At 73.0% G+C, this 57,671-nt stretch carries 42 protein-coding genes and 3 pseudogenes (1 of these 45 running past the window's edge); 25 read left to right on the forward strand and 20 right to left on the reverse strand.

The window, feature by feature from the left end:
* Nucleotides 1–416 (reverse strand): hypothetical protein (locus FF36_RS18360; protein WP_242422603.1); only part of this gene is annotated, 416 nt, incomplete at its 3' end.
* Between the two features lie 937 nt (nt 417–1,353).
* Here FF36_RS18360 and FF36_RS18365 point away from each other — a divergent pair.
* Complete coding sequence (locus FF36_RS18365; protein ID WP_242422604.1) at nt 1,354–2,967, forward strand: lytic transglycosylase domain-containing protein; 1,614 nt, start codon at nt 1,354–1,356, stop codon at nt 2,965–2,967.
* Nucleotides 2,968–3,052: 85 nt separating this feature from the next.
* Here FF36_RS18365 and FF36_RS18370 read toward each other — a convergent pair whose 3' ends face one another.
* The 3 genes from FF36_RS18370 to nifJ all read right to left on the reverse strand — a co-directional run bounded on the left by FF36_RS18370 (nt 3,053) and on the right by nifJ (nt 8,311).
* Nucleotides 3,053–3,754, reverse strand: coding sequence for a hypothetical protein (locus tag FF36_RS18370; protein WP_044886342.1), 702 nt, complete (start codon nt 3,752–3,754; stop codon nt 3,053–3,055).
* 265 nt (nt 3,755–4,019) lie between these two features.
* Nucleotides 4,020–4,589, reverse strand: a complete 570-nt coding sequence (locus FF36_RS18375) for a heme-binding beta-barrel domain-containing protein (RefSeq protein ID WP_044886343.1) — start codon at nt 4,587–4,589, stop codon at nt 4,020–4,022.
* A 194-nt stretch (nt 4,590–4,783) separates the two neighbouring features.
* The gene (gene nifJ, locus FF36_RS18380) at nt 4,784–8,311 is read right to left on the reverse strand and encodes a pyruvate:ferredoxin (flavodoxin) oxidoreductase (protein WP_044886344.1); all 3,528 of its coding nucleotides are present in this window, start codon (nt 8,309–8,311) and stop codon (nt 4,784–4,786) included.
* Nucleotides 8,312–8,720: 409 nt separating this feature from the next.
* Between nifJ and FF36_RS18385 the strand changes: the two genes are divergently transcribed.
* Nucleotides 8,721–10,838 (forward strand): NAD(+) synthase, encoded by a 2,118-nt coding sequence (locus FF36_RS18385; protein WP_199865430.1) that lies wholly within the window; start codon nt 8,721–8,723, stop codon nt 10,836–10,838.
* Nucleotides 10,839–10,908: 70 nt separating this feature from the next.
* On the opposite strand, the gene FF36_RS18390 is transcribed toward FF36_RS18385, so the two are convergent.
* The 4 genes from FF36_RS18390 to FF36_RS40040 all read right to left on the reverse strand — a co-directional run bounded on the left by FF36_RS18390 (nt 10,909) and on the right by FF36_RS40040 (nt 17,729).
* Nucleotides 10,909–11,448 (reverse strand): acyl-CoA-like ligand-binding transcription factor, encoded by a 540-nt coding sequence (locus FF36_RS18390; RefSeq protein WP_199865433.1) that lies wholly within the window; start codon nt 11,446–11,448, stop codon nt 10,909–10,911.
* A gap of 100 nt (nt 11,449–11,548) precedes the next feature.
* Nucleotides 11,549–13,156, reverse strand: coding sequence for an MFS transporter (locus tag FF36_RS18395; protein WP_242422605.1), 1,608 nt, complete (start codon nt 13,154–13,156; stop codon nt 11,549–11,551).
* A 207-nt stretch (nt 13,157–13,363) separates the two neighbouring features.
* Entirely contained in the window at nt 13,364–14,971 is a 1,608-nt protein-coding gene (locus FF36_RS18400; protein ID WP_242422606.1) for an MFS transporter, read from the reverse strand.
* Nucleotides 14,972–15,089: 118 nt separating this feature from the next.
* Nucleotides 15,090–17,729 (reverse strand): DUF4062 domain-containing protein, encoded by a 2,640-nt coding sequence (locus FF36_RS40040; protein WP_044886346.1) that lies wholly within the window; start codon nt 17,727–17,729, stop codon nt 15,090–15,092.
* Between the two features lie 132 nt (nt 17,730–17,861).
* Here FF36_RS40040 and FF36_RS34305 point away from each other — a divergent pair, with 132 nt between their 5' ends.
* Nucleotides 17,862–18,017, forward strand: coding sequence for a GNAT family N-acetyltransferase (locus FF36_RS34305; protein WP_199865431.1), 156 nt, complete (start codon nt 17,862–17,864; stop codon nt 18,015–18,017).
* On the opposite strand, the gene FF36_RS18410 is transcribed toward FF36_RS34305, so the two are convergent.
* Nucleotides 18,004–18,438: a DUF4232 domain-containing protein gene (locus FF36_RS18410; RefSeq protein WP_206778463.1), complete on the reverse strand. Its 435-nt coding sequence runs from the start codon at nt 18,436–18,438 to the stop codon at nt 18,004–18,006. The two genes, FF36_RS34305 and FF36_RS18410, sit on opposite strands and share 14 nt — an antisense overlap.
* Nucleotides 18,439–19,013: 575 nt before the next feature.
* Here FF36_RS18410 and FF36_RS18415 point away from each other — a divergent pair.
* Entirely contained in the window at nt 19,014–19,532 is a 519-nt protein-coding gene (locus FF36_RS18415) for a MarR family winged helix-turn-helix transcriptional regulator (protein WP_242422607.1), read from the forward strand.
* A gap of 285 nt (nt 19,533–19,817) precedes the next feature.
* On the opposite strand, the gene FF36_RS18420 is transcribed toward FF36_RS18415, so the two are convergent.
* The 4 genes from FF36_RS18420 to FF36_RS38325 all read right to left on the reverse strand — a co-directional run bounded on the left by FF36_RS18420 (nt 19,818) and on the right by FF36_RS38325 (nt 29,703).
* The gene (locus FF36_RS18420) at nt 19,818–25,274 is read right to left on the reverse strand and encodes a DEAD/DEAH box helicase (RefSeq protein ID WP_044886347.1); all 5,457 of its coding nucleotides are present in this window, start codon (nt 25,272–25,274) and stop codon (nt 19,818–19,820) included.
* On the reverse strand, nt 25,271–26,197 hold the full coding sequence (locus tag FF36_RS18425; RefSeq protein WP_044886348.1) for a hypothetical protein: 927 nt from the start codon (nt 26,195–26,197) through the stop codon (nt 25,271–25,273). The genes FF36_RS18420 and FF36_RS18425 overlap by 4 nt, the downstream gene beginning before the upstream one ends.
* A complete protein-coding gene (locus FF36_RS18430) occupies nt 26,194–28,221 on the reverse strand; it encodes a hypothetical protein (RefSeq protein WP_044886349.1) in 2,028 nt (675 codons plus the stop codon). The genes FF36_RS18425 and FF36_RS18430 overlap by 4 nt, the downstream gene beginning before the upstream one ends.
* A gap of 726 nt (nt 28,222–28,947) precedes the next feature.
* Nucleotides 28,948–29,703: a GGDEF domain-containing protein gene (locus FF36_RS38325; RefSeq protein ID WP_277912948.1), complete on the reverse strand. Its 756-nt coding sequence runs from the start codon at nt 29,701–29,703 to the stop codon at nt 28,948–28,950.
* Nucleotides 29,704–30,063: 360 nt separating this feature from the next.
* Here FF36_RS38325 and FF36_RS18440 point away from each other — a divergent pair, with 360 nt between their 5' ends.
* Entirely contained in the window at nt 30,064–30,285 is a 222-nt protein-coding gene (locus tag FF36_RS18440) for a hypothetical protein (protein ID WP_044886351.1), read from the forward strand.
* Nucleotides 30,286–30,298: 13 nt separating this feature from the next.
* Here the strand turns inward: FF36_RS18440 and FF36_RS18445 are convergent, their stop codons facing one another.
* Entirely contained in the window at nt 30,299–31,063 is a 765-nt protein-coding gene (locus FF36_RS18445; protein WP_044886398.1) for an SDR family NAD(P)-dependent oxidoreductase, read from the reverse strand.
* A gap of 134 nt (nt 31,064–31,197) precedes the next feature.
* Nucleotides 31,198–32,574 carry a M20/M25/M40 family metallo-hydrolase gene (locus FF36_RS18450; protein WP_044886352.1) on the reverse strand — a complete coding sequence of 459 codons (1,377 nt, stop codon included), beginning with the start codon at nt 32,572–32,574 and terminating at the stop codon, nt 31,198–31,200.
* Nucleotides 32,575–32,637: 63 nt separating this feature from the next.
* On the opposite strand from FF36_RS18450, the gene FF36_RS18455 reads away from it, so the two are divergent.
* A complete protein-coding gene (locus tag FF36_RS18455; protein WP_044886353.1) occupies nt 32,638–33,792 on the forward strand; it encodes an NAD-dependent epimerase/dehydratase family protein in 1,155 nt (384 codons plus the stop codon).
* A 55-nt stretch (nt 33,793–33,847) separates the two neighbouring features.
* Here FF36_RS18455 and FF36_RS18460 read toward each other — a convergent pair whose 3' ends face one another.
* Nucleotides 33,848–34,429, reverse strand: a complete 582-nt coding sequence (locus FF36_RS18460) for a hemerythrin domain-containing protein (protein ID WP_044886354.1) — start codon at nt 34,427–34,429, stop codon at nt 33,848–33,850.
* A 374-nt stretch (nt 34,430–34,803) separates the two neighbouring features.
* Here FF36_RS18460 and FF36_RS18465 point away from each other — a divergent pair, with 374 nt between their 5' ends.
* The 7 genes and pseudogenes from FF36_RS18465 (at nt 34,804) to FF36_RS18485 (ending at nt 40,577) form a co-directional block, all read left to right on the forward strand.
* Nucleotides 34,804–35,943, forward strand: a complete 1,140-nt coding sequence (locus FF36_RS18465; protein WP_044886355.1) for an amidohydrolase family protein — start codon at nt 34,804–34,806, stop codon at nt 35,941–35,943.
* 338 nt (nt 35,944–36,281) lie between these two features.
* Nucleotides 36,282–36,710 (forward strand): nitroreductase/quinone reductase family protein, encoded by a 429-nt coding sequence (locus FF36_RS18470; RefSeq protein ID WP_044886356.1) that lies wholly within the window; start codon nt 36,282–36,284, stop codon nt 36,708–36,710.
* 311 nt (nt 36,711–37,021) lie between these two features.
* Nucleotides 37,022–37,387 carry an ArsR/SmtB family transcription factor gene (locus tag FF36_RS18475; protein WP_255355783.1) on the forward strand — a complete coding sequence of 122 codons (366 nt, stop codon included), beginning with the start codon at nt 37,022–37,024 and terminating at the stop codon, nt 37,385–37,387.
* 52 nt (nt 37,388–37,439) lie between these two features.
* A pseudogene (locus FF36_RS38330) lies at nt 37,440–37,745 on the forward strand (malic enzyme-like protein); the annotation flags it as partial.
* A 15-nt stretch (nt 37,746–37,760) separates the two neighbouring features.
* A pseudogene (locus FF36_RS38335) lies at nt 37,761–37,939 on the forward strand (malic enzyme-like protein); the annotation flags it as partial.
* Between the two features lie 15 nt (nt 37,940–37,954).
* Nucleotides 37,955–38,690 (forward strand): annotated as a pseudogene (locus FF36_RS38340) (malic enzyme-like protein); the annotation flags it as partial.
* Between the two features lie 153 nt (nt 38,691–38,843).
* Complete coding sequence (locus tag FF36_RS18485; protein ID WP_082122031.1) at nt 38,844–40,577, forward strand: SulP family inorganic anion transporter; 1,734 nt, start codon at nt 38,844–38,846, stop codon at nt 40,575–40,577.
* Between the two features lie 36 nt (nt 40,578–40,613).
* Here FF36_RS18485 and FF36_RS18490 read toward each other — a convergent pair whose 3' ends face one another.
* Complete coding sequence (locus FF36_RS18490) at nt 40,614–42,263, reverse strand: zinc metalloprotease HtpX (protein WP_044886358.1); 1,650 nt, start codon at nt 42,261–42,263, stop codon at nt 40,614–40,616.
* A gap of 295 nt (nt 42,264–42,558) precedes the next feature.
* Between FF36_RS18490 and FF36_RS18495 the strand changes: the two genes are divergently transcribed.
* From FF36_RS18495 to FF36_RS18540, 10 genes are all read left to right on the forward strand, one after another.
* Nucleotides 42,559–43,401, forward strand: a complete 843-nt coding sequence (locus FF36_RS18495; protein WP_044886359.1) for a COG4705 family protein — start codon at nt 42,559–42,561, stop codon at nt 43,399–43,401.
* 205 nt (nt 43,402–43,606) lie between these two features.
* On the forward strand, nt 43,607–44,458 hold the full coding sequence (locus tag FF36_RS18500; RefSeq protein ID WP_110431473.1) for a COG4705 family protein: 852 nt from the start codon (nt 43,607–43,609) through the stop codon (nt 44,456–44,458).
* Between the two features lie 157 nt (nt 44,459–44,615).
* The gene (locus FF36_RS18505; RefSeq protein WP_044886360.1) at nt 44,616–45,293 is read left to right on the forward strand and encodes a DedA family protein; all 678 of its coding nucleotides are present in this window, start codon (nt 44,616–44,618) and stop codon (nt 45,291–45,293) included.
* Between the two features lie 179 nt (nt 45,294–45,472).
* Nucleotides 45,473–46,309 carry an undecaprenyl-diphosphate phosphatase gene (locus tag FF36_RS18510; RefSeq protein ID WP_044886361.1) on the forward strand — a complete coding sequence of 279 codons (837 nt, stop codon included), beginning with the start codon at nt 45,473–45,475 and terminating at the stop codon, nt 46,307–46,309.
* A gap of 146 nt (nt 46,310–46,455) precedes the next feature.
* The gene (locus FF36_RS18515) at nt 46,456–46,872 is read left to right on the forward strand and encodes an ester cyclase (RefSeq protein ID WP_199865432.1); all 417 of its coding nucleotides are present in this window, start codon (nt 46,456–46,458) and stop codon (nt 46,870–46,872) included.
* A gap of 856 nt (nt 46,873–47,728) precedes the next feature.
* Complete coding sequence (locus tag FF36_RS18520) at nt 47,729–48,919, forward strand: thiamine pyrophosphate-dependent enzyme (RefSeq protein ID WP_044886362.1); 1,191 nt, start codon at nt 47,729–47,731, stop codon at nt 48,917–48,919.
* On the forward strand, nt 48,916–49,902 hold the full coding sequence (locus FF36_RS18525; protein ID WP_044886363.1) for an alpha-ketoacid dehydrogenase subunit beta: 987 nt from the start codon (nt 48,916–48,918) through the stop codon (nt 49,900–49,902). Before FF36_RS18520 ends, FF36_RS18525 begins: the two co-directional genes overlap by 4 nt.
* Before the next feature lie 4 nt (nt 49,903–49,906).
* Entirely contained in the window at nt 49,907–51,388 is a 1,482-nt protein-coding gene (locus FF36_RS18530) for a dihydrolipoamide acetyltransferase family protein (RefSeq protein ID WP_044886364.1), read from the forward strand.
* A 139-nt stretch (nt 51,389–51,527) separates the two neighbouring features.
* Nucleotides 51,528–52,472, forward strand: coding sequence for a prephenate dehydratase (gene pheA / locus FF36_RS18535; RefSeq protein ID WP_044886365.1), 945 nt, complete (start codon nt 51,528–51,530; stop codon nt 52,470–52,472).
* Between the two features lie 374 nt (nt 52,473–52,846).
* Nucleotides 52,847–53,794 (forward strand): ParA family protein, encoded by a 948-nt coding sequence (locus tag FF36_RS18540; protein WP_044886366.1) that lies wholly within the window; start codon nt 52,847–52,849, stop codon nt 53,792–53,794.
* A gap of 25 nt (nt 53,795–53,819) precedes the next feature.
* Here the strand turns inward: FF36_RS18540 and FF36_RS18545 are convergent, their stop codons facing one another.
* Nucleotides 53,820–55,073, reverse strand: coding sequence for an FAD-dependent oxidoreductase (locus tag FF36_RS18545; RefSeq protein WP_095212152.1), 1,254 nt, complete (start codon nt 55,071–55,073; stop codon nt 53,820–53,822).
* A gap of 94 nt (nt 55,074–55,167) precedes the next feature.
* On the opposite strand from FF36_RS18545, the gene FF36_RS18550 reads away from it, so the two are divergent.
* Together FF36_RS18550 and FF36_RS18555 are read left to right on the forward strand one after the other, a co-directional pair.
* On the forward strand, nt 55,168–55,836 hold the full coding sequence (locus FF36_RS18550) for a TetR/AcrR family transcriptional regulator (protein WP_044886368.1): 669 nt from the start codon (nt 55,168–55,170) through the stop codon (nt 55,834–55,836).
* Nucleotides 55,833–56,174, forward strand: coding sequence for a nuclear transport factor 2 family protein (locus FF36_RS18555; protein WP_044886369.1), 342 nt, complete (start codon nt 55,833–55,835; stop codon nt 56,172–56,174). The genes FF36_RS18550 and FF36_RS18555 overlap by 4 nt, the downstream gene beginning before the upstream one ends.
* A gap of 65 nt (nt 56,175–56,239) precedes the next feature.
* Here the strand turns inward: FF36_RS18555 and FF36_RS18560 are convergent, their stop codons facing one another.
* A complete protein-coding gene (locus tag FF36_RS18560) occupies nt 56,240–57,289 on the reverse strand; it encodes a TolB family protein (RefSeq protein WP_242422609.1) in 1,050 nt (349 codons plus the stop codon).
* On the reverse strand, nt 57,280–57,671 hold the final stretch of the coding sequence (locus FF36_RS18565; protein ID WP_242422610.1) for an MFS transporter. It continues 1,003 nt past the right edge of the window; the window shows 392 of its 1,395 coding nt (coding positions 1,004–1,395); the start codon falls outside the window, past its right edge; its stop codon occupies nt 57,280–57,282. Before FF36_RS18565 ends, FF36_RS18560 begins: the two co-directional genes overlap by 10 nt.

The raw sequence follows: 57,671 nt of genomic DNA on the forward strand, positions 1-57,671 counted from the left end.
ACGATCCCCGCCTTCGCGACCTTCGGCGTGACCTTCCCGTCCGCCAGCACCAGCGTCGCGTCGACGTCCACCCAACCGTCACCGCGGCGGACCCGACGGACACCCGAATACGAGTCGACCGTGACCGTCCCATCCGGGTTCACGAACGTCGACGTCGACTCCGTACGCTGACCCGTCACCTCGATCCGCCGCTTCTCCGCACGCGCCGCAAGCTGCGCCGAGACGAGATCCGGCCGCTCGGCCGGACCGGACGATGCGGGCTGTCGGGCGCCGCCGGACGGGGTCGTGGCGGCCTGCGCCGCATTCCGTCCGGCCGGGGTGAACTCCACGATCGTCACGGCCAGAACGGCAACCAGCAGCAAGCCAAGGAAACGGGTGAACGACACGCGAGGTCGCCCGAGGAAAGCGCGCTTCACGCCAACTCCGATCATGCCGGAAACGAAAGTGTCCGGAGGCGGTGGTGAGTGCGGTCACCGAGGGGAACGGGAACCGCACTGAGCACCGAAAATGACAGGTGCGCAGATCTCGGTACAGGAGCGATTCGGGCCATTGGTCTTCCGTTGTGTTGCGCAGGGTAATCGCCGACTCGCGGAGACCGCGGTGATCGACTGCTCGGCGTGATGGAGGAGGGCGCCGACGACCCTTCTGCACGCCCTTACCGCAACCGTCAGTGAGTGGCGACCGCACGATCGGCGCCCCACCGATATACGTTCCGCGACCTGGGTAACTTGGGTCACACAGTGGTGTGTTACTTGCCGGAAACGCACCGCCGCCCTCTGCCATCTGGTTATCGATCGATGGCCAGCGACGAGCTGCCACCCCGCACCACGCGAGCAGATCGACGCCCTCGGTAAGCGGTGGCGTTCACGCCGGGCGGTGCCGACCTTCGGGCTGAAACGCCGAGGTCAGAGACCTGATGGAGAGCGACCGAAGCGGTCATCCACGATCGCGCCGAATACGGACAGCAACCAAAGTCGATCACTCGATGCGAGTCGCGCACCATTGATCGTTAGGAGCAGCAGGGAACTTCCCGCTCCGACTGGCTGACAGATTGCCGGTCATATGCCAAAGTCCTATTCCGGATCCGAGCCTGGAACGACCCGGGTTCGGCATCGTCGATCATTGTCGGGGCTTCGGGCTGCCAGCCACGGATCGCTGCCGTGGAAACCATGTGGCCCGGGAAGGAAAGCCGAACGGGGCGTCTGTACACGGGCATCTTCCGGTGCTCGATTACGGTCCGGGAACGCGGTCCGGAAAGGCGGCGCGGTGGCCGTGCCGACCGAATCCGCGGTGTCGCGCGGGTCGCCGTCCGTACGGCTCCATCCACCTGTCCCACCGAGGGAGGCCATCGGTATGAGCCGTGCGCCCGAGCACCCTGGACGCCACCGCGCCGGCGCCGGCGCCACCGCGGCCGGCCGGCACCGCCCGACGCCGCCACCTCCGCATTCCGTGCGGCCCGCGGACGGGCACGCCGAGCCACGTCCCGATCCGCGATCCGACCGACAGGCCGACCTCCGACCTGGGCTGCGCTCCCCCGCGACCCCCAGACGCCACGCCCGACGGGACGGACCCGCCGCACCGGGCCGGCACGGCGGGCGGGGCCGGCAGGGCGAGCAGGGCGGGCGGGGCCGGTGGAGCGGGCGGGGCCAGCAGGACGGACAGGACCGCGGCCGTAACGAGGGCCCGGCGGGCCGGCGGTCCCGCACCGCCGGCATGCTCGCCGCCGCGCCGATGATCGGCCTGCTCGTCGCGCTGTGCCTCGTCCCCGGAGCGGCCCCCCGCGCCGCCGACGCCGCCCGCGCCGCCGCCCCGCCACCGGCCGCGCACCCGCCCACTCGGGACTACGACCTCGATCTTCCTCCGCTCCAGCCGGCCGTCCCGGACACCGGCACCACGACAACCGCCGGCCCGCCAACGCCGCCGACAGGGCTGACGCCGGTGGGGCCGGACGGCCAGCCGCTCGCGAGCATCACCACCAGTCCACCGGCCGCGACGCCGCCCTCGGCTGCCCGGACGCTGACGCTGACCGCCGCCGACCGGCGGATCCCCGCCCGGATGTTGACCGCCTACCGGAAGGCCGCGGCTCGCACCGCCGCCGATCAGCCGGGCTGTCACCTGCGCTGGCAACTGCTCGCCGGCATCGGCCGCATCGAGTCCGGCCACGGCGTCGGCCGCGCGATCACCGCCGAGGGCACCATCACCAGCCGCATCCTCGGCCCGGCACTGGACGGGCATGACGGCCGCGCCCTGGTCCGGGACACCGACGGCGGGCGGCTCGACGGCGACCGCCGCTACGATCGGGCCGTCGGGCCGATGCAGTTCATCCCCACCACCTGGGCGTGGGCGGGCCGCGACGGGTCGGGCGACGGCCAGGCCGACCCGAACAACGTCGACGACGCGACCCTCTCCGCCGCCGGCTACCTCTGCCGCCACGACCGCGACCTCGCCGATCCCGCCGCGCTGCGAGCCGCCGTCTACAGCTACAACCCGTCGTCGAGCTACCTGCGCGCCGTCCTCGCCTGGACCGCCGGTTACACCACCACGCCGGTCCTGCCCGGCGCCGACGCCGCGCCGCCGGCGACGCCCGCGGCGCAGCCAACTGCCACGCCCCCTGCCGCCGCCCCAGCACAGGCCAGCCCGCCCAGGCCGACCGCAACACCGTCGCCGTCCGCCACCGCCACCGCGCCGGCGCCGGTCGGGGCGACCAGCGCCGCCCCGACCGCGCTCCCGTCCGCCGTTCCCTCGGCCCCGGCCCGCTCACGTACCACATCCAGCGTCGCGCCGAGGCTGACGACCACGCCGTCCCCATCACCGCCGTCGACGGACGGCTCCCCGGCGACGCCCTCCGCGACCGTGCCGGCCTCGGTCGATGCCCCGGCCGCCTCGCCAAGCAATTCCCTGCTCGTCGTCCCTCTCACCCCGGCGGGCGACGCCCGATCAGCGGCCTCGCCGACCTCCGCTTCCTGATGCCGAACCGCGCGGGGCCCGCGGCCCGCCGCGCACCGCCGCGCCGCTCCCCGGCGACCCGAGCCGCCCGCGGTGCAGCGGAAGATCAGCAGCCTTCTCGGGGCAGGTTCCACACCGCGGCGACGGCGGGAGGCACCGAGGAGGCGCAGAGCTGCCCGCCCGTGTCGCCGGCCAGCTTCCATGATCCGCCCTTGGGGCGGGTGAACAGCCACGGACCGTCCTGGAAGGCGATGAGGGGGTCCCCGGCCGCCCCGTTGAGTTTCCTGCCCTTCGCCAGGGCGCTCGCCGACGGCTCGAAGTCGGCGACGGCCCAGTAGGTCCCGGGGCCGGTCTCCTGCGCGTAGTAGACGGAGCCCGCCGCGGTCGACGCGACATCCGACCGGGAGAGGGAGGCGCTGTCCGGCCCCTGATGCCCGGCGACCCACGCGGCGACGAGCTGCTCGCGCAGCGCAGCGTCCACCGGGAGGTTGCGCGCCCCGGCAGTGGCACCGGACGACGCACCGGCGGGCAGGACCGTCGCACCGGCTCCGGTCGCGGCGGCTGCGGTTCGCGCCGCGACGCCGGTAGCGGTCCCGGCGGTCTTGGCGGTCGCGGCGGCGGAGGCGCTCGCGGCGGCGGGGGCCGTCCCGGTCGTGGCCAGCGAGCCGGCCGGGGACACCGCGGACGACCCGGTGGAACCGCTCGCACCGCACCCGAAGAAGAACACACCGCACAGGACGGCGCCGGCCAGCGACAAGCCCCGGGCGAACCAGTGGGCTGCCCGGGGGTCCGACGATGACAGTCGCACGACGACCTGGCCTCTCTCGAGCCATCAGCGCGACAGGCATCTGCCGCGGGCGGGCTTCGGGAGACTATCGACACCATGGTCGAGGGGTGGCCTGGACCGGACAAACGTGACCTGACGCGGTTCCGGTTGCGGTGCGCCGTGTACGGCTCGAGGAGCCGGACCGTACGGAACGCACCGCAACTGCGGGCCACCGGTGTCGGGCCGCGACCACCGGCCGGCGAGGCCAGGGGTCGGGCGTCAGACGACGGGTGTCAGGCGACCGGCGTCAGGCGACGGGGCGCAGGACGTTGCGGTCGGTGTGGGCGACCGGGCCGCTGGCCACCCGCGCGTGGTCGATCGTGGTGGTCTCGTCGTAGGCGAAGCTGCCGTCGGGGTTGACGGTGAAGGTCACCTCGTAGGAGGTCGTGTTCGCCGCGCGGGCCAGGTACGGGTTGGACAGGATGCCGTACGTGGTGGAGCCGAGGTCCGCGCGCAGGGTGAAGCTGGTCGCGTCGGGCGCGACCACGCCGCCGGCGATCAGGGTCTGCCCGCGGGGCACCAGGAAGCTGCGCATGACGTGGCCGAGCTCGGCGTCCCACAGCCAGTAGCCAAGCTCGGTGTGGAAGGGGTTCTCCTCCCCGAACCGCCACGCGGCCATCTTGTAGTCGAGGCCGTAGAGGTGCTGCGTGCCGTTGTCCACCGGACCGAACGGCTTCAGGGTGACCCGCTCACGGTACGGGGTGGTGATCATCGAACCCTCGACGTTGCCGAAGGCGACGTCGACACCCTGGTCGCCCTCCCACTCGCCGGCCAGGGCCGCCAGCGGCCCCCACTCCGGACCAACCTTCTCCGTCAACGCCGAACCCTCCTAAGACTGAAACACGAGAACTGAACATCCCGCGGAACCGGCACAAATCGACCGGAACATCCAGACATTACGTGGCGAGCCCCCGTAGCTCGCCGGCTCTGACCCACCCGGGCCCCCACCGCCGTCCGGCTGGGCAGCGGACGGCGGCGGGGGTCAGGCGGTCGGTCAGGTCTGGCGGTCGGTCAGGTCTGCGAGGCGTCGCCGGTGCGGGGCGCGGCGGCGGCCTCGTGCTCGTAGGTCTCCCAGCGGGTGCGGATGTCGCGCTGGGCGAGATCCTCGAGCTCGGCGACCGCGTCGGGGGCGACCGCGCCGAGCCGGGTGAACCGGGACTCGGTGGCGGCGAACTCGGCGAAGGTCATCGACGGCGTCCGCGAGTCCAGGGAGAACGGCTGCTCGGCGCGCGGGTCGACCCGGTACAGCGGCCAGTAGCCCGACTTCACCGCCGCCTTCTGGTGCGACAGGCCGTCGGTCATGTCGATGCCGTGGGCGATGCAGTGGCTGTAGGCGACGATGAGCGACGGGCCGGGCCAGCTCGCCGCCTCGTTGAACGCCCGCACTGTGTGCTGGTCGTTGGCACCGAGCGCGATCTGCGCCACGTACACGTCGCCGTAGGCGGCGGCGATGAGCCCGAGGTCCTTCTTGCGGGTCCGCTTGCCACCGCCGGCGAACTTCGCCACCGCCCCGCGCGGTGTCGACTTCGACGCCTGCCCGCCGGTGTTGGAGTACACCTCGGTGTCCAGGACGAGCACGTTGACGTTGCGGCCGGAGGCCAGCACGTGGTCGAGGCCGCCGAAGCCGATGTCGTACGCCCACCCGTCGCCGCCGACGATCCACACGCTCTTGTCGACGAGGTTGTCGACGAGCGGGTCGAGCCGGGCGTCGTGCTCGGTGCCGGCGAGGCGCCGGCGCAGCTCGGCGACCCGGGCGCGCTGGGCGAGGATGCCGGCCTCGGTGCTCTGGTCGGCGCCCAGCAGCTCGTCGACGAGCGAGTCGCCGACGATCGGTGCGGCGGCCGCGAGCAGGCGACGCGCCTCCCGCGCCCGGCTGTCGAGCGCCAGGCGCATGCCGAGGCCGAACTCGGCGTTGTCCTCGAACAGGGAGTTCGACCAGGCCGGGCCGCGGCCGTCGGCGCCCGTCGTCCACGGCGTCGTCGGCAGGTTGCCGCCGAAGATCGACGAGCAGCCGGTGGCGTTCGCGACGAGGATGCGGTCACCGAACAGCTGGGTGAGCAGCTTCAGGTACGGCGACTCGCCGCAGCCGGAGCAGGCGCCGGAGAACTCGAACAGCGGCTGGCGCAACTGCGAGCCGCGGACGTTCTCCGCCGACACCCGCGTCGGGTCGATCGCCGGCAGCGTCTCGTGGAACGCCCAGCCGGCGCGCTCCTCGGCCAGCCGCGGCGCGGCGTCGACCATCTCCAGGGCCTTGTGCTCCCTGTTCTCCTTGCTCGTCGCCGGGCAGACCTTGGCGCACAGGCTGCAGCCGGTGCAGTCGTCCGGCGCCACCTGGATGGTCACCCGCAGCCCGGCCAGATCCTTGTCCTTCGGCTGGCGCGACTTGAACGTCGCGGGCGCGTCGGCGAGCAGCGCCGGGTCGAAGGCGGTCATCCGGATCGCGGCGTGCGGGCAGACGATCGTGCACTTGCCGCAGTTGATGCAGAGATCGGCGTCCCAGACGGGCAGCTCGTGGGCGATGGCGCGCTTCTCGTAGCGGGCCGTGCCGACCGGGAAGGTGCCGTCGACCGGCAGCGCGCTGACGGGCAGCAGGTTCCCCTCCCCCGCCATGATCCGGGCCGTGACCTCCTTGACGAACACCGGCGCGTCGCCGTCGAGGCGCCGGGCCGTGCGCTCCCCCACCGTCCGGCCGGTCAGGTCGACCTGGGCGAGGGCACCGAGGGAGGCGTCGACGGCGGCGAAGTTGCGCTGCAGCACCGCCTCGCCGCGCTTGCCCTGGGCGATGCGGATGGCGTTCTTGACCGCCGCGAGCGCCGTGTCGGCGGCCAGCAGCCCGGACAGGGTCAGAAAGCAGGTCTGCAGCACGGGGCTGACGATCCCGGGCAGGCCGGCGTCGCGGGCCACCCGGTCGGCGTCGACGACGAACAGGCGCGCGTCACGGTCGAGCAGGTGGCGCTGCGCGTTGGCCGGCAGGTGCTCCCACACCTGGTCCGCCGGGTACGGGCTGTTGATCAGCACGGTGGCGCCGGTGGCGGCGACGGCGAGGACGTCGACCCGTTCGAGCAGCGAGAACTGGTGGCAGCCGACGTACTGGGCGTCGTCGATGAGCCAGGGGGCGTCGACCGGACGCGGCGACAGGCGCAGGTGCGACACCGTCATCGAGCCCGACTTCTTGGAGTCGAACACGAAGTACGCCTGCGCGTGCAGCGGGGTGTGGTCGGCGGCGATGCCGGCGGTGGCGCGGGTGGCGCCGACGGTGCCGTCGCTGCCGAGCCCGTAGAACACCGCGCGCCGCACGTCGTCGGCCTCCGGGTGGCCGTGGTCGTCGACGTCGAGGGAGAGGTTCGTGACGTCGTCGTGGATGCCGACGGTGACCTCGCGGCGCGGCTGGGAGCGGGCCAGCTCGTCGAACACGGCCGCCGCCATCGCCGGGGTGAACTCCTTCGACGCCAGCCCGTAGCGGGCGCCGATGACCCGCGGCATGCTCTCGGGCCGCTCGGCGAGCGCGGCGAGCACGTCCAGGCGCAGCGGCTCACCGAGCGCGCCCGGCTCCTTCGTGCGGTCGAGGACCGCGATCGAGCGGACCGTCGCCGGCAGGCTGGCGAGGAACGCCGCGCCGTCGAAGGGCCGGTAGAGCCGGACCTGGACGAACCCGACCCGCTCGCCGCGCCCGACCAGCCGGTCGACGGCGTCGCGCACCGCGGAGCGGCCCGAGCCCATGACGACGACGACCCGCTCGGCCTCCGGGTGACCGTGGTACTCGAAGATCCGGTACGCCCGCCCGGTGGCGGCGGACACCCGGTCCATCGCCCGCTGCACGATCCCGGGGACGGCGGTGTAGTAGGCGTTGGCCGCCTCCCGGGCCTGGAAGAAGGTGTCGGGGTCCTGGGTGGTGCCGCGGATCACCGGGCTGTCCGGGGACAGGGCGCGCAGCCGGTGCGCCTCGATCTGCTCGGCGGACAGCAGCCCGGCGAGCGTGGCATCGTCGATCTCGGTGACCTCGTTGAGCTCGTGTGAGGTGCGGAAACCGTCGAAGAAGTGCAGGAACGGAATGCGGGATTCCAACGTGGCCGCGTGCGCGACCGCGGCCAGGTCGTGGGCCTCCTGGGGGGAAGAGGAGGCGAGCATGGCGAAGCCGGTCGAGCGCGCGGCCATCACGTCACTGTGATCACCGAAGATGGACAGCGCGTGCGTGGCGATGGTGCGGGCGGCGACGTGGAGGACCATCGGCGTGAGCTCACCGGCGATCTTGAACATGTTGGGCAGCATCAGCAGCAGGCCCTGCGAGGCCGTGAACGTGGTCGACAGGGCGCCGGCCTGCAACGCCCCGTGCACGGCACCGGCGGCGCCGCCCTCGCTCTGCAACTGGACCACCTCGGGGATCGCGCCCCAGAGGTTCGCCCGGCCCTTCGTCGCCCAGGCGTCGGCGAGCTCTCCCATCGCCGACGCCGGGGTGATCGGGTAGATGGCGATCACCTCACTTGCCCGGTAGGCCACCGAGGTGGCGGCCTCGTTACCATCGATCGTCTTCTGACCCATACACCCAGAGTCGGCGCGGGATGACGCAGCGGCGAGGGACTTCCTTCCCTTCCCGGAAGACGGAAGTTACCGGTAGAAGTCCCTGTTTGAGCGTCTTCGACGTGCCCTGTCGTCCGGTAGGCCTCCGCAGAGGTCCTGCCCAGGAGGCTTCGCCGGCCGGGACAGCGGCGGCCGCCCGACGCTGGGAGCCGGGGCGCGGGACGGCCCGCGGGCCCGGTCCACGGTTGCGGACCCTTCCGAACCGGCTGCCGATGGCACCACCGGCGGTACGGGCGGATCGGAGGTGCTCACCCGTTGGCGGGAGGGCGACAATGCGGACGGGGTGCACCGACGACGACCAGGACGCGACGACCAGGACGCGACGACCAGGACGCGACGACCAGGACGCGACGACAGGATGCGAGGCGACGTGAGCGAGCCAGAGTTCGGCGAGGCGGCCCAGGCGGGCTTCGGCGGCCCGACCCGGCCCGGCGAGCCGCGGCGGGAGTTCGCCGCGATCCACAGCCACGGCCTGGCGCGGGTCGCGGCGGCCACGCCGCTGGTGGTGACCGCGGACCCGGCGCGCAACGCCGAGGCGACGGTCGCGTTGGCGCGCCAGGCGGACGCGGACGGCGTCGACGTCGTCGTCTTCCCCGAACTCGGGCTGTCGTCGTACGCGCTCGACGACCTGCACCTGCAGGACGCGCTGCTCGACGCCGTCGAGCAGGCGGTCGACACGGTGTGCCGGGCCAGCCGCGAGCTCGGGCCGCTGCTGCTGGTCGGGGCGCCGCTGCGCCGGCGCGGGCGGCTCTACAACACGGCGCTGGCGATCTCGCGCGGGCGGATCCTCGGCGTGGTGCCCAAGACGTTCCTGCCGAACTACCGCGAGTACTACGAGAAGCGCTGGTTCGCCTCGGGCGCCGGCGTCACCGGCGAGGAGATCACCGTCGCGGGGCGGACGGTCCCGTTCGGCACGGATCTGATCTTCGAGGCGGCGGACCTGCCGGACCTCGTCGTCGGCGTGGAGATCTGCGAGGACTACTGGGCACCGATCCCGCCGTCGTCGTACGCGGCGATGGCCGGCGCGACGCTGCTGGCGAACCTGTCGGCGTCGAACATCGTCGTCGGGAAGGCCGCCGACCGGGCGCACCTGTCCGCCGCCCAGTCGGCGCGCGCGCTCGCCGCCTACGTCTACTCGGCGGCCGGGACCGGCGAGAGCACCACCGACCTGGCCTGGGACGGGCAGGGCACGATCCACGAGCTCGGGGATCTGCTCGCCGAGTCCGCGCGGTTCGCCGACACCCCGCAGCTCCTCGTCGCCGACGTCGACCTCGCCCGGGTGCGCCAGGAGCGGATGCGCACGGGAACGTTCAACGACAGCGCCGCGGCGGCCGGCCGGCCCGAGCAGCGGTTCCGCACGGTCCGCTTCGACCACCGCCCGCACCGCCGCGACGTCGGGCTGCGCCGCCACCAGCGGCGCTTCCCGTTCGTCCCCGACACGGCCGAGCGGCTCGACCTCGACTGCTACGAGGCGTTCAACATCCAGGTCCACGGCCTGGCCCGGCGGTTCCAGGCGACCGGCGGGGGCCGGATGGTCATCGGCATCTCCGGCGGCCTCGACTCGACGCACGCGCTGATCGTCGCGGCGAAGGCGTGCGACCGGCTCGGGGTGCCGCGCACGACCATCCTCGGCTACACCCTGCCGGGCTTCGCGACCTCGGACGAGACGAAGGCGAACGCGTGGGCGCTGATGCGCGCGCTCGGCGTCGAGGCGGCGGAGATCGACATCCGCCCCGCCGCCCGCCTGCTGCTCGCCGACCTGGGTCATCCCGCCGCCGAGGGCGCCGCCGACTACGACGTCACGTACGAGAACGTGCAGGCCGGGCTGCGCACCGACTACCTGTTCCGGCTGGCCAACCACCACGGCGGGTTCGTCGTCGGCACCGGGGACCTCAGCGAGCTGGCGCTCGGCTGGTGCACATACGGCGTCGGCGACCAGATGAGCCATTACGCCGTCAACGCCGGCGTGCCCAAGACCCTGATCCAGTACCTCATCCGGTGGGCGGTGAGCCACGACCAGTTCGACGAGGACACGGGCAAACTGCTGACCGCGGTCCTCGACACCGAGATCTCCCCCGAGCTGGTCCCCGCCGATGCCGAGACCGGCACGATGCAGAGCACGCAGGACCGCATCGGCCCCTACGAGCTGCACGACTTCTTCCTGTACCACCTCCTGCGCCACGGCCTGGCGCCGTCGAAGATCGCCTTCCTGGCCTGGCACGCCTGGCGCGACGCGCTGACCGACGGCTGGCCGGCCGGCTTCCCCGACGGCGAGCGGCACGCCTACGACGTGGCGACGATCGTGCGCTGGCTGCGGGAGTTCCTGGGCCGCTTCATGGCCTCGCAGTTCAAGCGTTCGGCGCTGCCCAACGGACCGAAGGTCTCCTTCGGCGGCACGCTGTCCCCGCGCGGCGACTGGCGGGCGCCGTCCGACGCCAGGGCCACCGCCTGGCTCGCCGAACTCGACCGTAACGGCCCGCAGCCCTAGCGCCGCCGCGCCGGTTGACCGGCATCGACCAGATCCTGCTGTCGGTGGCCATGCCACCGGTGCGGCAGTGTCACAGGTCGCGAAAGCCGTCGTTGAGGCATGCGAGAGATCGGTCGAGTGCGGCGGGGATGTCGACGACGTCGCTTTCCGCGCTGGCCAGGTGAACGCTCATGGTGATCCCGACGATCGCCCCGGCCAGCGTGCGTAGTTCCAGGTCGTCGGCCACCGGCCCGGTCCGCCCGCTGCGGCTGGCTCCGCTGCGGCTGGCGAGGAGCGCGACGAGGTCTGCCGTGGACGCGACGAGATGATCCAGGTGTGCGGCGCGTAGTTCCGGGACGATCATCATCAGCTCGGTGCGCCGGTACTGGTCGGCGAGCTCGGTCGGCGACAGTTGCGCGAAGCTCTCTCTCAGTGCGGCGCGAAACGCGTCGACGAGACCGGTTCCGTCGGGCTGGCCACGCAGGCCCTCGACGACGCTCGAGTCGAAGTAGTCCCACAGCACCACTTCCGACTTGGTGGCGAAGTAACGGAAGTAGGTGCGCTCTGACACTCCGGCCGCCTCGGCGATGTCCGCCACGGTGGTGTGGTCGTAGCCTTGCTGCCGGAACAACCGGAGAGCCTCGGTCTGAATGCGGCGCTTCGTGGCGGCCTTCTTGGTCGCGCGCCGTCCCGGCGCAGGCATGGGGGCCGAGCCGGCGACAGGGGCCGGGCTAGCTGGCATGAGCGTCCGCTGCGGTGTCGATGTCTGGCCTCCTCACGGTCTCCTTGGTACCACCGGCCTCGGCCCCGGGAAACAACAGGGCCGCGATCAGGCCGCCGACGGCGGCGATGCCGGCCGAGACGAGCAGCGCGTCGCTCAGACCGTGCGCGAAGGCGCTGTGAACATTGTGCAGAAGTTCGTCCGACCGCACGCGGCGAGCGGCCTCGGTGCCGTCGAACACGCCGCCGCGTGCCTTCTCCGCCAGCTCGGGGGGAAGACCGGTGAGCTGGAGGTGGGCACGATAGGCGGCGAGGGACACGCTACCCAGGATGGCCGACCCGAGCGGCCCGCCCACCTCCTGGAGGGCCTGCATCAGGGCCGAGGCGACACCGGAACGCTCGGGTGGGAGCTGGGCCAGCGCCGCGGACGCGGCCGTGGACAGGGTCAGTCCCAGTCCCAGTCCGGTCACCGCCATCCAGCCGGCGATGAACGCCCCGCCCGTGTCGACCGAGGTGAACGATCCGAGCAGCAGTCCCGCCGCCAGCACGACGAACCCGGCGCTGAGCACGCGCCGGCCGCCCAGGGCCCGCGCGGCGGGTTCGGCCACCGGCGCTCCGAGGACCAGGCCACCGATCAGGGGCAGTAGCCGCAGCCCCGAGCCGATGGCGTCGGTCCCGACCACGGCCTGGAAGTACTGAGGCATCGCGAACAGCACGCCGATCATGGCGAGCGAGGACACCGCGGCGAGCGCGATCCCCCAGGTGAATGCGCGACTGCGAAACAGGGTGGCGTCGACCAGCGGCTCGCCGCCGGGCTGGGCGGCCCGGCGCTGCTCGTAGCGTACGAAGCCGACGAGCAGCACCACCCCCGCCGCCATGGGCCCCAGCGCCGAGATCGAGATCCAGCCGTTCGATCCCGCATCGACGAATCCGTACACCAGGGCGACCAGCCCCGAACTGAAACCGACGATGCCGACCCAGTCGATCCGTGGACGATGGGGGGCACGCGATTCCGGCACCAGGACGACCCCGACGACCAGGGACAGCACGACGACCGGCACGTTGATCCAGAAAACCCAGCCCCACCAGAAGCGGGTGAGCAGCCAGCCGCCCAGCAGCGGTCCGGCCGGCAGCGCGAGGAAGTTGACGCCGGCCCAGATTCCGACCGCCCGCGGCCGTTCCCGCTCGGTGAACAACACCGTCACCGCCGACAGCGCCATGACGATCACGCCGGCGCCGGCCACGCCGCCCAGGGCCCGCGCCGCGATGAACACTGCGGCCGAGGTCGACTCGGCCGAGCAGATCGAGGCCGCACCGAACACTGCCAGCGAGGCGAGCATGACGCGCCTGCGGCCGTACCGGTCGCCCAGGACGCCGATGGGCAGCATGGCCGCGGCCAAGGCCAGCAGATAGGCCGAGGAGAACCACACCAGATCGGTCGCCGAGGCATGCAGCGCGGGCGCCAACGTCGGCAGCGCCACCGCCAGGACGGTCCCGTCCAGACCGACCGCGAACACCGCCAGAGCGATCCCGCCCAGCGCCCACCACGTGCGATCCCTCACGGATCCTCCCAAGCACGAAGTGTCAGTGGCTGCCAGATTAGAGATAATGGCAGTCACTGACAAGTTCTCGGGAAGCCGCCCACGTCACGAGGCAGAGTGAGGCCGCCGCCCGCGCAGACATGGGCACCGGCGGGTGCAGCGCAGGGGCGTTCAGGTGGATATGCGACGCGCCGGCTCGCCGATGAGCGCCGCCCCGGCCCCGACGCGCGTGGCGCGGTTCCGCGGAACACCAGCGGTCCGCGGACAGGGCCGTCGAGGTCGAGGTCAGCCTGCCGCGGGTTCCGCCGCTCTCTGGTCCGGCCTGACCGCCGGGTCCGGGTCCGGGTCCGGCGGATCCGCGGAGCGGGCGGGCGGGCGGCGGGCGAAGAGGATGGCGAGGCCGGCGGCGGCGGACAGGCCGGCGGCGGCCAGGTAGGCGACGGTGAACGGGGCGGCGCGCAGCGCGTCGCCGACGATCGCCGACAGCAGGCTCATCCCGATCACGGCGCCGATCTGATTGGCGGTCTGCTGCAGCGAGGTGGCCAGGCCGAAGCTGTCCGCGGGGGCGGCATTGCCGGTGATCACCAGCAGCGGCGGCTGGGCGTGCCCGAACGCCAGCCCGCTGACGATCAGACCGGCGATGACCACGGGGAGCTGGTGGGCCTGCGTGCCGAGGGCGAGCACGGCCAGGGCGATCGTGTAGACCCCGCCGGCCACGCCCGCGAGCAACCGCGGCGGGATCCACGCCCCCAGCCGGCTCGCCGACGGCGCCGCCAGCGCGATCGACAGGGTGCGGGTCATCGTCACCAGGGAGGTGGCCGCGACCGACAGCCCGAACACGCCCTCCAGCAGCAGCGGCGTGACCAGGAAGTTACCCATGTGGGCGGCGCCGAGCAGGAACGAGCTCGCCCCCGCGGCCCGGATGTCCCGCTCGACGAGCAGCACGGTCGGGATGACCGGCATGGCCGTGCGCCGCTCGACCACGACCAGCAGCCACAGCAGCAGCGGGACGGCCACGAGCAGGCCGATCACGATCGGCTGCAGCCCCCAGCCGGCGGCCCGGTTGACCCCGAAGGTCAGCGCGAACGTCGCCGCGCCGAGCACCAGCGCGCCGGTCTTGTCCAGCGTCAGGCTGCGGTCGCCGGCGTCGACCGGCAGCACCTTCACCGCGGCGATCAGCGGGACCAGGGCGATCCCGGCCTGCATGAGGAACAGCGGCCGCCACCCGATCGAGTCGATGACCAGGCCACCGATCGCGAGCCCGCTGACCGACGCCCCGGACAGCACCCCCGACGCCCAGGCCGACGGCCGCACCCGCTCGTGCGGCGGGAAGGCGTGGAACAGCATCGCGAACGACGCGGGGATCGTCGCGGCGCCGGCCACCTGCGCCGCCGCGCGGAAGGCGATGAGTGACACCGGGTCCCAGGCCACCGCGGTCGCCACCGAGAACACCACGGCGAGCACGGAGCCGACGAGGAACGTGCGCCGGTGCCCGCGGATGTCGCCGACCCGGCCGAGGATCGGCATCGCCACCGCCTGCGCGAGCAGCGAGCCGGTCACCGCCCAGGAGATGACGTCGACGCTGCTGTGCAGGTCGCCGGCCACCGTGCGGATCGACACGGACAGCACGGTCGCCGTGAACGTCGTCGCGAACATCCCCGCCAGGCAGGTCAGCAGGATGAGCTGCCGGTCCCGGCGCCCCGCCGGCCCGGAACCGCCCGTCAGCCCGGAACCGCCCGCCAGCCCGGAGCCGCCGGCGGGGACTGCGGGGGCGACGGGGGCGGCGCGGCCGGCTAAGGGCGCGTCCTCGGCGAGGTCCGCGGCCGGTTCGGCCGGCACGAATGACGGGGGCGACGGTGCGGCCCGCCCCGGGCCCTGGTCCTGCGCAACCACGCTGCTCCCCTCCAGGCCCGCGGGCCAAACCTGCCGATCGTCAACCGCGGTTGTGCCCGGACGCAACCAGTTGCCCGACGCCGGCGCCGGGACGACCACCCCAGCGGACGGCGCCGGTTCAGAGCTGGGTGCAGTTGGCGGTCGCGGAAGTGGGGTGCCGCAGGCTTTCCGCAGGCGTGGCGGACGCGACGGTCGTCACCGTGGCGTCCGTCGGGTCGAACCGGCGGATGAGCACCGGTGCGCTGCTCGAGTCGCCGTACCGGTCGAAGCTGATGTAGCCGTTCGCGCCGGCGAGGGCGAGATCGCCGCAGGTGCCGTTCAGGACCGCCTTGATGTTCGCGCGGAGCTGGCCGGGCGGCGGGGTGTTGAGCTCGGCGGCGCCGATGGCCCGGGCCAGGACCGACATCGCGTCGAAGGCGACGATCGTGTGCCCGGAGATGAGCCGCTGCGGGGTGTCGCGCACCCGCGCCGCCCACTGCCCGGGCACCGCGCTGCCTGCGCCGGCCTGCTCCAGGTAGGACGGCGGGATGTCGCCGGGCTGGGCGAGGCCGAAGTCGGCGAAGTAGAAGGTGTGGCCGCCCATGGCGCCCGCCGCGATCTCCCCCGGGTCGGTCTCCAGCTCCATCGCGTCGTCCCCGGAGATGATCGGCAGACGCGGGTCCACCCGGCCGCAGGCGGACCCGGTCAGCGCCTCCAGCAGGGTGTTCACGCTGGTGGTCCGGCCGGTGTAGATGATCAGGTTCGGCGGCTGCGGGCCGGCGCAGCGCGCGCTGAGGGTGTGGCCGAGCACGCCCAGCACGGTGGGGCCGCCGTCCGCGGCGCTGGCCGCCGCCGCCTGCTCGGCGTCGGGGAAGGGCACGTGGACGGCCGGCGCGGCGCGGGGCAACCGGCCCAGCTCGGTGCTGACGTCCTGGGCGAGGTTGTCGCTGTAGTGGTCGGCGTTGGCGCCCTTCGGGCCGTTGGCCACCCCGGCGGAGACGATCAACGGCCGGACCGGCTCGTCGCCGCGCCCCTCCCGCTTCATGATCTCGGGGATCGCCCGCGCGATGACGCCCGCCTCCCGGCGGTTGGTCGGCCCGACCCGGAAGTACCAGTCGAACGCGCGGCGGGTCTGCCCGGGCGGCCCGACGGGCCGGGTGAAGCCGTCGTCGGAGGCGGTGGACGACACGATGGGGAGATGGGTGGTTCCGCTGAGTGACGCCACCGCCTGGCGGGCGGCGGAGGTGCTCTGGAACAGGCCCAGGACTCCGGCGAGCCCGGGATCGGCGCGGGCCACCGCGTCGATGCGCCCGGCGACGGTGAGCGCCCCGTCCGAATGCCAGCCGACGTTGGCGACCAGCAGCCGGATCCGGGACCGGGAGCGCGCGCCCGGGGCGTCCGCGGCGGCGTTGATCGCCGCCTGCGCGAGCTGGGCCCCGAGCAGCTCGTTGAGTCCCCCCTGCCCGACGGTCGTCGGCGAGTCGGCCTGCCCGCCGCCCGGGCGGGAGTGCAGCCCGGTCAGCGGCGCCGCGACCACCACCGTGTACACCCCGCCCTTGCCGGCGAGCGCGGCGTTCTGCCGACCGATCGTGGTCAGCAGCGCGACGAGATCCGGCGAGGTCGCGTCGAAGGTGTACGCACCGTCGCTGAACCCGATGCACTGCCCGTCGTGGGATCCCACCCAGGTCGCCGCGGCCGGCAGCGCCGTCACGGGGTCGGGCGCCTGACAGGTGCGCGACGATCCCGATCGGCCCAGCCCCGCGCCGAGGACGGCCCCGGCGGCGACGGCGCAGGCGAGGACCACCGCGGCAAGCACGTACGGCAACCGGCCCCGCGGGCGGAACCGGCGCCCCGCGTCGTCGACGTCGCCGTCGCCGTTATCAGCCTTGTCGGCGTCGGCTTTGGCGGGGTCGGCTTTGGCGGGGTCGGCTTTGGCGGGGTCGGCTTTGGCGGGGTCGGCTTTGGCGGGGTCGGCGGGGTCGGCGGGGTCGGCGGGGTCGGCGGGGTCGGCGGGGTCGGCCTTATCGGCTTCAGCGGTCGGGCGGGCCGAGCCGGTGGCAGTCTCGATGGTTGCGCCGGTAGCGCGCGTCAGGTCGGTCAGGCCCGGGGGCTCCGGGGGCTGCGGAGCGGTCCCGGAGGCGACCGCCGGCTTCCGGCCGCTCCCCTCGGTGAGAAGCGCGGCGTCGACCTCACCGTGCCGGATCAGCTGGGTCAATGCGAGCGTGACCTGGGCTTCCAGGTTGTCGGCGGTGCGGAAGGTACCGACGGTCACACCGGCGGAACGCAGCCGTTCCCGGAATGCCTCGACCAGCTCGAGATCACGATCGGTGAGACTGCGCGGAATGGGGGTGTCCTCGTGCAGCAGGAACAGCAGCCGGGGAATCCCGGTCTCGACCGCCGTGAGGAACTCCAGTTCCGTATAGGAGACGGGCGTGGGATGCGGCAGGCCCGCCGGCGGGCCGGGGAACCCCGCCGGGTCGCCCGCCGGCCGGCCGGTTGCGGGCTCGCCGGCCGCCGCGGTGCCGTCGCCGTGCAGTCCGCCGGCCACCAGCGAGCCGTATCGGAAGCCGATGACCCCGATGTACACGTCACACCCACGGACCTGCTCCTGACAAAAGGACGCGGGCACCTTGCTGACCGCGGTGAAATCCTCCATCGAGATGGCGATGTGCCCGCTACGGCGCACGGCGTCCGACGCCGCCCGCACGAAGGCCCGATCAGCCGGATACCTGTTCATGTCCGACGTGTGACTGACAAACACCCGCAGGCCGACGCGCACCCCATTCCCCCGTACGTCGTGGGAAGTACCTGACCGGACAGTACCTAATGGGCGCCCGCAACCCGCCGCACACGGACCAGGCCCGGCGAAGCCGGGCGGGGGCCCGGCGTCACGGTCGCGGGATGAGCCGGAATGCCGCCCTCCGCCCGCGTCCTGCAACGGCTCGGCCCGCGCCGCGAGGCGTACTTCGGCCGCAACGAACGCCTGCGCGGCGCGTGGACCGACGAGATCGTCTACGCCCTGCTCGCCGACGAGTGGGCCGCCCGCGGCTCGGCTACCCGGCGGTGAAGGCCATGATGTAGGTGGCCGGATGGGTGGCGCCCGACTGGTCGAGGACCGGGCCGCCGTCCCAGCGCAGCGGGACCGAGGTGAACGTGTCCGGCGGGGTGACCAGGACGCGTACGGGGAGGAACGCGCCGCTGTCGCCGGGTTCGGTGACCAGATATGTCAGGTTCGCCGAGGCGTGGGCGCCGGGTGGCAGGTCGATCTGGCCGGGTCGGACGAGCGGCGATCGCACGACGTCGTAGGTCGATCCGTCGCGGGCGACGAACTGCACGCCGGGGTATCCGGTGACGGTGCAGCGCCGCGGCGACCGGTTCGTCACGACCACCGGGCGCTGATGCTGCCCGCCGTCCGCGCCGTCCGCCGCACCGAGCGTGACGGTCAGATCCCCCGCCTCGCACCGCGGGACCGACGACGCACCACCCACCGCGGCCACCGTCGGCGACGAAGAGGTCGCCGAGGACGGCCGCCCCGTCGACGAAGGGACCGCCGACGAAGAGGCCGCCGACGCGGACGCCGGGAGCGGGCTCGTGTCGGTGGCCGCCGTGGAGCCACCACAGCTGGCGGCGGACAGGAGGGCGGCCAGCGAGATCGCCACCAGGCCAGGACGCCCACGGGGTCCAGCACGCATGTCACACCTCCACACTCGCCGGCCCGAGCCGCGCCGGCCCAAGCCTCGTCGACGACGGCCAGGTGATCATCGTCATGGACGCCGGCCGGCTCGTGTCCTCCGCCACCCACCGACGCACGCCAGCAGCAGGCCCACGCATCCGGCCGACCGCCATCCGGGGCGTAGGCTCGACGTCCCGTCATGAAGTCCACCGGTGTCCGAATCCCGCCGGAAAGCGACTATATCGACAGGTTCCTCCGATGGATCCTTCGGGATCACCACGTCGGGTACCAGCGGGCGGTTCCAGTCTCCGGCGATCCGCCGGCCACCCCACGGTGAAGGTCCGACCAAGAGCCGGGACGATTTGCATCGAAAATCGATATGGTTCGCCTGTGGACCCCTCGCGCACGGCCGGCCGGCTGGATCTGGATCTGGATCTGGATCTGGATCTGGACGAGCTGACCACGGCGATCGAGGACTTCAACTCGATCTTCATTCGGCTGCCGGCGGTCCGCCGGCTCGCCTTCTCGACCCTGTCGGTGCTGCACACGCTGGCCCGCCGCGGGCCGCTGCGCCTGACCGACCTGACGGCGACGGAGCCGCTGGGGCAGCCGGCGCTGACCAGCCTCGTCGGGAAGTTGGAGCGCGACGGGCTGGTGTCCCGCCGCCGGGATCCGAACGACGGGCGCGCGGTCCTGCTGTCCCTCACCGAGCGGGGCCGGCAGATCGTCGACGCCCGTCACGCCGACCGGGTCGCGAACCTGGCGCGCCTGGTTGACCGGCTGGACGACCAGGAACGCGCCACGCTCACCGCGGCGGTGGGCGTCCTGACCCGACTGACCGGGATCGCGGCGTCCGACGAGGCCGCCGGCCCCGCCCAGCGACGCCGGCCGGAGCCGCAAGGCCCATGACATGCAGCAGGACGCCACCCGTGTCGACCGGATCGTTCCCGCTCGCGCAGACCCCGATCCACGTGTCCGACGAGGTCCTCGACGACCTGCGCCGCCGGCTGCGACGTCGGTGCGCTGGTGAGCGTCCCCGGATCGGCCACTACACCTGGGCTGCAGCTCCACCAGTGGGCGGACGTCAGGGATCGGAGTCGGCCTGGCCGTGTAACCGGGCCCCATGTGGTCCCGTCGCATGCGTGACGGTGCCCTCCGTGCTCGCCTCGCTCGGTCGCATGAGGATTCGCCCAGCTATGGACATCCGGACGCGAGAACGGTCGCGAGGGCCTCCTTGACCAGCATCGGGCTTGCTTCCATGGTGTGGAAGTCGGCGACGACGACACGATCCGGCTCGATGCCCTCGGCGGCGAGCACGTCGACGGTCTTCGCGATGCGAGGGCTGGCCACCGCCTGGTCGAACGCCTCCAGCGGGTGTTTGACCACCAGGGCCGCCTGCCGTGGCCCGCTCGCGACGAGGCAGGACGGCGCCGGTGTGGCGACCTCTCGCATGGCCGGTTGGGCCTTCAGCCAGCCGGCGAGCGCGCGTTCCGCGCGGTCGGGCCCCGGGGTGAGCAGGCCGTGGCGGAGCACGCCGAGAAGGTCGCGGGCGATCCGCCAGTCGAGGAGCGGGTGGTAGGCCATGTTCGTGTAGTCGCGCAGGCACTGATAGCAGGACGACATGCAGTCGTCCGCGTGGCCGGCGCGCTCCAGGACAGCCAGGTACCGCTGCACGGTGTCGAGGAATCGGCCGAGCTCGTCCGCCTCGCCCAGGTGGGAGCTGAAGCCCGCCCCGTTCTCCAGGGTGTCCGCGAGGAAGGCGTAGAAGGTCTGTTCGCCGCCGCGGGCCGCGGAGTGAATGCCGGCGATGATCTCCTGCGGTTGGATGTCGAGGTGCTCCGCAGCGGCGCTGCGCAGCAGGAACGCCAGCGAGTACCAGGCTGTCCGCAGACCATGGGTGAGGTCCGCCGCGACCCGCGGCGCCACTCTGCGCAGGTTGAGCCGCAGTCCCCCCGCCGGCGGCGTGGGCGTGTACGAGCCGAGGAAGAACAGATCGGTGTGCAGGACGGCACCGAGCGCCGCCCGAGTGACCTCCCCCCTGGGCACCCGGATCCGCGGGTCGTCGAGGTGGTCGACCACCGTGGTTTCCAGATATCCACCCCAGTCATGGCCCGCGCGGGCGAAGGTGAACATCCGTCCCAGGTTGTCGTTGACGATGTAACGATCTCCCTGGCCGGACAGGGCGACGAGGTTCTGCTGTGTCGTCTCCTCCCGCAGCCGGTCGAGGTCGCTGGTGACCCGGGCGACGATCCGGCGCGGCGACCACGTGAACGCGCCGTCGAAGTCGCGGGCCGCCCCGGCACGGAATCCCAGCGGCTGGCGGACCTGCACCACCCGGTAGCCGCCCCGGCCGCACGCCGGACAGAGGGCCACAGCGTCGATGTCCACCAGCTCGTCGACATGGTTGCAGTCCATGCACAGGCCGAGATGACGCTGCTGGACGAGTGGCTCCGGCAGCGGCGAGACTCCACGGTATGACGGTTGGAAGCTGGTCACGCCGACCACCGTGTGCACCCATCCGTCCCGGACGATCTCGCTGCCAGGGGCGAACTGGGACAGTGCGATCGACAGGTCACGATCGACGACGTCGTCGGGCGGCCACGGGAACGACCTCGTCGGCCTGGACAGGTGCAGCAGCCGGACCTGCGTGGGGAACCCGAACATCGGCAGCCAGCCGGATTCGGCGAGCCGCTGGCTCAGCGCCTCGTGGCCGACCACGCGCGCGGCCACCTCGTCGATCGCGTCGGGCAGCCGCCGGACGCCGTCGATCGCCTCGTCGACCGTCGTCGGGACAGCCGCGTGGGCCGACAGGGCGTGGAAGGCCGCCGCGACCGCGTCGGTGTTCGCCGCCAACCAGCGCCGGATGTGCCCGCTGCGTGACGCCCATTCGTCGATCGTGCCGTACTCTCCATGGACGTTCGGCTGCCGACCGTCCACCCGCAGATCGTCGGGGAGGTCGCGGAACGCCTCGCGGAGGATGGTCGCGCTCAGCGAGCGCTCGAAGATCTCCCGTTGGCCCATCGCCAGGTACGGCGCAGGTGTCGGATCGTTGGTGATCGCCGTCGGGTTCTGGAAGTAGTGCTCGTCGTGGCTGCGGCCGCGGCAGACGGTCAACGCGACGGCGACCGGCGAGCCACGCCGCCCGGCCCGTCCGACGCGCTGCTGATAGTTGTAACGGGTGGGCGGCATGTTCGCCATCGCGACGCTGGCCAGCGCCCCGATGTCCACGCCGGCCTCCATCGTCGTCGTGACGGACAGCAGATCGAGCCCCTCGGCCAGCGGGATCTCGTCATCGAGGAACACGTCCTGGAAGATCGCCTGGCGGCGCTGGCGTTCGGTGCGGCCGGTCTGGCCGGTCAACTCCGCGCAGGCCAACCGGAACCGGCCGCGCCCGGTCGACGCCTTCCACCCGTAGTAATCCTCGCCGGAGTCCCTGGGCGGGCTGCTCGCCTCCTGCAGCCCGGTTCGGCACTGCGTGCAGACGAGGCTGCCCGGATGCAGATGCTGGCGGCGGCAGCCCGGACAGGTCCAGGCCGCCTCGGCCGGGCGTCGCACCACGACCTCCTTCGGATCGACGAGGTAGCCGCGGACCGCCTTGTCCCAGCCGTGTTCCGCTCGTGCCTCGACCTCGCCGGCGTCGAGGCCGTGTGCCTGGCCGACCGCGCGCCAGAAGGCCCGCAGCCGTCCAGGCGGGCGCGAGCCCTCGTCCCGGTATCCGACAAAGCGACGCAGCTCCGCGAGGATGCGGATGCTGGCGCGGGCGATCGCTGTGGGGTCGGTGGGATCGAGGGTGAGTCGGCGGGCTCCCGGCCGCATGTCCAGCCAGCCGAGGCCGAGCGACTCGAAGTCACGGCCCGCGCCGGAGAGCAGGTTCTCGATCACGTTTTCCAACAGGTCGGCCTCGGCGCCTTCCAGACCAGAGCGCTGCGAGTCGGTGAGCGTCCCGCGGACGGCGGGAACCGCTCCCGACCACTCGTAGAACTCGTGCCATTCGTCGTCGCCGTACTTCTGCCGGGACGGCTGCGGCCCAGCGGGATTCACCCCCATGCGGACAAGCCGCTGCTGGATTTTCGGAACCAGCGACCGCAACGTCGGAGGCTCGACGAGCTGGGACTCCACCGCCGCCGTCACCGACTCGTCGCCGCTGATCCACGCGAAGACCAGCGTCTGGAAGGTGACGCCGAAACGCTGGCTCAAGCGGTCGTAGGCCGCCTTGTTCTCCGGTGTCTTTGCGCCCTGGGTCCACCGGCGAGCGGCCTCGATGTCGACTGCGGCACCGTCGTCCTCCCCGAGGATCTCGACGAGGAGCAGCCGGACCAGGTCCTGGTAGTGGCGCAGCCCGACGCCCGCGGCCATCTTGGCGGCGTCCTGCCGGCTGTCCGAGAACAGCAGAACCTTGCGTTCCCGTTGGTCGAGCTGGCCGGCCAGCTCGGTGACGAGCACCTGGTTGATCTTCTCGAAGCCGGTGCGCATCAGTCGCAGCGGCGACCGGTAGCGCAGCGGGTCGGTGGGCGCGAGCGGACGCGCTCGAGACGCACCCTTCCTGTACATGATCTCCCAGTCGGCGCCGCAGGCGGGGCAGCGGGTGGGAAACGGCGGGATCGTGCCGCGGTCGACGCCCGTCCCTCGCTTCGCCGAGACATGGAAGCTCCAGCCGGTGAAGCCGTGCTCCCCGTTACTCAACCGGCCGGTGGTCGGGTCAAGCTCACTACGCCGGAAGGTGAAGGTCAGCTCGCCGCGCTTCCAGGAGGCGTCGTCGTCGGCCTGCTGCGGCTGCGTGGAGGGCCAGTAGACGATGTAGTTCGCCGCCGTGCGGTCGACGGCAGCCTGCTCTGGCAGCCGCGTGAGCTCGGGAACGTCCGGGAACAGCTCGCCACGGAAGGTGGCTCGCTCGGTCTCGGCCGCGACGGTGAACCCGCCGAGCATGACGTCTCCGCAGCTCTGGCAGAAGACGAGTTCGAGCACGCGACCGCCGCAGTGACACCGGTCCCGCGGTTGGGCGTAGAGCCGGCCGACGGTGCGTGCCCGCCCGCCGTTCGCAACGGGGGCCGCGTCGACCAGGCCAGCCGGGTCGTCCGGGTCGTCGACGGCGGAGCAGGCTGGGTCGGTGCATGCCCAGATGCCGCTGACATTGCGGAAGAACAGGTGCGCGCGGATCTTCGGCAGGGCGTCGGCCCCATCGGCGGCGCCAGCCGTGCGCAGTGTTCCGAGCAGGCCCCGTAGCGCCGTCTGGCGCTCCGGTACGGCCACAGCGGGAAACAGACGGGCGGCGAGATCGGATGCTGTGCGGGTCACCGACCCACCGTGGTCCGGGTCCTGCAACGCGGCGCGCAACGCGTCTGGGGCGCCGGTGCGTCCGAGCAACTGGGACGCGTCCGGCGGGGTGAGATCGGCCGGACCGGCGGCGGCGCCGAGCTCGGCGGCGGCGCCGCTGAGGTCGATGGTTCTCCGTGATGGGTTGATTACCCTTCCGGCGACGAAGTCGAAGCTGTCCGCGTCGACGGCGAAGAACTCGGAAAGGAAGCGGCGATCCCGTTGCGGGTCCAGGGAGGCCGATGCGGCGAGGATCCGCAGTTTCTCCGGCCGGCCGGCGATCCCCAGCCGATGTCGGAGGTTGCGCAGCAGGTAGGCGACCTCGGTGCCGGCGGTGCCACGGTAGAGGTGCAGCTCGTCGACGACCAGGGTGAAGCAGTTTTCGGGTTTCCGGGCGAGCCAGTCCCGGGTCGTGTCGAAGAAGTTCTGGTCCCGTGCCCGGCCCAGCATGATGTTGAGCATCGAGTAGTTGGTGATGAGGATGTCCGGCGGCGCCGCCGCCATGTCCCAGCGGGAACGCATCTCGGCCCCGTCGAGCCGGGGGACGAAGTGGCGGGCGTCACCGCCGGTGCGCCAGGCCTGCCGGGCGCGTCGCTCGGTGGCGCGCAGATATCCCCGCAGCTCGGAGAGCTGCCGATTCTCGCCGGGCTCGCCGGTGACGGGGGTGGCGCCGGTGTAGCGGCCGAAGAAGAGCCGGTGGCCGCCGCGGTGGCGGTCCAGCCAGCCGCGGGCCTCGTCGCTGTCGAGCGCCCGCCGCAGCCGCACCAGCTGGTCGTCGACGAGGGCGTTCATCGGGTAGAGCACGAGGGTGCGCACCGCCGCCGGGCGGCCGGTCTCGCCCTGTCGCTGAGCCTCGAACGGCCCCGACGTCCGCCACCAGGGCACCAGCGGCATCGAGCCGCCGGTCCAGGCCCGCGACTCGGCCAGCAGGCTCGCGATCACCGGCAGCAGGAAGGACTCCGTCTTCCCGGACCCGGTACCAGCGGTGATGACCATGTTCCGGCCCGGTTCAAGCCCGGCCGCCAGCGCCTGTTCCTGGTGGATGTAGAGGCTGCGGCCCGGCGGCAGCAGGCCGCAGGCGGCGAATTCGGCGAGTTCCGGCGGCGCGCCGACCCGACGGCCCGACTCCGCCGGAGAGCAGCCGGTCGTCACATATTCGGGCCGCAGCTCGATGAGCGGCTCGGTGTAGATGCCGCCGGGCCGGTCGAGCAGGGCCCGCCGCTCGCTCGCCAGCCGGTCGTCGGCCAGACCGAACGGCGTGTCGTAGTACCGCAGGTAGGCGCTGCGCAGCGCGTCGAACGTGCCGTAGACATCGAGCCCGGACCGGCCGCCGTTCATGCACACACCTTCAGAGTCGAGGACAGTGATGTCGCGATGCGATCGGCGACGTTGCGCGGCACACCGTCGTACATCACCTGGCCAGGTGTCCGGTCGAGGACGGGCGGAAGCCCTGTGCACAACACGGCGATCCGCCGGTGCGCGAGCGGCAGCGGCATCCCGCTGTCGACGGACAGCACTCCGACCGCGCCGTCGCCCTTCCCTTCCTCGAACTCCCAGCGCAGTGGTTGGCTCGTTTCGCCGCCCACGAGATACCTGCCTTCGGCCGGGGTGGTCCAGAACCACCGGTCGCCGCGGCAGAGGAGGTATTCCTTGGCTGTGCCGTAGGTCTCCCGCTGGTAGAGGCCGTCGCCGAGGTGACGGCGGTCGGCAGCCTGGAAGGTCATCGTCCGGCGGTTCCAACGGGCCATCGGCGGTCCCTGGCGCCCCGGTGGCTCCGCCGGCCTCCCCGGTTCCACCGCACGCAGGGTCGCGCTGCGCCGGACCGCCGCGTCGGGCTCAAGGGGCAGGCCGCCACGGGCCGCCGCCGCAGACAGCCGCTGGTCGTCCTCATAGACCAGCCACCAGGTGGACGGCATGGGAAGCTGGCCCCGGCTGTCGTTGCGGTGGACGACAACCCGTACGCCCGCCCCCATAGCGGCCTCGAGCTGCGCCTCGCGGACCACTCCCGTAAACAGGGCGACGCTCTCGCGACCGGGGAGTGTGGCCAGCCCCGAAGGCTGTGCCTCCCATTGGCGTTGACGCCAGTCGACCGCGAGAACACCCAGTTCGTTCATGGTCAGAACCAGCCGGCGCGCGCGGGTGAGGTCCGTCGGGTCGACCCGGTCGCCCGCGTACCAGGCGATGGTCCGGTACAGGGAGGCAAGCGACCCGCCTTGGCGATCTGCCAACCAGGCGAGAAGAACATCCGGATCGAACGTCACCGTGTCTTCCAGCCAACCTCGTGAGTGATCATGCTTCGATGGTTGAGGACGGCCTGCTGGTAGCGCCGCCAGGCCTGCTCGTGCGGCTGGCCGGCCTGGCTCGAGAGCACGAAGTGCGCCCATGCCTGCGCGTCGGCGGCCGTGAGGCGGCCGATGTTCGGGGAGTCGTCACGTAGCTGGCGGACGATCGTGCTCGATCCGGCCGCCGCCAGCCACACCGCCTCCCGCGGCGGGATGACTCGGTAGCTGAAGGCCCGCAGGGTGGTGCCCCGCCGCGTCCACCACCGGGGCGCGGCCGGTTCTCCGACGGGGGTCACGTGCCCGTCAACGTGGAGGAAGTACACCTTCGCTCCGTGCGGAACCGTCAGCGACCGGCCCGAGCCGGCGGGCAACCCCTCGATGTCGCCGGCGGTGGTCGGACACTGCGGCGGGTGCAGCGTGAACCGCCGGGTGAACCCGCCCGCTTGCACGGTGTAAGTGCCCTCGGCGAGACCGAGCGACCGGAGCCGGATGACTCGGCCGGTCGGCGGGGGGCGTAGGCGTCGCCCGTTGAGCAGGACCGGGGCCGCGGTGTCGAACCCCGCGGGCAGCGCAACGTCGGGGGGACCCTCGAGGAGGTAGCGAGACCCTCGCGCGCCCTCGCCACTCTCCCGGCCGATCCGCAGCCCGCCGACCAGTCGCAGCCGCGGCGAGGCCCGCACCGCCACACCGATCCCAAGCCGATCGAACACGGCGGTCGCCGCCGCAGCGTCGGTAAACAGCACGTCCCGCAGCACATGCCAACCCGGGAACGGGCCCTGCTCAGGGTCGACGTCGCCCACCGCGGCGCGCACCGCGTCCACCACGGCGCCGAGCCGATCGTCGCGCACGACGAACAGCAGCGGCTCGTCGGTGTCGACCGCGTCGCCGGCGACCCATGCGCCGGCCGCGTCGTCCTCGGCTGCGACCAGCAGGTCGCGAGGGCGTTGGGCGATACGCAGCCGGGTGCCGGTCGCCGTCAGGCCCCGTACCAGCGCCGTCTCCACCGCAGGCAGATCGCCGGTGAGGGTGTAGGAGGTCAAACCGGGCTCGGCGCGCACGGTGAGACTCCAACCGGCGCCGGTCAGCGCGTCGCCGTCGACACCGTCGACGATCGGTGCATGCCAGCCGGCCTCCCAGTTCCCCCAGTCGGCGTCGACGAATTTCGGTTGCAGGACCAGCCCGAGCCGTCCCGCCTCCATGGCCTGGCCGGGTACCTGGACCGGGATCGTCGGCCGGTGCGACGAGCCCGCCACCGCCGCGAGGATCCCGCCCAGAATCTCGTCCCGGTCCGATCGGGCGGTGGCGAGCGCTTCCTGCAGCGGAGGGGAGAGTCGCCCCGTGTCGAGTCCCTCCCAGCGACGCAGGGCCGAAACGAGTTCCGCCAGCGCCGCCGCCACCGCGGACCGCCCGAGCGGTGAACGGAAGAAACGCTCCAGTTCCGGCAGGTCACGTTCCCGGACGATGGCCTGGGACAGCGCAAGCACGATCCACGACTGGCTGCCTTTGCGGCGCCCGACGTCGGGAAAGGTGACGATGCCCCGCGCGCCGTCCTGCTCGCGCATCCACCCGCCGAGGATCTCCCAGTGAGCGGGGATCTGCTCATAGCTCATCCGCAGCCGCCGCAGGCTCTCCTGCTCGGTGCTGCGCGGCATGGGCAGACATTCGACGAGCCGCTGGTAGTAGTTGCTGGACCATACCCGGCCCTCGCGACGCATCAGGGTGCCGGCGAGCACGCAGACGGCGAGGAGCGGCAGGCAGGGCGGCGGCTGCACGCGCGTTCCCCGTTTCCAGGCCGACACGGTACGGAAGATGCCGTCGAAGATGTCGTACCGGTGATACCAGTCGAGCCGCGCCTGGACGGCTTCGACGAGATCCGGACCGTCCGGTCCGCGCAGCGCCTTCGCCTTGTCGTTGTCGACATAGAGGACGACCGGCCGGCCGGCCGCGCTCGGTCCGAAGAATTCCTCCGCAAGCCGGTCCTGCCACCACTGATACGGGTCCATCTACGGCCTCTTCCTCCCCCGGGACATCAGCCACGCACCGGCACCCGAAGCCGGGCAGGTGACATGCACCGCCGCGCAACGGCCGACCCCAACCAGTCCGACCATCACCTCTCATCATATTCCTCGTACGTTCCATTGCCGTTCATGCCTCGTCGGACAGCCCTGACCGGGCTCCCCGGTCACAGGTCCACGTTTCCGGCCGGCCGGCCCGGAACCCGATGCCGCGTCCCGCCGTCGTGAGACGCCGGCGTCGACAACCCACCCCGGCCATGCCCACCCAGACGGATCGTCTCCGCGGGGGTGCCGGTGGATCGTCTCCGCGGCGGCACGGAGCCCCGCCGCACCGACTGGTCTCATGGCATGTCCTCCGCCCCGACGCCGACGGCACACCCCCAGACCCCAGGTGCCGTGGCGCCGCACAGGTGCGCAGGTTTCCGCCTACACCGTTTCCGTGCGTCCCTTGTCGACGACGGATTCATCGGCGGAGAGTATCCGGCGGGAAGGAGCTCTCGACGGGAACGTGACCACCCGTCCCGATACTTTTTCAATCACCCGCCCAAGCGATCCCGCGAACTGGTCACCCAGATTCCCGGTCTCGTTGATGAGCCATCCCTGCGGGAACTCGACGAGATTCCGTGGACGGTCCGGGTCATCACTTTCGCGACCGAGAAGTGCGGAGGCTATCTCGCGAGCGCCCCGCAAACGATGGCAGCGGAGCCGGCCGGCCTAGCGTTGCCGGAGCCGACCCGTCTCACGCTCTGGCGCCGCGAGGCGGGGCCTGCGGCGGGTGGCCGGGGTGCGCAGGGACTCGTCGAACAGGACGCGACAATTGCGTCCCCGCCGCTTCGCCGCGTACATGGCGATGTCGGCGGCGTGCAGGATCGCGCGGGGGTCGGTCAACCCCGGGGCGGACACCGCCACGCCGATGCTCGAGGTGACCGGGGGGCCGTCCGACGGCGCGCGCACGGCGGCGGTTTCGACGATGCGGTCGGCGATCCCCAGCACGGACTCAGCCGAGGTGATCCCCTCGCACAGCACGGCGAACTCGTCGCCGGCGAGCCGGGCGACGGTGTCGCCGGGGCGCACGGCCCGCCGCAACCGCGTCGCCACCTCACGCAGCACCAGGTCGCCAGCCTGATGGCCGGCCAAATCGTTAACGGCCTTGAAGCCGTCGAGGTCGACGAAGAGCAGCCCGACCCGGTCCTGCCATCCGCCTGCCTCGGCCCGGGCGAGGGCCCGGCCAAGCCGGTCGAGGAACGACACTCGGTTCGGCAGGCCGGTGAGCCCGTCGCGCAGCGCGCGGCGGCGGGCGCGCGCCGCCCGCGCCGCCTCGAAGCCGCGCGCCGACACGACGGCGGTCGAGATCTGGCCGGCGACCAGGGCGACGAAGTCACGGTAGTCGCCGTCGAGCGCGAGCCGGTCGCTCAGGCCGGCCAGGAGCAGGCCGATCGGGTGGCCGTCGCGGCCGTTGGCGAACGGCACCGCCAGCGCTGACCTCGACGGCGCCGACCTCGCCAGCGCCGACCTCGACGGCGGCGAGCCCGATGACGGCAAGCCCGATGACGGTGTCACGCGCCGTGACAGCACTGTCGGAACGCGGATGCGTTGCCACGCTCGCTCGCGTCCTCGTCCTCGTGGCCGTTCGACCACTCCCCTCGCCGGCCGGTCCCGGTCGCTCGGCGGCCCAGGGCCGACCCTGCGGGCAGGCCGCGACCGCGTCACCGTCGGGCGGCCCTGACCTGTCACCGGCGACGCTCCTGTCCCGATCGCCCGCGCTCTCCCCGAGATTGCCGTCGCCCGCGGCGGCAAACCCCACCCCGATCCGCGTCGCGCCCGATTCACGTGGGGAGAACGGAGGGCCGGTCGGCGTCAGTTGCTGCCACCCGCCAGCTCGCCAGCGGTCCCCGCGAGACGCCGGGACGGCTCGTCGCGAGCAGCCGCAAGCTGCGCTTCCTCGGCCGCACCGGCGGCGGCAGGTACCGGGTCGACGATCCGGAGTACGTCGCCGCGGTGCTGTCCGGCGCGCTCAGGAAACGCGCTCAGGACAAAGGTGCCCGCATCTGAGCTTGTCGGGGCGTCAGCGCATCATCAGGGTGCCGCCGTCGACCGGGAAGATCTGGCCGGTCATGAAGCGGGCGCCGTCGCTGGCGAGGAAGGCGAGGACGGGGACGAAGTCGCGCTGGACGTCGCCGAGCTTCCCGCCGATCGGGATGCTGCGCGCCAGGTCGGCGTCGTGCGCGGCGAGCTGCTCGGCGGTCATCGAGGCGCGGGTCCGCTCGTACATCGGCGTCACGATCGCGGGGGCGACCGCGTTCACGGTGATGCCCTGCTTGGCCCACTCGACCGCCACGGTGCGGGTCCACGCGACGACGGCACCCTTGCTGGCGGCGTAGGCGGCCTTGTTCGGGTAGCCGAGCACGCCGGCGGCGGAGGCGAAGTTGATGATCTGGCCGCCGTGCTCGTGCAGGTGGGCGAACGCAGCCTGGTTGGTGAGCAGGGTGCCGGTGGCGTTGACCGCGAGGATCTTGTTCCAGTGGTCGAGGGAGAGCTCGGCGGCCGGTGCGGCGGGGGCGATGCCGGCGGCGTGGATGAGGACGTCCAGGCCGCCGAGGTGGGCGACCGCCTTCGCGAAGGCGGTGTCGACCGATTCGGGGTCCGTGACGTCGCAGGGGACGAAGCGGGCGCCGGCCTGCGCGGCGATCTGCTCGCCGGGATCGACGGTGATGTCGAGGGAGACGACCTGCGCGCCGAGACCGGGCAGCGTCTGCACGAGCCCCGCGCCCATCCCGCTGGCCCCGCCCGTGATCACTATGCGCCGCGCGTCAAGCCTGACCGCTGCCATGAAGCCGCCTCCCGCGTCCGTCCACACCGGTCGTCCGGTCAACGCGGCCGCCTGGTCCGACGCACAGCCCGGCCAGCGACACATCCCGGACGTTTCCTCTGGACGCTACTCCGCGCCTACCCGCACGCGGCGGATCAGCGGCCCTCGCGCCCGCCCGCGGCCAGGTGGGCGAAGTAGTGGGCGAACATCTTGGTGCCGCCGGCGGCCTGGGTCCAGTCGTAGTGCTCGTTCGGCGCGTGATAGCCGTGGCTGGGCAGGCTGAGGCCGAGCAGGATCACGGGGGCCTTCAGGTAGCGGTCCATGGTGAGCACGGCACCGATCGAGCCGCCCTCGCGGACGAACGCGGGGGTGACGCCGAAGGCGTACTCGACGGCCGCGCGGGCGGCGTCGGCGTGCGGGCCGGTGCGGGGGCCGAGGTAGGCGGGCAGGGCGGCCTCGAGCTCGACCTGGGCGTCCGGATGGCGGCGCTGGATGAAGTCGCGGACCAGCTCGAACACGGCATGGGGGTCCTGATGGGGAACGATGCGGGAGCTGAGCTTGACGCCGGCGCGCGGCGGGATCACGGTCTTCACTCCCGGGCCGGTGTAGCCGCCGGTGAAGCCGTGTACCTCGAACGTCGGCTCGCCCATGATCCGCGCCAGGACGGAGCGGACGTCGGTGGTGCGCAGCGAGGTCAGCCCGTGCATCGCCATGAAGGTGGCGACGTCGAAGCCGGACGCGACGAAGCTGTCGATCTCCTCGTCGGTCACCGGCGCGGCGGCGTCGGTGAAGCCGGGGATGAGCACGCGCCCGGTCACCGGGTCGAGGCACTCCGCCACGATCTGGGCGAGTTCGGCCAGCGGGTTGCGGGCCGGCCCGCCGGTGAGGCCGGAGTGGGTGTCGTTGGTGCCGGTCTCGATGGTCACCTCGAAGGTGACCAGGCCGCGCAGGCCGTAGTCGATGGCGGGCCGGCCGGCGGCGATCCAGACCGTGTCGGAGACGAGGACGGAGTCGGTGGCCAGCCGCGGCAGTTCCTGGCGGACGAAGGCCTCGAAATGGGGGCTGCCGATCTCCTCCTCCAGCTCCCAGACGAAGGCGATGTTGACCGGCAGCTCCTGGGCGATGGCGAACTGGGCGGCCTGCAGCGCGGTGAGCGCGGGGCCCTTGTCGTCGGTGCTGCCGCGACCGGCGTAGCGGTCCCCGGAGATGGTCAGGCGGAACGGCTCGGTGTCCCACTGCGCCGGGTCGGCGGGCTGGACGTCGAGATGGTTGTAGATCGTGACGGTGGGGCAGTCGGAACCGGCGATGTACTCGCCGTGGACGACGGGATTGCCGGACGTGGGCACGATCCGGGCGGCGAGGCCGGCGTCCGTCAGCAGCGTCGCGGCAAGGTCGGCCGTGCGCCCGATGTCGGGCTGGTGGGCGGGATCGGCGCTGACGCCGGCAATCCCGACGAGGCGGGTGAGCCGATCCTCGAACTCGGGACGGCGGGCGGTGAGGTAGTCATCGAGCTGAGCGAGAGCGTCGGCCACGACGCGATCGTACGGACAGGTTCTGGCACGGGTTGATGGCCGCGGGCGGGGCACGGGAACAGGATGCGCATCGCCATCGTCGGAGCGTCCGGCAACATCGGTTTTCACCTGGTCCGCGAGCTGGCGGCCGACCGGCGGGTCGAGGAGGTCGTCGCGATCGCCCGCCGCCCGCCGCCCGGTTCCCCGTCCCGCGGTCGCCCGTCCCGCGGTCGCCCGTCCTCCGGTGTCCCGTCCTCCGGTGTCCAGCGGGGCAAGGTCCGCTGGCTGGCGCTCGACGTGGCGCGCCCCGGGGCCTTCGGCGAGCTGGAGAAGGCGTTCCGCGGCTGCGCGTCGGTCGTGCACCTGGCCTGGCTGATCCAACCTGAGCGGGCGACGGTCCGCACCGAGGCCACGAACGTCGCGGGGAGCGAACGGGTGTTCGCGGCGGCGCTGGCCACCGGGGTGCCGGCGCTGGTGTACGCCTCGTCGGTCGGCGCCTACCACCCCCGGGAGTCCCACCGGCCGGTCGACGAGAACTGGCCGATTACGGGGATCGAGACCTCCCCGTACAGCGTCCAGAAGGTCGCCGTGGAACACCTGTTGGACAGCCTCGAAGCCGATCATCCGGGGATCCGGGTGTCCCGCCTGCGCCCGGCGATCGTGCTGTCCGCCGCCGCGGCGCAGTCGCAGGCCCGGTACTTCCTCGGCCCGCTGGCGCCGCTCGGCCTGCTGCGCCTCCTCGGCGCCGGCGAGGGTCGGCTGCCGGTCGTCCCGGCCGTGCGCGGGCTGACGTTCCAGGTGGTGCACTCCCGCGACGCCGCCGCCGCCTTCGCGGCCGCCGCCACCAGCCCGGCGGCCCGCGGCGCCTACAACATCGCCGCGGACCCGCCGATCACGCCGGAGACGCTGCCCGACATGCTCGGCGGGCGCGGGATCCCCCTGCCGCCGGCGCTGCTGCGCGCCGCGGTCGGCGCCGCCTACCGGGCCCGGCTGGCGCCCGTGAGCCCCGGCTGGATCGACCTCGCCCGCGGCGTCCCGCTCATGGACACGGGGCGGGCCCGCCGGGAGCTCGGCTGGGTTCCCGCCGTGGCCACGAGCACGGTCCTGCGCGAATGGCTCGTCGGCGTCAGCACGGGCCGGGGCGACGAGACCCCGGTCCTGCGCGGCGCCGCCGGCTGGCTCGATCACGCCCGCGGCGCGCGGCGCGCCCTGTCCGGCCGCGGCGGAGGGCGGATCTGAGACCCGCCGACCACCGGTGCGGCTACTACCTGTTACTACCTGTGGCGCAGGGCGTCTACCTGTGGCGCAGGGCGTCGCGGGCCCGGTCGACCAGCGACGCGAACGGGCCGACCGCCCACTGGGCGAGGGGGGAGCCCACCGTGCTCGGGTGGGGGTGGGTCGGCGCCAGGCTCTCGACCGCGCGCAGTTGCCGGCCGAGCTTGCGCCGCTCGTCCTGGCTGGTGGCCGCCCGCACCGCCGGGAACTCCTCGAGCTCCTCGCGCTCGGCGTGATCCGACACCGCCTGCTCGAGCGCCGCGAGCTGGCGGTCGAAGTCCGGGCCGGTGACGTCGAGCTTCTCGAGGGCGGCCAGCACCTTCGCCGCCTGCTTCTCCTCGTGGTTGCGGGCCCGCACGACGTCGGGGCCGGCCGACCGGCGCGACACCGGCCGCAGCACCATCTCCTCGCCCGTCTCGTGCACGGCGAGCAGCGCCCGCAGCTCGCCGAACGCCCTCCTGCGGGGCTCGCCACGCTGCATACCGACCGCCGCGAACAGGTCGCGGATCCGCGCGTGCTGCGCGAGCAGAACTCCCACGATGTCGTCCTCGGGCAGCGTCGCCGCCTGTGCGCGCTCCCGCTCCGCCAGCTTGATCGCCATGCCAGGTCTCCGTCTCGCTTCGGGATGAGCCGACCGTTGTCGTCCGATGGGGACGCCTCCGGGATGAACCGGGACATCCGGCTGGTCGCCGGCCGGCGACCACCGCGGCCGGCCCGGCCGGGGCCGACGNGTCAGCGCTACCCGCTCCCGCGGGCACAACACGCCTGCGCCGACCGGCCCGTGGGCAGCGCGCCGCCGTCGCCGCCGGTCCTCGCCGGCCTCCCACCTCGGTCGTGTTGCGACGCGGTCGTCAGATTCGCTCGCTCTGACGTTGTCGGCCGCCCCTTGCGCTGCTCCTGAAAATGTGACGTACTTGTCAGAAGATCGGGACTTCTCCACGGAGCGGATCGGCCGTTGTCCCCTAGGAGGATCACATGCTGCCCGCCAACGCCCAGATCGTCTCGGTAGACGATCACGTGATCGAGCACCCACGCGTCTGGCTCGATCGCATGCCCGCGAAGTACCAGGACGTCTGCCCGCGCATCGAGCGCGCCGAGGACGGCAACGACTGGTGGATCTACGAGGGCCGCCGCGCCGGCAACTTCGCCCTCAACGCGGTCGCCGGCAAGAGCCCGAAGGACTACGGTCTGGACCCCCGCAGCTACGACGACATGTTACCGGGCTGCTACCGCATCGCCGATCGGCTGCGGGACATGGACGAGGAAGGTATCCACGCGCAGCTCTGCTTCCCGAACTTCGCCGGCTTCGCCGGCAGCGTGCTCGCCGCCTCGCAGGACCTGGCGCTCGCCACCGAGACCGTGCGCGCGTACAACGACTTCATCCTCGACGAGTGGTGCGCCGCCGCGCCCGACCGGCAGATCCCGCTGATGATGGTGCCCTACTGGGACGTCGAGGCCGCCGCCGCCGAGATCCGGCGGACCGCCGCCAAGGGCGCGCGCAGCATCACCTTCCCCGAGCTGCCCGACCGCCTCGGCCTGCCGTCCTGGCACACCACCCACTGGGACCCGGTGCTCACCGCCGCCAGTGAGACCGGCCTGCCGATCTGCCTGCACTTCGGCTCCGGCGGGTCGCCGCAGTGCTCCCCCGAGGCGGCCACGACCAACTTCACCGTCGCGATCTCGCTGTTCGGCCTGAACTCCATGTCGGCGACCTCCGAGCTGCTGCTCTCCCCCGTCTTCCACCGCTTCCCGCAGATCAAGATCGCGCTGTCCGAGGGTGGCATCGGCTGGATGCCGTACATGCTCGAGCGCATCGACTACGTGTGGGAGCGTCACCGCTGGTACAACGACGTCAACACCGAGGTGCGGCCCAGCGAGCTGTTCCGCGACCACATCTACGGGTGCTTCATCGTCGACGAGGCCGGCATCGAGGCGCGCCACCGCATCGGCGTCGACAACATCATGTTCGAGAGCGACTACCCGCACTCCGACAGCAACTGGCCGAACACCCGCAAGCTGCTCACCGAGGCGCTGATCAACGTCCCCGACGACGAGGCCCTGCGCATGGTCGAGACCAACGCGCGGACGCTCTACAACTTCCCCCGCACCACCTGAGATCCCCCCGCACCACCTGAGATCCCCCCGCACCTCCTGACGGTTCGCACATACCACTCCGAGGCGTGGGACCGGCCACTCCCCAGCCGGTTCGCCGGCCGGTCCCACGCAAAGGCCCTGGCCACGGTTCTGACGTCGGCGGCGTGAAGGACGTCCCACCGCGGCGGGCCGAGGGCCGGACGTATCCCGGATGTCTGTCCGCGCGGCGAGCGCCATCGGCTTGCGACTCCTCCCGTCGGCGACGGCAACGCGCGCGCCGCGCCCGGTGAACGCGCGCTGCCGGCCCGGCGGCCGATCCCTCCCGCGCGGTTCGCGGCACCAGGAGAAAAGGCGAACCGATGAGCCAGAAAATGTTCACCACGCAGGAGATCAGCGACTTCGTCGACGAGTTCCGGGCCAATGGCGGCCGACCCGCCGGAAAGTACACGGGGGCCACGCTGCTGCTGCTGATCAGTGGCGCGGAGGCCGACGGGACGCCGCATGTGAGCCCGCTGAACTTCTACGCCGACGCCGACCGGTACTTCGTCTACGCCGTGAACCCGGGCGTCGACGAGGACCCGCGCTGGCTGCACGACCTGCGCGCGAACCCGCAGGCGACCATCGAGGTCGAGGGCCGGACGCTGCAGGTCACGGCCACGGAGGTGCACGGCGCGAAGCGCGACGAGATGTACGCCCGCCAGGCCGCCCGCTACCCGCAGTTCACCGAACTGCAGGCGGCCGTGACCCGCCTCATCCCCGTCGTCGAGCTCCTGCCCACCGGCTCCTGATCATCTCGTCACGTCTCGAACACCGCGCGCCGGGGGCGTTCCCCCGGCCGCGGCCTCGCCGAACGTTGTGTTCCGCCGAACGTTGTGTTCCGCCGAACGTTGTGTTCCGCGCAACCGCACCACGCGTCCGGGCGGATCCCCGGCCTGCGTCGATCTCCACCAGACCCGACCTGCGCCGACCTGCGCCGTCACCACTGCCGGGGACACCCTGGCCGCGACAGCCGCCGGGACACAGAAGTTGAAAAATTCTGCAACTAGCGAGATGCTCATCTCGGGCGAGCCGGAGATGAGCCCCGCCCACCGAGACGGACGTGCGAGAGGGGCGGCGGGTGACGGGGCGGGTGCCGTTGTACCAGGCGAAGGCGGAGTTCTTTCGCATGCTGGGTCATCCGGTGCGCATCAGGGTTCTGGAGCTGTTGCAGGACGGGCCGATGCCCGTGCGGGACCTGCTGGCGGCGATCGAGGTGGAGTCGTCGAACCTGTCCCAGCAGCTCGCGGTGCTGCGCAGGTCGGGAATCGTCACGGCGACGCGGGAAGGTCCGACGGTGGTGTATGCGCTCGCCGGTGGGGACGTGGCCGAGCTGATGCGGGCGGCGCGCCGGATCCTGACGGAGATGGCGGCCGGACAGGCGGGGCTGCTGGCCGAGTTGCGGGAAGCCGAGGCGAGCGCGTCGTGAGAACGGGATGCGCCGGGGCACGGCGGCATGCGCCGATGTTCGCGGGCCGGGCGTGACGGTGTCGGGAGCCGCGGGGGCGGCGGGGGTGAACGCCGCGTTCAGCGTGATGATCTGGGTGCCGTCCGGGGCGCGGCCCGTCATCGACACGGTGATCGCCGCGGCGCCGGGGCCGGTGCTCTGCCATGCGGACGAGCCGGATCCGGGGGGCGGCCGCCGGGTCACGTTGGACGCGGACAGCGGGTCGACCCTGAGCTGGCTGATGCGGACGCTGCGGGAGCGACTCGGGGCGGATCTCCTGCGCGTGGAGGACCCGGTCTTCGTCGTCGCGTCGACGGGCAAGCTCACCCAGTCCCTGTNCNCNNCNNTGACCACNGGGCACGATCTCGCGCTCCTCGACGCGGACGCGGACCGGCGGGTGATCCGCCACCTGGCCACCCACCCGACCCACACCGACCTGTTCACCGGGCGACCCCGCCGGGTGGCGCTGCTCTCCGACGCCAGCGCCGTGCTGGACTTCGAGCCGCTCGCTGCCGAGGCGGCCCTGCCAGCGGTNGANTCCCAGGCGGNCCACCTGCACCGGGCGACCGGTCTCGACGTCATCCCGATGCCCATCGCCGCCCGGGACGCCGCGGACCTGGGCCTCGCGATCGGCATGCTCGCACCCGGATTCGCCGCCACGGTGCTGGTCCACACCCACGTCAGCCACATCGACGCCGTCCGCGCCGCGCTGCGCTCCGCCGCGGTGGTGCAGCCGACCCCCCATCTGCTGCTCGACACGGTGAACGACGGTCTCGCGGTGGCGGCCGCGGCGGCGGTCCTGACGCATCTGCGCGGGCGGGGCATCGCGCCGGAGCGGGCGCGGATCGCCCTGGTGGATCCGCGCCGGGGCGGGGATCTGGCCGGGCTGCTCGTCGGCACCGGCATCCACGACCTCACCCTGTACGACCCCGTCGCCTACGGCATCCAACCGCTACATGACCTGGCCGGCCGGCTCGATCTGATCGTGGATCTCCTCGGCCTGGCGTCGCCGCCCGAGCAGGCTCCGGTGCTGCGCACCCGGCCGGAGGCGCCCCCGCCGCTGGCCCGCGCCACGTCGGGTCCCCGGCCGCTGCACGCGCTTCCCGGGTTGCTGCGCGCGGCGCTGACGGCCCGTCGCCCGATCACGTTCTCGGCCCGGGTCGCCGCCGTGCACGCGCTGGTCGGTCAGACGCCGCCCGGCCGGCTGCTACCGCCGCTGGAGCACCCGCGGCTCACTCCCGCCGTCGCCGCGGCCGCCCTGCACGCCCTGTCCGTCTCCGAGTAGAAGGTCCTCCTCTTCACGGCTTCCCGGCGTCGGCTTCCCGGCGTCGAATTCTCTGCGTCGGAGTTCCGCGGCTTCCACGACTTTCGCGGCTTCATGTTATGAAGAATCTTTCAATTTCTCATCTCATCGACGAGGGAGGTGTCGATCCACGCCATGAGATCGACCGGATGGTCCGAACGCTCGATCACCCACGTGGCCCGCGGCCGCGCGGTCGGTCTGGCTCGGGGGGCGTCGCTGCGGCGGCTGTTGCCCGGGCGAGCCGAGGTGGCGCGCATGCGGCGCCGGCCCGGCCGGGACCTGCTCGCGGGGCTCACCGTCGCCGTCGTCGCGTTGCCCCTGGCACTGGGCTTCGGCGTCGCCTCCGGCCTGGGGGCGTCCGCCGGCCTGGCGACCGCCATCGTCGCGGGCGCCGTCGCCGCGATCTTCGGCGGGTCGAACCTCCAGGTGTCCGGTCCCACCGGGGCGATGACCGTCGTGCTGGTCCCGATCGCGCACCGGCACGGCCCTGCCGGGGTGCTGACCGTCGGGCTGCTGGCCGGGATCCTCCTGCTCGGGCTCGCGTTCCTGCGCGCCGGACGGGCCGTGCGCTACGTCCCGGTCCCGGTCGTGGAAGGTTTCACCGCCGGCATCGCCGCGGTGATCTTTCTTCAGCAGGTGCCGGCCGCCCTGGGGGTCCACGCGCGCGACGGGGACAAGGTGGCCCTGGTGGCCTGGGAGGCCGTGGTGGACTTCGCCCACCACCCGGACTGGACCGCGCTCGCGATCGCGGCCGGGGTCGCGGTGAGCATGCTCGCCGGCTCCCGGCGGTGGCCTACGATTCCGTTCTCGCTGCTCGCCGTGGCCGTCGCCACGATCGTGGTCGCGGTCGGCGGCGGGGAGGTCGCAACGCTCGGCGCGCTGCCCGCCACCCTGCCCCGTCCCTCCCTTGGGTTCCTCGATCTCACCGCGGTGCCGTCCCTGGCCTCCGCCGCCGTGGCGGTGGCCGCGCTGGCGGCGTTGGAGAGCCTGCTCTCGGCCAGCGTCGCCGACGCGATGACCGTCGGAGAGCGGCACGACCCGGACCGTGAACTGTTCGGCCAGGGCCTGGCCAACCTCGCCGTTGCGCTGTTCGGCGGGGTGCCCGCCACCGGAGCGATCGCCCGCACCGCCGTCAATGTCCGCTCGGGCGCGTCCTCCCGGCTCGCCGCCCTCACCCACGCCGTGACCCTTGCCGCGATCATGCTCGTCGCCGCGCCGGTCGTCGCGCGCATCCCCCTCGCCGCGCTCGCCGGGGTGCTCCTCGCGACCGCCCTGCGGATGGTCGAGATCTCCGCGGTGCGTGCCCTCGCCCGCGCCTCCCGCTCCGACGCCGCCGTGCTGGTCCTCACGGCCGGTGCGACCCTGGCCTTCGACCTCGTCGTCGCCGTCCTGCTCGGACTCGCCGCCGCCGGCGCCCTGGCCCTGCGGCAGATCGCCCGCAGCGCCCGCCTCGAGGAGGTGCCCCTCGACCCCGACGACCATCACGAGGCCGAGTACACGCTGCTCGCCGAGCACATCGTCGTCTACCGCATCGACGGGCCGATGGTCTTCACCGCCGCCCACCGTTTCCTGTCCGAACTCTCCGAGGTCGCCCCCATCAGGGTCCTCGTCCTGCGGCTCTCCCGCGTCAGCACGATCGACAGCACCGGCGCGACCGTTCTGCGCAACGTCATCGACCGGCTCGAACACCGCGGTATCACCGTCTACCTCTGCGGTCTTCGCCCGGAGCACACCGGCCCGCTGGCCGCCATCGGACTGCTCGACCGCCTGCACGGGCGGGGCCAGATGTTCGACTCCGCGCCCGCCGCGATCCGGGCCGCCCGCGACCACCTCCACGTCCTCGAGCTCGTGCCCACCAGCGAATCCTGATCATCTCGGGAGTCGTTGCGGACTCCGGCCGGGTGGCTAGAGGCTCGTGGCGAGCAGGACACAGCCGGCGAGGAACACGGCCGACGACAGCGCGTAGCGGGCGACGAACTGCCAGCTTCGGGCGGTGTGCCCCGACGCCGCGACGATCGAGCGCAGCTCGACGTACGGGCCAGGTGCGCGCAGGAACCAGCCGGTGACCAGCACCTCCTCGTCCACGAAGGCGTCCGCCCCGGTCAGCCCGAAGAAGGTCCGCGCGCCGGGGAACGGCTGGAGGTAGACGATCGGCACGAGGCCGCTGTCGTCGGCGAGGACGAAGTCCGGGGAGGCCACGTAGCCGCCCCGCCCGACGATCCGGCCCCGCAGACTGACGGGCACGGCGCCGACCGGTCCGGCGTCGAGGCGTTCGAGCAGGCTCGCGGCCTCGTCCACGGGCTCGGGCGCGCCCAGCGGGCTGCGCAGCGCCGCGCGGACGACCAGCAGCAGCCCGCCGGCGGCGACCAGCGCCGCGACCGTCCGCGGGCCGCCGACGTCCGGGTTGTGCTGGGAGAGGGTGAAGGCGGCGAACAGGCACGCCCAGCCGACCAGGTAGATGGGGAGTTCCACCAGGAACCGGCCGCGGGCCACGGCCCGCTCCCCCGGCCGCGCCGCCGCGGCCACGCGCACCGCCCCCCAGCGCGTCGGGGCGCCCGGCAGGCCGCTGCGCTCGAGGGCGGCGATGCGGTGCACGACGAGCGGATGGGTGGCGAACAGTTCCTGCCAGCGGGCCCACGGGCTGGTGTTCTCCCAGCGCATTGCCGCGGCGATGCGCTCGGGCGGCAGTCCCGGGCCGAGCAGCCCGGCGGCGGGCAGGCCGCCCGGACCGGCGATCCCCAGCGCGCCGGTCGACCGGAGCCGGGCCCCCCGACGGGCGAGGCGGCGGGCCTGGCGCTTCTCGTCGTCGGCGCGCAGCGCGGCGATCCGCGCGGCCCGCTCGCGGCCCACCTCGTCGATGCCGTAGGCGATGCGCACCAGCGCGGAGCACAGCGCGTCGCCATCGCCGGTGGCGCGGCAGGAGGCGTGGTCGGCGCCGAGCTCGCGCGCCCGGGCGAAACCGAGCAGCGCGAGCTGCGCGACGAGGTAGGCGGCGAAGGCCAGCAGCCGGTTGACGTCGTTGCCGCCCGACCCGTTCGCCGCGCGCCCGCCGGCCGTCGCGAAGTAAAGGACCATCGGGATGAGGCTGGCCACGGTCATCACGGCCACGTCCCGGTGCGCGACGTGGCCGAGTTCGTGCGCCACGACCGCCTCGACCTCGCGGTCGTCGAGACGGTCCAGCAGCCCGCGGGAGATCCACACCCGGCTGTCGCGGCGGGTGCGGCCGAAGGTGAAGGCGTTCGGATCGCCGTCGTCGACGATGCCGAGCCGGACCAGGGGCAGGCCCGCCGCCTGGCACTGCCGCGCGACGATCGCGGCCACCGGCTCGTCGCTGCGGTAACCGTCGGCCGTGCGGGCGAGCTCCGTTGCCGGAACGAGCCAGGCGATGACCCACGGCGCGACCAGATACTGGACGGCGACGACGCTCACCCCGCCCGCCACCGCCCAGCCGAAGGGCACCGGCGAAAGGGCCGCCACCAGCCAGCAGGCGAGGACCAGGACGCCGCCCAGAACGCAGAGCACGGCAAGCAGTCGGCGCCGAACATGACCTCGCACGAGAATGTCCCCGCCAATCCCCGAGAACGGCCGGACGGCCGAAACGGATCCCAATGCTAGAAGGCGGGAAGAACCGGGGCACCCCGTTTTGCCCATACCGAGCCGGCGGCGCGACGCGCGTCGCGCCGGTGGGTCGCGCCGGTGGGTCGCACCGGTGGGTCGCGCCCCTGCGCGACGACGAGGGGGTTGCTCTCACACGCTCCTCACACGCGCTGCGTGATGTTCTGCAGGCGGTACCCTCGTCGGCTCCGCCGCGGCAGACCAGCCCCTGTCCCCCACCCGGAAAGAGCACTCGATGCGGTCGAAGTCCCACCGCCGGATCCGTGGCCGTGAGCCCCTCGCGCCCAAGGTCCCCGAGATCACGGCCCTGTTCTGGGTCATCAAGATCCTCACCACCGGGATGGGTGAGGCCACCGCGGACTTCCTCGCCGGGGTGAACCTGGTGCTGGCGGCGGCGATCGGCCTGCTCGGTTTCGTCGCCGCGCTCTGGCTGCAGTTCCGGTCGCGGCGCTACCAGGCGCCGATCTACTGGTTCGCCGTGGTGATGCTGGCCGTCTTCGGCACCATGGCCGCCGACGGCCCGCCGCTCGGCCACGTCGGCACGACGATCTTCTATGCCATCGTCCTGGCCGCGGTGTTCTACCGGTGGCAGCGCAGCGAGGGGACGCTGTCCATCCACAGCATCGTCACCCGCCGCCGGGAGACCTACTACTGGTGCACCGTGCTCGCGACCTTCGCGCTCGGCACCGCCCTCGGGGACCTGACGGCGAGCACGCTGCACCTCGGTTTCCTGCCCTCCGGCATCATGTTCGCGGTGATCATCGCCCTGCCGGCGATCGCCTGGTGGCGGTTCGGGCTGTCCGAGGTCGCCGCGTTCTGGCTGGCCTACATCGTCACCCGCCCGCTCGGCGCCTCGTTCGCCGACTGGCTCGGCAAGCCGCACGACCGCACCGGGGTCGGCCTCGGCGACGGGGTCGTCAGCGCCATCGCCACCGTCCTGATCGTGGCTCTCGTCGCCTACGTCGCCGTCACCCGCCGCGACATCCAGCGCCATGAGGTCCCACCCGCGGTCATCCCGGAGCCCACCCGACCGGAGGTCCCGCAGGACCGCGCGCTGCAGCCACGGACCGACTGGTAGCACGGACCGACTCATAGCACGGACCGGCCGGTCGCGACGCCGGCCGGTCCGGGTGGCGCCGTCCGGATGCTCGGCCGAAGCGGGCACTTTCCGGCGTCTGTGACGGTCCGGCTTCATGCTCTTCACATCCGCGGCCCCTACCTTGGGTGCATGAACAGTCACTCGGAGCACGTTCTCGGATCCCGGCGCGGCGGAGAGTGCCGCGATGGGTCCTGAGGATCCGGCGCCGGCGGCGCCCGCTCCGGCGGACGGCGCCCCGCCCGCCGGGGTCCCGGGGCAGCGGCGCCGGCCGGGCGCCGCCGCCCGAGCCCTGCCCGCGGCCAGCAAGATCCCCCAGGTCACCCTGCTGTTCTGGATCACGAAGATCATCGCGACGACCCTGGGCGAGACCGGCGGCGATCTGCTGGCCCAGACCATGAAGGTCGGCTACGCCGCCAGTTCGATCATCTTCATCGCGTTGTTCCTCGCCAGCCTGACGGCCCAGGTCCGCGCCGACCGTCTGCATCCCGGGCTCTACTGGACGGTCATCCTGGCGACCAGCATGGCCGGGACCACCATGTCGGACTTCGCCAACCGCACCCTCGGCCTGGGCTATCCCCGCGGCGCGGCGATGCTGCTCGCCCTGCTCCTGCTGCTGTTCGCGGCCTGGTGGCGCTCCGGACACACCTTCGACATCACCCGGCCCGTTACCTTCCGGGGCGAACTGCTCTACTGGACCGCCATTCTGCTGTCGAACACGCTGGGAACCTCGCTGGGCGATTTCCTGTCCGACAGCTCGGGCCTCGGTTATGCCGGCGGAGCGGCGCTGATCTGGTCCCTGCTCGCGGTCATCGCGGTCGCCTGGTACAGCCGCCGCCTCCCGACCACGCTGCTGTTCTGGTCGGCCTTCGTGCTGACCCGCCCGATGGGCGCGACCCTGGGCGATCTGCTCACCAAGCCGACGGCCAAGGGCGGCCTCGCCTACGGCACCGCCGGCGCCTCGGCGATCCTGTTCGGCGCGCTCGTCCTGCTGGTCGTCCACGGATACCGCCGGCAGGCCCGCACCGCCGCGCGGTGAAACGGACCGCCCGCATTCCCGGCCGCCCGCCTGCCCAGCCGGGAATCGACGCTCACACGGCCTTCACATCGTCGTCCCGGCAGGGTGGGGGGCGGCGGGTCGGTGATCGGTCTCTCCCGCTGCCGTCGTGTCGCCGCCCGGGTGAGAGGGATCTGTCGTGTCCAGCGATATCGCGCTGAATATTCTCGATCCGTCATCGATCGTGTCCTCCGTCGGACTTCTCGGCCTGATGGTCGTCATCTTCGCGGAGACCGGTCTGTTCGTGGGATTCTTCCTGCCGGGTGATTCGCTGCTATTTCTCGCCGGGGCCTTCTGCGCCGGCGACGCGGCCGCGTCCGGGCCCCACCTGCACCTGCCCACGGTGCTGCTCGGCACCTGTGTCGCGGCGGTCGCGGGAGCGCAGACCGGCTATCTCGTCGGCCGGCGGGCCGGGCCGCGGCTGTTCGACCGGCCGAACTCCCGGTTCTTCCGGCAGGAATACGTCGAGCAGGCCCGCGGGGTGCTCGACAAGTACGGATTCGGCAAGGCCGTCCTGCTCGCCCGGTTCGTGCCGGTCGTCCGGACGTTCCTCAATCCGCTGGCCGGCGTCGTGCGGATGCCGGTGCGGGTGTTCACGACGTTCAACCTGATCGGCGGGCTGCTGTGGGCCGCCGGAGTGACGCTGCTCGGCTACGCGCTGGGCCAGACCATCCCCATCGAGCGCTACATGATTCCGGTGTCCCTGGTGATCGTGGTGCTGTCGGCCATACCGGTGCTGCGCGAGTACCGCGCCCACCGCCGGGCGCGCACCGGGCAGGCACCCGGGGGGGTCACATCATCCTCACACGACCAGTGATCTACCATGCTGCCGGTCAGGCTCCGCCCGCCCGCGGCAGCGAGCCCGGGCCAGTGCCGCATCCCAGACCTGTGCCGCCGTTCGAACCGGCGCCGCCTCCCGGACCCGCGCCGCATCCCGGGCCGAGCACCGCATCCCGGGCCGAGCACCGCACCGAGACCAACTAGGACAGCCATCACGTGAGCGCGATCAGCGTCGGACAGTCCATCATCCTCGGCGTCGTCGAGGGACTGACCGAGTTCCTCCCGATCTCCTCCACCGGCCACCTGAAGATCGCCGAGGGGCTGATGGACATCCAGGTGGACGACAAGGCGGTCGTCGGCTTCACCGCCGTCATCCAGGTCGGCGCGATCGCGGCCGTCCTCGTCTACTTCTTCGCCGACATCCGCCGCTTCGTCACCGCCTGGGGCCGTGGCCTGGCCAACCCGGCGGCGCGGGCGAACCACGACTACACGTTCACCTGGTGGGTCATCTACGCGACGATCCCCGTCGTCCTCGTCGGGCTGGCCGCCAAGCCCCTCATCGACGGACCGCTCGCCTCACTGTGGGTCGTCGCCGCCTCACTTCTCGCTGGCAGCGCGCTGATGTGGTTCGCCGACCAGTACGGCCGGCACAAGCGCGGCGAGGACGACATCTCGCTGCCCGACGCCATGATCGTCGGAACCTCGCAGATCCTCGCCCTGCTCTTCCCGGGCTTCTCCCGATCCGGTGCGACGATCTCCACCGGTCTCATCCGCGACCTCGACCGGGTCGCCGCCACCCGGCTGTCGTTCTTCCTGTCCATCCCGGCGCTGACCGGCGCCGGTCTGTACGAACTGAAGGACGCCGTCGGCGGCGGCGTCTCGGCCGCGCCGCTCGCGGTGGGCACGCTGGTCTCCTTCGTCGTCGCGTACGCCTCCATCGCGTGGCTGCTCAAGTACGTCGCCCGGCACAACTTCAACGCCTTCATCCTCTATCGCATCGCCGTCGCCGTCCTGCTCGCCGGCCTGCTCGCCGGGGGCGCGATCAACGCCTGACCATTTGCCGTCCCGGCTTCCTTCTGTCCCGGCTTCCTGCTTGTCCCGGCTTCCGGCCGGGCCGCCGAGGTGTGGCCGCGGGTACGATCGGGCACGTATTCCCGCGGTACACACATTGCTCCTGCTGCCGAGACGGGTGAGGCCACGTGGCCGAATCGGGCTCCAACACCGAGCGCATGCGTTCCTTCGTCGAGCTGGTGCAGGGTCAGGGCAGGGCGGACCTCGTCGAGGAATTCGTGCACACCGACTTCCGCAATCACACGGCGAGCCCGGGGCAGAGTCCCGACCGGGACGGTGTGCGCGTGGCCACCGAGGCCCTGCACGCGGCATTCTCGGACTTCCAGGTCGAACTCCTGCACTGCATCGGTGCGGGCGATGTCGTCTCCACCCACAAGGTGTTCCGTGGTCGGCACACCGGCGAGTGGTTTGGCGTTCCCGCCTCCGGCCGGCCGGTCGAGTTCGCCGTCATGGACCTCACCCGTTACCGGGACGGGCTCATGTTCGAGCACTGGGCCATCGCCGACGCGCTGACGCTGCTGCAACAGACCGGGGCTCTCGGCTAGCCACCTCCCTCGCCGGCACCTGCCGTCGTCGCCTTCTCCGCCGATCCGCCTTCTCCGCCCTATCCGCGCGCCCTCTCGACCGCGGCGGGGAGCCGGCGGATCGAAACCTCACCCCCGTTGACAGCTGGGCATGCCGCAACTTCGAGGGCTCGGCCGAGGGACGCCGTAATGGCCGTTCCGCCACCATTCCACCGGTCTCGACCGCGCCCACAGCCTCCTTTCTACACGACGTAGAAGGTGGGCCGCGCAACAAGTCACGCCGCACAGTCAACCCAAGGTGATTATCGCCACGATCCAAGTGTCGACCGGCGGTGGAAAATCGATCGCAGAGGCCGGCCACAGCGCGGATGCGGACTCCAGGAATGCACCGGAGTCCACCCAGAGCGAAGTAGGTGAGCGGAGACGGATCGTGACCACCGACGGCACCCGAACCGGGCCTGCCGGCGAGCCGGACCCTCTCGGGCCGGACCGCACGCTGCCACGGCGTCCTCCGTCTGACCCTGCCCGGTGTCCACCCGGACGCCGCCTGGCAGCAATCGCGGCGCAGGCCGTGACGCACCCCCGAGCCATGGCACGCCCCTGAGCCGTGGCGCCACCCCAAGCCGTGTCGCAGCCCCGGGACAGGACGCGGCACAGGAGCAGGACACGCCGGCGCGTCGCCAGGCCGCGTACTGCAGCGAGGCCGCCGCGAGGCCGACAGCGCGAGGCCCGGTAGCGCGACGCGGGAAGCCCGCGACGGCCCCCGCCGGGGCAGCGCCGGCCTGGGCAGCGCCGGCCTGGGCAGCGCCGGCCTGAGGCAGCGCCGGCCTGGGCAGGCAGCCATCCCCCTTCCACCACCGAGTCCCGAAGGTGGCCCATGACCGTCCTCGACGACAGCACCGCACCCGGCCTCGTCGGGCCCCCGCACTCCCACGGCCCGCGCCGTGACCCCGCGCCGTTACTGCCCGATCCCGAGCCGGTGCGCATCCTCGGCACACCGGCGGCCAAGACGTTCGACGCCGAGCTGCAGCGCGATCTGTACCGCCGGCTGGTCCTCGGCCGCCGCTTCAACCAGCAGGCCACCACGCTGACCCGGCAGGGTCGGCTCGCCGTGTACCCCGCGTCCACCGGCCAGGAGGCCTGCCAGATCACCGCGGCGATGGTGCTGCGGGAGGTGGACTGGCTGTTCCCGAGCTACCGCGACACCCTCGCGGTGGTGGCCCGGGGCGTGCGGCCGCTGGACGCGCTGACGCTGATGCGTGGGCACGCCCACAGCGGCTACGACCCGTACGAGCACCGGATCGCGCCGCTGTCGACGCCGCTGGCCACCCAGGCGCCCCACGCGGTGGGCCTGGCCCACGCCGCCCGCCTGCGCGCGGCGACGGATCCCGCCGCGGCCGAGGACCTGGTCGCGCTCGCCCTGGTCGGCGACGGCGGCACCAGCGAGGGCGACTTCCACGAGGCGCTGAACTTCGCCGGGGTGCTGGGCGCACCCGTGGTGTTCCTCGTCCAGAACAACGGCTACGCGATCTCCGTGCCGCTGGCCAGCCAGTCCGCGGCGCCGTCGCTCGCCCACAAGGCGGTGGGCTACGGCATCGCCGGCCGCCTGGTCGACGGCAACGACGCGCTGGCGATGCACAGCGTGCTGTCCGCGGCGGTCGAGCACGCCCGCTCGGGCCGCGGACCCGTGCTCGTCGAGGCGGTCACCTACCGGCTGGACGCGCACACCAACGCCGACGACGCGACCCGCTACCGCAGCGCGGCCGAGGTCGACGCCTGGCGGGCCCGCGACCCGTTGACGCTGCTGGAGGGGCATCTGCGCGCCGCGGGGCTGCTCGACGATGCGGGCGTGGCCGCCGCCGCGAAGGCAGCCGAGGTCCTCGCCGGCGAGATCCGCGCCCAGTTCGACAACCCGCCGGATCCCGACCCTGACTCCCTGTTCACCCACGTCTACGCGCGGCCGACGAGCCAGTTGCGCGAGCAGGCCGCCGAGCTCGCGGCACGCCTCGACGCGGACGCCGACGCCGCCCTCGCCGCCGCCACGGACGCCGAGGACGAGGCCCGATGAGCACGACGATGGTGGCGGCCCTCAACGCGGCGCTGCGTGACTCGCTGCGCGAGGACGCCAGCGTCCACGTCCTCGGCGAGGACGTCGGCACGCTCGGCGGTGTGTTCCGGGTCACCGACGGGCTGGCCGCCGAGTTCGGGGCGCAGCGCTGCCTGGACACCCCGCTGGCCGAGGCGGGCATCCTCGGTACCGCCGTCGGCATGGCGATGTACGGGCTGCGGCCGGTCGTGGAGATGCAGTTCGACGCCTTCGCCTACCCGGCGTTCGAGCAGGTCGTCTCGCACGTGGCGAAGATGCGCAACCGCACGGGCGGACGGATGGGCCTGCCGATCACGATCCGGGTGCCGTACGGCGGGGGCGTCGGCGGCGTGGAGCACCACAGCGACTCCAGCGAGGCGTACTACGCGCACACCCCCGGCCTGCACGTCGTCACCCCCGCCACCGTCGCCGACAGCTACGGGCTGCTGCGTTCGGCGATCGCCTCGGACGACCCCGTGGTCTTCCTGGAACCGAAGCGGCTCTACTGGTCGGCGGCGGACTTCTCGCCGGCCGAGGTCTCGACGGCCCAGGTGCCGCCGATCGGCCGGGCGATGGTGCGCCGGCCGGGTACCTCGGCGACCCTGCTGACCTACGGCCCGTCGCTGCCCGTCTGCCTGGAGGCGGCGCAGGCCGCCCGGGCGGAGGGCTGGGACCTCGCGGTCGTCGACCTGCGCTCGCTGGTGCCGTTCGACGACGAGACGGTCTGCGCGGCGGTGCGCGCGACCGGCCGCGCCGTCGTCGTCCACGAGGCGGCGGGCTTCGCCGGCGTCGGCGCGGAGATCGCCGCCCGGGTCACCGAGCGGTGTTTCCACCACCTCGCCGCCCCCGTGCTGCGGGTCACCGGCTACGACATCCCCTATCCCCCGCCCATGCTCGAAAAGCACCACCTGCCCAGCGTCGACCGCATCCTCGACGCCGTCGCCCGACTCCAGTGGGAGCAGTGAGCCCGTGGCCGCGGTACGCGCCTTCGCCCTTCCCGACCTCGGTGAGGGGCTGACCTCCGCCGAGGTGGTCCGTTGGTTCGTCGACGTCGGGGACGTCATCACCGTCGACCAGCCCGTCGCCGAGGTGGAGACCGCCAAGGCCGTCGTCGAGGTGCCCTGCCCCTACGCCGGCGTCGTCACCTCGCTGGCCGGCCCCGCCGGCACCGGCGTCCCCGTCGGCGCCGCGCTGATCACCGTGGCCGTCGACGAGCCGGCGACGGCCCCCGCGGCCCCAGGTTCCGCCGCCAGCTCCGGATCGGGGACCGGGTCCGGTTCGGGGTCGGGGACCGGGTCCGGTTCGGGGTCGGGGTCGGGGTCGGGGAACATCCTCGTCGGCTACGGCGTCAGCACCGAGCCGTCTCGGCCCCGCCGCCGACGGGTCGGCACCATCCCGACCCCGCGGCCGGCGATGCCCTCCGGGCCGTCCCGATCGTCCGGGCGGTCCGGGTCAGCCGGGTCTGCGGGATCGGCCGGGTCTGCGGGATCGGCCGGGTCTGCGGGATCGGCCGGGTCTGCGGGATCGGCCGGGTCGGCGAGACTGGTCGGCTCGTCGGAGCCGTCGGGGTCGGCCGCGCGGACCGCGGTCGCGGTCGTGTCGCCGCTCGTGCGCCGCCTCGCCCGCGACCACGGCGTCGACCTGCAGGGGCTGGCCGGCACCGGCCCGGGCGGGTTGATCATGCGCCGCGACGTCGAGGCCGCCGTCGGGGACAGGCAGGCCCCCGCGCCGCACCCCGCCGAGTCCGATGCCACCGTCGTCCCCCTCGACGCGATCGGGCGGCGGGCCGCGGAGACGTTCACCCGCAGCCGGCGCGAGGTGCCCGACGCCACCTGCTGGGTCGACGCCGATGCCACCGGCCTGCTCGCCGCCCGCGACGCCCTCAACGCCGGCGGTGCCGAACCGAGGATCGGGCTGCTGGCGATCCTCGCCCGCGTCTGCGTCGCCGCGCTGCTGCGCGCGCCCGAGCTGAACTCCTCCGTCGTCACCGACACCGGCGGCCGCGCCACCGGCGTGCGCCGCCACGGCGGCGTCCACCTGGGGTTCGCCGCGCAGACCCCGCGCGGGCTGGCCGTGCCGGTGGTGCATCACGCCGAGGACATGTCCACGGCCCGGCTGGCCGCCGAGCTCACCCGGCTGACCGCGGCCGCCCGCGGGGGCCGGCTCACCCCGGGCGAGCTGACGGGTGGCACGTTCACGCTGAACAACTACGGCGTCTTCGGCGTCGACGGGTCCACGCCGATCATCGCTCACCCGCAGGTGGCGATGCTCGGGGTCGGCCGGATCGTCCCCCGGCCGTGGGCGGTGGACGGCGCGCTGGCCGTGCGCAGCGTCGTGCAGCTGTCGTTCACCTTCGACCACCGGGTGTGCGACGGCGCCACCGCCGGGGCGTTCCTGCGCTTCGTCGCCGACGCCGTCGAGGACCCCACCGCGCTGCTGCGCCACCTCTGAACCCCGTCCGCGCCACCCATCCTCGCAACCCCATCAGCACACGACCAGCCATGCAGCACACGACTCGCCACGCAGCACACGACCTTCCACGCAGCGCCCGACGACGGGCGCTGCCCGATCCGGTCCCAGGAGGTCTGACTTGCCTGCCCAGGCCCGCTACACCTACCTCGGCCCCGAGGGGACCTTCAGCGAGGCCGCGCTACAGACGCTGCCGGAGGCGGCGACCGGCGAGCTGGTTCCCTCCGCCTCCGTGACGGCGGCGCTGGACGCGGTACGCAGCGGCGACGCGGCCGGCGCGCTGGTGCCGATCGAGAACTCCGTCGAGGGCGCCGTGACCACCACGCTCGACGAGCTCGCCACCGGCAGCCCCCTGATGATCTATCGGGAGGTGCTGCTGCCGATCAGCTTCGCCCTGCTCGTGCGGCCGGGCACCACCCTGGAGGACGTCAAGACGGTCACCGGCCATCCGGTCGCCCAGGCCCAGGTGCGCCGCTGGCTCGCCGCGAACCTGCCGCACGCCGAGTGGGAGTCGGCCGCGTCCAACGCCGAGGGGGCGCGCCTGGTCCGCGACGGGCGCTTCGACTGCGCCTTCGCCGGGGAGTTCGCCGGCCGCCTCTACGGCCTGGAGGCGCTGGTGACGGACATCAACGACGCCGCCGACGCCACGACCCGCTTCGTCCTGGTCGGCCGCCCCGGCCGCATCGCCGCGCCGACCAGGGCGGACAAGACGTCCGCGGTGGCGTGGCTGACTGAGAACCACCCCGGCGCGCTGCTGGAGCTGCTCCAGGAGTGGGCCGTGCGCGGGGTCAACCTGATGCGGATCGAGTCCCGGCCCACCGGCGAGGGCCTCGGCCAGTACTGCTTCTCCCTCGACGCCGAGGGGCATGCCAGCGATCGCCGGGTCGGTGAGGCCCTGATGGGGCTGTACCGGATCTGCCCGAAGGTGCGCTTCCTCGGGTCGTATCCACGGGCCGACGGGGTGGCCGCGTCCGTACGCGCGCAGGTGTCGGACCGCGAGTTCGCCGCGGCAGCCGATTGGCTCTCCCGCTGCCTGGACGGCCGCGGCGACGAACGGGAGCCGTGACCGGCCGCGCAGGGGCGCCCGATACGGCCACCGCACCGGCCGGAAGGGGCCTGTCCGCACCGGTCCCACACCGCCGGGGCGGGCCGGCGCGCAGGACGCCCGGCGCCGTCGCGCAGGGCTCGCGCGCGGCTCGGCGCCGCCGGATCGGGCCGTGGGCCCATCGCCCGATCCGGCCACCCCGCGAGCCGGGTGGACCGGCGCGGCGGGCCGTCGCGGCGGTGTTCTTCCCGGGGTTCTTCCCGGACCACGGGACCGAATCCGCGGCGGCCGTAGTCTGCTTGTGAGCCGGACACGGAGCAGTTGCCGGTCCGGCCAGGCACGAGGAGACGTCACCGCGCGGTCGGGCGGGGCGCACGACCGGGAGCGAGGATGCGGTGAAGGTCGTGGCGATCGCCAGCTACAAGGGCGGGGTGGGCAAGACGACGCTCACCGCGAACATCGGCGCCGCCATCGCCCGGCTGGGCCGGCGGGTCCTGCTGATCGACCTGGACCCGCAGGCGAACCTCACCTTCTCCTTCTACCAGCCGGAGGTCTGGCGCACCGAGCTCGCCGAGCACCGCAGGACCGTCAAGGCGTGGTTCGAGTCGTGGCGGCCGGAGACCCTGCCGCCGCCGCTGGCCAGCTACGTGACGACCCCGCCGGTCGTCGCCGCCGCCGTCGCCGAGCGCGGCGGCACGCTGGACCTGCTTGCCTCGCACCTGTCCCTCGGCGACATCGAGATGAACCTCGCCGCCCACCTGGGCGGGGCGCAGGCGCACCGGTCCACCCGCCACTACTTCGACGTCTACCAGCGCCTCGCCACCGGGCTCGCCTCCCCCGGGATGGGCGGCTACGACCTGGTCCTCATCGACTGCCCGCCGCACTTCGGGGTGATGACCCGCGCCGCGATCGCCGCCTGCGACCACGTGCTCATCCCCGCCCGCCCGGACAACTTCTCCGCGCTCGGCATCGAGCACCTGCTGGGCAAGCTGCGCCGCTACGTCTGGGAGTACAACCGGGTCGCGGACCTGCAGTCCGGCGTGCATCCCGCGGCGAAACGCCTCGAGCCGCGCGTGCTCGGCGTCGTGCTCATGATGGTCCAGTACTACCGCGGGCAGCCGACCAGCTTCCTGCGGCCCCACATCCACCAGGCCGCCAGCCTCGGGGTCCCGGTGTTCGAGTCGATGGTCCGGTTGAGCACCCGCAGCTTCGCCGGCGCGGCCGAGACCGAGCTGCCCGCCGTGCTCAACCCGGACGCGCCCGGCGAGGTGGTCGGGGAGCTCGTCGACGTGGTCGAGGAGTTCCTGCGCCGCCTGGCCGCCGACGTCCGCTCGACCGCCTGAGCCCGGCCCCGGCGGCTCTGGCGGGTCAGGCGAGGGCGAGGGTGGTGAGGATGTCCGGGGAGAACGCCGCGGCGGACGGCGCCCAGGGGCCCGCGTGGACGGCACCGAGCGCGGCGCCGAGGTCCGGGCGCTCGCGCAGCAGCCTCGTCATCCGCCGGCGCTTCGCCGCCCGTTCGGGCAGGCCGAACGCGGACAGCAGATCGGTCAGCGCGGTGGCGAAGCGCAGCCGCGCCATCCGCTCGCCGCGTTCCTCGGCGTAGCCGCGCAGCGTCTGCGGGGTCCAGGTGGGGGTGTCGAGCAGGGCCTCGGCGAGCACCCGGGTGTCGCGCAGGGTGATGCTCAGCCCCTGGGCGGTGACCGGGTTGCTCCAGCCGGCGGCGTCGCCGAGCAGCGCGATCCCGGGCCGCAGCGGGTTGTCGGTCCAGGCGTCGGTCATGGGGAAGGTCGCGCACGGCCCGGCCGGGGTGGCCTCGGCGAGCGCGTCGGGGCACGGCAGCGCCGGCGAGCGGTACGCCGCCAGGAAACGCGCCACCCGCTCGGGCCCGTTGAACCGCTCGGGGTCGGTCGCGTGCCGGGCGATGTAGAGCCGGATCAGGTCGGCTCCGCGGGGCACGACGACGTACTGGTTGCGTCCGTCGACGCCGAGCGTCGTCTCGGCGCGGTCCCACGCGCCGCCGTCGTCGACGAGCAGCCCGGTGAGCATCACCCGCGGGGTGGTCACCGTGATCGGAATGCCGAGCGCCGTGCGGGTCGCGGAGTTCTTGCCGTCGGCGACGACGACCAGCCGGGCGCGCAGGGTGTGGTGCGCCCCGTCCAGCTCGTAGGTGACCGAGGGCGCCGGGCCCGGATCCACCGTGGAACGCCCGACCCCGCGCACGACGGTCGCGCCGGCCTTGACCGCGGCGGTGGCCAGCGCCTCACGCAGCTCCGGATGGCCCACGCCGATGATCCCCGGGGCTCCGGGCACGGCCGTGGACAGGTCCATCGCGGCGGCGCGGGCCCGTTCGACGGTCAGCATCTCGTCGTAGGGCACCATCCGGCTGATCACCGACGCACCCTCGGTGCCGAGCACCGTGTCGCCGAGGCCCAGTTCGACGGCCTCGCGGAACCCCCACGGTGCGATCGCCTCGCCGCGGATCTGGTCGCGGTAGACGCGCTCGCGCTCCAGCACCGTGACGCCCAGACCCGCCGTGGCGAGGCGGACGGCGAGCGCGCAGCCGCCCACCCCGCCCCCGATGACGACGACGTCGTTGTCCATGTCGGCCTCCCTCAAGGTCATGTCCGGGACGATTTACTATGGCATAATGACGGCGGGGACGGTCCAGGGATCTAGAGATCTAGAGACCCAGGGACCCAGGGACGGGAGGCGGCCGGTGGCACGCAGGCGCGGCGGGACGCAGCCGGCGCCGCTGACCCAGCGCGACGTGCTCGACGCCGCGCTGCGCGTGGTCGAGCGCGGCGGCCTCGACCGGCTGACCGTGCGCGCCGTCGCCGACGAGCTCGGCGTCACCCCGCCCGCGGTGCACTACCACCTGCGCGGCGGCGAGGACCTGGCCGACCGGGTCGTCGAGGCGGTCGCCGCCGACATCCGCATCGAGCTTGATCCGGCCGCGCCCTGGGTCGACCAGTACGTCGGGCTCGTCACCGCGATGGACGAGGCGTTCCGGCGCTACCCCGGCACGGGGATGCGAGCGCTGACGGCGTCGCGGCCCTCCGCCGCGGCGGGCCGGCTCACCGGCACGGCGCTGGCGATCCTGCGCGCCGCGGGCCTGGCGGAACCCGCGGCGGTCGAGCTGTTCACCGCCACCTACCTGCTGTTCACCGGTTGGCTCGCGGCCCGGGGTCTGATGGCGGCGGGCGGCACGCATCCGAGCCTGGCCGCCGCGGGCATGACCGGACCGGGCCTGGACGACCTCTCGACACTCGAACGCGCCCTGCGCCGGGTGCTGGCGACGGTGCCGGCGGCAGCGCCGCCCGTCGCCGACCGGATCGATCCGGCGGGCCCGGCGCGGCCCGCCCTCACGGAGGAGACACGACCATGAGCGACACCACCGTCATCGACGACTACTTCGCCGGCTGGAACAAGCAGGACACCGACGCGATCCTGGCCACCCTGACCCCGGACGTCGTGCTGGAGGACGTCCCGACCGGCCACGGCGCCACGGGGACCGACGAGGCCCGCGCGTTCATCGACAACGCGCTGAGCCAGACGGCGGGCACCACCTACGACGTCGTGACCACCCTGTCCGACGGGGCCACCTACGCCATCGAGTGGGTCATGCAGCCGGCGGGCATCCGCGGGTCCTCCTTCGGCTCGCTGCGCGAGGGCCGGATCGCCGTCAACCGCGACTACTGGAGCCTGCCCCGCAAGTCCGCCTGAGGGGCCGGGTCAGCCGAGCCGTGTCCGCCGAGCCGTGTCCGCCGAGCCGTGTCCGCCGAGCCGTGTCAGCCGACCACGGCGGGAGCCAGCGCCGCCGTGGTCAGGCGCCGCGGGCTGCCGCCGCCGTCGGCGGGCACGGTCCACAGGTCGCTGCCGTAGTCGCCGGGCAGGGCGTAGGCGAGGGTGCGGCCGTCGAGCCAGAGCGCCTGGTCGTCGACGTTGCGCCGCTCGGCCAGGGCGGTCTCGCGCATCGTTCGCAGGTCGAGGACGGTCAGCCGCCACGGCGCGTCGGCCGGCAGGCCCGCCACCCGCTTCTTGAACGCCAACCGGGTGCCGTCCGGGGACAGCGACGGGCATTCGACGTTCGACCGCAGGGTGGTGACCGTGCGCGCGGTGACATCGCCGCGCACCAGGTAGGTCTGCCCGCCGGTGGCGAGCGTGGCGTAGAAGTGCGTGTCGTCGGCGAACGTCACCCCCCAGAAGTTCGTGTCCGGGCTGCGGTAGGTCCGGCCGTCCCGGACGATCCGGTAGTCCTCCAGGCTGCCGTCCAGCCGCCAGGTGCGGGTGTCGAGGATGGAGGTCCGGGTGGAGAACGACGAGCTGTCCGCATAGGAGTCGCCGCCGACGAACACGGTCCAGGCCACCATGCGCCCGCTCGGGGAGACCCGGGACCGGGTGGGGATGCCGCCCAGCGGGAAGTCACGCCGATCGTGCAGGGCGGCGTCGAGGACCACCGCCCGGTAGCTCTCCCCCACCACGCCCGGCGCCCGACGCAGGCAGATGCCGGTGCCGCCGGCGGCGTGGAAGCGCAGGCAGCGCACGCCGGAGGCGGTGCGGGGCCCCGCCGGGTCCGCGGCCGGCACGGACACCAGCTCGTCGCGGTGCGGTCCCCAGCCCATCGTGCGGAACACCAGCCGCTCGCCGGCGGCCGCGCCGCCGCCCGCCGTGGCGGTGAGCGATATCTGGCCGGCCCGGACCGCGGGCCCGCCGGCCTGGTCGTCGGCCCGGCTCGCCGCCCGACCGGAGGCGTGCACCACCGCCGCGGTGGCGACGCCGGCCAGCACCACCACGACCGCGAGCAGTACGCCGAGGCGGACGCGGACACTCACGGGCATGGCTGCCTCCCCTGGTCGGGCGCGGACCGGGCGGGGCGCAGCGCGGCGGCGGCCACCGTGCAGGCCGCCAACGCCGCCGCGGCGACCGCCAGGGCGGTGTGGTCGCCCCAGGCCGTCCACGCGGCACCGAACATCAGCGAGCAGGCGAAGCGGGCGCCGGCCTGCCCCGTCTGGACCAGGGCCAGCCCGCTGGAACGCAGCCGCGCCGGGACCGACCCGGCCGCGGCGGCCATGAGCACCCCGTCGGTCGCCGCGTAGAAGGCGCCGTGCAGGACGAGCACGCCGATGGGCAGCGCCGCGCCCCGCACCGGGGCGAGCACCAGCCCGTACGCGATCAGCAGGCCGCCGTGCCCGGCGAGGAACACGGCCCAGCGGCCGAACC

The sequence above is a fragment of the Frankia torreyi genome (genome assembly GCF_000948395.1).
Lineage (GTDB): Bacteria > Actinomycetota > Actinomycetes > Frankiales > Frankiaceae > Frankia > Frankia torreyi.

Bases quoted from the DNA above. Each gene is read 5' to 3' on its own strand.
- FF36_RS18365 (WP_242422604.1), top strand. From the start codon at position 1,354: ATGAGCCGTGCGCCCGAGCACCCTGGACGCCACCGCGCCGGCGCCGGC.
- nifJ (WP_044886344.1), bottom strand. From the start codon at position 8,311: ATGGGTCAGAAGACGATCGATGGTAACGAGGCCGCCACCTCGGTGGCC.
- FF36_RS34305 (WP_199865431.1), top strand. From the start codon at position 17,862: ATGCCGCCCTCCGCCCGCGTCCTGCAACGGCTCGGCCCGCGCCGCGAG.
- FF36_RS18420 (WP_044886347.1), bottom strand. From the start codon at position 25,274: ATGAACGGCGGCCGGTCCGGGCTCGATGTCTACGGCACGTTCGACGCG.
- FF36_RS18430 (WP_044886349.1), bottom strand. From the start codon at position 28,221: ATGGACCCGTATCAGTGGTGGCAGGACCGGCTTGCGGAGGAATTCTTC.
- FF36_RS18445 (WP_044886398.1), bottom strand. From the start codon at position 31,063: ATGGCAGCGGTCAGGCTTGACGCGCGGCGCATAGTGATCACGGGCGGG.
- FF36_RS18455 (WP_044886353.1), top strand. From the start codon at position 32,638: ATGCGCATCGCCATCGTCGGAGCGTCCGGCAACATCGGTTTTCACCTG.
- FF36_RS18460 (WP_044886354.1), bottom strand. From the start codon at position 34,429: ATGGCGATCAAGCTGGCGGAGCGGGAGCGCGCACAGGCGGCGACGCTG.
- FF36_RS18465 (WP_044886355.1), top strand. From the start codon at position 34,804: ATGCTGCCCGCCAACGCCCAGATCGTCTCGGTAGACGATCACGTGATC.
- FF36_RS18470 (WP_044886356.1), top strand. From the start codon at position 36,282: ATGAGCCAGAAAATGTTCACCACGCAGGAGATCAGCGACTTCGTCGAC.
- FF36_RS18485 (WP_082122031.1), top strand. From the start codon at position 38,844: ATGAGATCGACCGGATGGTCCGAACGCTCGATCACCCACGTGGCCCGC.
- FF36_RS18495 (WP_044886359.1), top strand. From the start codon at position 42,559: ATGCGGTCGAAGTCCCACCGCCGGATCCGTGGCCGTGAGCCCCTCGCG.
- FF36_RS18500 (WP_110431473.1), top strand. From the start codon at position 43,607: ATGGGTCCTGAGGATCCGGCGCCGGCGGCGCCCGCTCCGGCGGACGGC.
- FF36_RS18520 (WP_044886362.1), top strand. From the start codon at position 47,729: ATGACCGTCCTCGACGACAGCACCGCACCCGGCCTCGTCGGGCCCCCG.
- FF36_RS18525 (WP_044886363.1), top strand. From the start codon at position 48,916: ATGAGCACGACGATGGTGGCGGCCCTCAACGCGGCGCTGCGTGACTCG.
- FF36_RS18545 (WP_095212152.1), bottom strand. From the start codon at position 55,073: ATGACCTTGAGGGAGGCCGACATGGACAACGACGTCGTCGTCATCGGG.
- FF36_RS18555 (WP_044886369.1), top strand. From the start codon at position 55,833: ATGAGCGACACCACCGTCATCGACGACTACTTCGCCGGCTGGAACAAG.
- FF36_RS18560 (WP_242422609.1), bottom strand. From the start codon at position 57,289: ATGCCCGTGAGTGTCCGCGTCCGCCTCGGCGTACTGCTCGCGGTCGTG.